At 36.0% G+C, this 57,671-nt stretch carries 58 protein-coding genes and 1 pseudogene (1 of these 59 running past the window's edge); 41 read left to right on the forward strand and 18 right to left on the reverse strand.

Features of this window, described 5'->3' with window-relative positions; all coding sequences use genetic code 11:
* Nucleotides 1-312: 312 nt before the first annotated feature.
* The 10 genes from C7381_RS06955 to C7381_RS06995 all read left to right on the forward strand — a co-directional run bounded on the left by C7381_RS06955 (nucleotide 313) and on the right by C7381_RS06995 (nucleotide 6,281).
* A complete protein-coding gene (locus C7381_RS06955) occupies nucleotides 313-522 on the forward strand; it encodes a helix-turn-helix transcriptional regulator (protein WP_116480407.1) in 210 nt (69 codons plus the stop codon).
* Nucleotides 512-949 (forward strand): hypothetical protein, encoded by a 438-nt coding sequence (locus tag C7381_RS06960; protein ID WP_116480461.1) that lies wholly within the window; start codon nucleotides 512-514, stop codon nucleotides 947-949. Before C7381_RS06955 ends, C7381_RS06960 begins: the two co-directional genes overlap by 11 nt.
* Before the next feature lie 15 nt (nucleotides 950-964).
* A complete protein-coding gene (locus C7381_RS06965) occupies nucleotides 965-1,606 on the forward strand; it encodes an MgtC/SapB family protein (RefSeq protein ID WP_116480408.1) in 642 nt (213 codons plus the stop codon).
* Nucleotides 1,607-1,651: 45 nt separating this feature from the next.
* The gene (locus C7381_RS08600) at nucleotides 1,652-1,825 is read left to right on the forward strand and encodes a hypothetical protein (protein WP_165803628.1); all 174 of its coding nucleotides are present in this window, start codon (nucleotides 1,652-1,654) and stop codon (nucleotides 1,823-1,825) included.
* Between the two features lie 18 nt (nucleotides 1,826-1,843).
* Nucleotides 1,844-2,488: a cupin domain-containing protein gene (locus C7381_RS06970; protein ID WP_116480409.1), complete on the forward strand. Its 645-nt coding sequence runs from the start codon at nucleotides 1,844-1,846 to the stop codon at nucleotides 2,486-2,488.
* A 14-nt stretch (nucleotides 2,489-2,502) separates the two neighbouring features.
* On the forward strand, nucleotides 2,503-2,958 hold the full coding sequence (locus C7381_RS06975; protein WP_034546726.1) for a GNAT family N-acetyltransferase: 456 nt from the start codon (nucleotides 2,503-2,505) through the stop codon (nucleotides 2,956-2,958).
* Between the two features lie 225 nt (nucleotides 2,959-3,183).
* Nucleotides 3,184-3,948 carry a class I SAM-dependent methyltransferase gene (locus C7381_RS06980; protein ID WP_116480411.1) on the forward strand — a complete coding sequence of 255 codons (765 nt, stop codon included), beginning with the start codon at nucleotides 3,184-3,186 and terminating at the stop codon, nucleotides 3,946-3,948.
* A 162-nt stretch (nucleotides 3,949-4,110) separates the two neighbouring features.
* Complete coding sequence (locus C7381_RS06985) at nucleotides 4,111-4,851, forward strand: YfjL-like protein (RefSeq protein ID WP_116480412.1); 741 nt, start codon at nucleotides 4,111-4,113, stop codon at nucleotides 4,849-4,851.
* Nucleotides 4,852-5,031: 180 nt separating this feature from the next.
* Nucleotides 5,032-5,250, forward strand: coding sequence for a hypothetical protein (locus C7381_RS06990; protein ID WP_116480413.1), 219 nt, complete (start codon nucleotides 5,032-5,034; stop codon nucleotides 5,248-5,250).
* 320 nt (nucleotides 5,251-5,570) lie between these two features.
* Nucleotides 5,571-6,281 (forward strand): stalk domain-containing protein, encoded by a 711-nt coding sequence (locus tag C7381_RS06995; RefSeq protein WP_116480414.1) that lies wholly within the window; start codon nucleotides 5,571-5,573, stop codon nucleotides 6,279-6,281.
* A 776-nt stretch (nucleotides 6,282-7,057) separates the two neighbouring features.
* On the opposite strand, the gene C7381_RS07000 is transcribed toward C7381_RS06995, so the two are convergent.
* Nucleotides 7,058-7,726, reverse strand: a complete 669-nt coding sequence (locus C7381_RS07000) for a 5'-methylthioadenosine/S-adenosylhomocysteine nucleosidase family protein (RefSeq protein ID WP_116480415.1) — start codon at nucleotides 7,724-7,726, stop codon at nucleotides 7,058-7,060.
* A 183-nt stretch (nucleotides 7,727-7,909) separates the two neighbouring features.
* On the opposite strand from C7381_RS07000, the gene C7381_RS07005 reads away from it, so the two are divergent.
* From C7381_RS07005 to C7381_RS07050, 12 genes and pseudogenes are all read left to right on the forward strand, one after another.
* Nucleotides 7,910-8,809 carry a stalk domain-containing protein gene (locus C7381_RS07005; protein WP_116480416.1) on the forward strand — a complete coding sequence of 300 codons (900 nt, stop codon included), beginning with the start codon at nucleotides 7,910-7,912 and terminating at the stop codon, nucleotides 8,807-8,809.
* Between the two features lie 286 nt (nucleotides 8,810-9,095).
* Entirely contained in the window at nucleotides 9,096-9,314 is a 219-nt protein-coding gene (locus C7381_RS07010) for a hypothetical protein (protein ID WP_165803629.1), read from the forward strand.
* A 73-nt stretch (nucleotides 9,315-9,387) separates the two neighbouring features.
* Nucleotides 9,388-9,624, forward strand: a complete 237-nt coding sequence (locus C7381_RS08520) for a hypothetical protein (RefSeq protein ID WP_133240935.1) — start codon at nucleotides 9,388-9,390, stop codon at nucleotides 9,622-9,624.
* 182 nt (nucleotides 9,625-9,806) lie between these two features.
* Nucleotides 9,807-10,133, forward strand: a pseudogene (locus C7381_RS07015) (KilA-N domain-containing protein); the annotation flags it as partial.
* Nucleotides 10,102-10,242, forward strand: a complete 141-nt coding sequence (locus tag C7381_RS08605; RefSeq protein WP_165803630.1) for a hypothetical protein — start codon at nucleotides 10,102-10,104, stop codon at nucleotides 10,240-10,242. The pseudogene C7381_RS07015 and the gene C7381_RS08605, both read left to right, overlap by 32 nt.
* Before the next feature lie 112 nt (nucleotides 10,243-10,354).
* Complete coding sequence (locus tag C7381_RS07020; RefSeq protein WP_116480418.1) at nucleotides 10,355-10,834, forward strand: ABC transporter permease; 480 nt, start codon at nucleotides 10,355-10,357, stop codon at nucleotides 10,832-10,834.
* 134 nt (nucleotides 10,835-10,968) lie between these two features.
* Nucleotides 10,969-11,808 carry a metallophosphoesterase gene (locus C7381_RS07025; protein WP_116480419.1) on the forward strand — a complete coding sequence of 280 codons (840 nt, stop codon included), beginning with the start codon at nucleotides 10,969-10,971 and terminating at the stop codon, nucleotides 11,806-11,808.
* 144 nt (nucleotides 11,809-11,952) lie between these two features.
* Nucleotides 11,953-13,911 (forward strand): DUF2075 domain-containing protein, encoded by a 1,959-nt coding sequence (locus C7381_RS07030; RefSeq protein ID WP_116480420.1) that lies wholly within the window; start codon nucleotides 11,953-11,955, stop codon nucleotides 13,909-13,911.
* 280 nt (nucleotides 13,912-14,191) lie between these two features.
* Entirely contained in the window at nucleotides 14,192-14,533 is a 342-nt protein-coding gene (locus C7381_RS07035; RefSeq protein ID WP_116480421.1) for a hypothetical protein, read from the forward strand.
* A gap of 23 nt (nucleotides 14,534-14,556) precedes the next feature.
* Nucleotides 14,557-14,760: a helix-turn-helix transcriptional regulator gene (locus tag C7381_RS07040; RefSeq protein ID WP_034546693.1), complete on the forward strand. Its 204-nt coding sequence runs from the start codon at nucleotides 14,557-14,559 to the stop codon at nucleotides 14,758-14,760.
* Nucleotides 14,761-14,771: 11 nt separating this feature from the next.
* Entirely contained in the window at nucleotides 14,772-15,191 is a 420-nt protein-coding gene (locus C7381_RS07045) for a hypothetical protein (RefSeq protein WP_034546691.1), read from the forward strand.
* Nucleotides 15,192-15,200: 9 nt separating this feature from the next.
* On the forward strand, nucleotides 15,201-15,932 hold the full coding sequence (locus C7381_RS07050; protein WP_116480422.1) for a hypothetical protein: 732 nt from the start codon (nucleotides 15,201-15,203) through the stop codon (nucleotides 15,930-15,932).
* Nucleotides 15,933-15,984: 52 nt separating this feature from the next.
* Here the strand turns inward: C7381_RS07050 and C7381_RS07055 are convergent, their stop codons facing one another.
* Both C7381_RS07055 and C7381_RS07060 read right to left on the reverse strand, forming a co-directional pair.
* Nucleotides 15,985-16,323 carry a P-II family nitrogen regulator gene (locus C7381_RS07055; RefSeq protein ID WP_034546688.1) on the reverse strand — a complete coding sequence of 113 codons (339 nt, stop codon included), beginning with the start codon at nucleotides 16,321-16,323 and terminating at the stop codon, nucleotides 15,985-15,987.
* Nucleotides 16,323-17,519, reverse strand: a complete 1,197-nt coding sequence (locus C7381_RS07060; RefSeq protein ID WP_116480423.1) for a cation:proton antiporter — start codon at nucleotides 17,517-17,519, stop codon at nucleotides 16,323-16,325. Before C7381_RS07060 ends, C7381_RS07055 begins: the two co-directional genes overlap by 1 nt.
* Nucleotides 17,520-17,687: 168 nt before the next feature.
* On the opposite strand from C7381_RS07060, the gene C7381_RS07065 reads away from it, so the two are divergent.
* The 10 genes from C7381_RS07065 to C7381_RS07110 all read left to right on the forward strand — a co-directional run bounded on the left by C7381_RS07065 (nucleotide 17,688) and on the right by C7381_RS07110 (nucleotide 26,018).
* The gene (locus tag C7381_RS07065; RefSeq protein WP_116480424.1) at nucleotides 17,688-18,446 is read left to right on the forward strand and encodes an EFR1 family ferrodoxin; all 759 of its coding nucleotides are present in this window, start codon (nucleotides 17,688-17,690) and stop codon (nucleotides 18,444-18,446) included.
* A 970-nt stretch (nucleotides 18,447-19,416) separates the two neighbouring features.
* Nucleotides 19,417-20,037 carry a class I SAM-dependent methyltransferase gene (locus tag C7381_RS07070; RefSeq protein WP_116480425.1) on the forward strand — a complete coding sequence of 207 codons (621 nt, stop codon included), beginning with the start codon at nucleotides 19,417-19,419 and terminating at the stop codon, nucleotides 20,035-20,037.
* A gap of 10 nt (nucleotides 20,038-20,047) precedes the next feature.
* Complete coding sequence (locus C7381_RS07075) at nucleotides 20,048-20,560, forward strand: GNAT family N-acetyltransferase (RefSeq protein WP_116480426.1); 513 nt, start codon at nucleotides 20,048-20,050, stop codon at nucleotides 20,558-20,560.
* Between the two features lie 320 nt (nucleotides 20,561-20,880).
* Nucleotides 20,881-21,153, forward strand: a complete 273-nt coding sequence (locus C7381_RS07080; protein ID WP_034546658.1) for a hypothetical protein — start codon at nucleotides 20,881-20,883, stop codon at nucleotides 21,151-21,153.
* Nucleotides 21,154-21,250: 97 nt separating this feature from the next.
* A complete protein-coding gene (locus C7381_RS07085) occupies nucleotides 21,251-22,036 on the forward strand; it encodes a 4-(cytidine 5'-diphospho)-2-C-methyl-D-erythritol kinase (protein ID WP_116480427.1) in 786 nt (261 codons plus the stop codon).
* On the forward strand, nucleotides 22,011-22,697 hold the full coding sequence (locus C7381_RS07090; RefSeq protein WP_116480428.1) for a hypothetical protein: 687 nt from the start codon (nucleotides 22,011-22,013) through the stop codon (nucleotides 22,695-22,697). The genes C7381_RS07085 and C7381_RS07090 overlap by 26 nt, the downstream gene beginning before the upstream one ends.
* A gap of 79 nt (nucleotides 22,698-22,776) precedes the next feature.
* Nucleotides 22,777-24,126, forward strand: coding sequence for an aminotransferase class I/II-fold pyridoxal phosphate-dependent enzyme (locus tag C7381_RS07095; protein ID WP_034546651.1), 1,350 nt, complete (start codon nucleotides 22,777-22,779; stop codon nucleotides 24,124-24,126).
* Between the two features lie 78 nt (nucleotides 24,127-24,204).
* Nucleotides 24,205-24,456, forward strand: a complete 252-nt coding sequence (locus C7381_RS07100) for a GlsB/YeaQ/YmgE family stress response membrane protein (protein WP_116480429.1) — start codon at nucleotides 24,205-24,207, stop codon at nucleotides 24,454-24,456.
* A gap of 3 nt (nucleotides 24,457-24,459) precedes the next feature.
* Nucleotides 24,460-25,395: a phosphate acetyltransferase gene (gene pta / locus C7381_RS07105; protein WP_116480430.1), complete on the forward strand. Its 936-nt coding sequence runs from the start codon at nucleotides 24,460-24,462 to the stop codon at nucleotides 25,393-25,395.
* Nucleotides 25,396-25,475: 80 nt separating this feature from the next.
* Nucleotides 25,476-26,018 (forward strand): hypothetical protein, encoded by a 543-nt coding sequence (locus tag C7381_RS07110; protein ID WP_034546645.1) that lies wholly within the window; start codon nucleotides 25,476-25,478, stop codon nucleotides 26,016-26,018.
* 31 nt (nucleotides 26,019-26,049) lie between these two features.
* Here C7381_RS07110 and C7381_RS07115 read toward each other — a convergent pair whose 3' ends face one another.
* Nucleotides 26,050-26,349 (reverse strand): DUF898 family protein, encoded by a 300-nt coding sequence (locus tag C7381_RS07115; RefSeq protein ID WP_116480431.1) that lies wholly within the window; start codon nucleotides 26,347-26,349, stop codon nucleotides 26,050-26,052.
* 59 nt (nucleotides 26,350-26,408) lie between these two features.
* On the opposite strand from C7381_RS07115, the gene C7381_RS07120 reads away from it, so the two are divergent.
* Complete coding sequence (locus tag C7381_RS07120; RefSeq protein WP_116480462.1) at nucleotides 26,409-27,146, forward strand: NAD-dependent protein deacylase; 738 nt, start codon at nucleotides 26,409-26,411, stop codon at nucleotides 27,144-27,146.
* A gap of 3 nt (nucleotides 27,147-27,149) precedes the next feature.
* On the opposite strand, the gene C7381_RS07125 is transcribed toward C7381_RS07120, so the two are convergent.
* Complete coding sequence (locus tag C7381_RS07125; RefSeq protein ID WP_116480432.1) at nucleotides 27,150-27,650, reverse strand: hypothetical protein; 501 nt, start codon at nucleotides 27,648-27,650, stop codon at nucleotides 27,150-27,152.
* 115 nt (nucleotides 27,651-27,765) lie between these two features.
* Here C7381_RS07125 and C7381_RS07130 point away from each other — a divergent pair, with 115 nt between their 5' ends.
* From C7381_RS07130 to C7381_RS07150, 5 genes are all read left to right on the forward strand, one after another.
* Nucleotides 27,766-28,464 carry a zinc ribbon domain-containing protein gene (locus C7381_RS07130; protein WP_116480433.1) on the forward strand — a complete coding sequence of 233 codons (699 nt, stop codon included), beginning with the start codon at nucleotides 27,766-27,768 and terminating at the stop codon, nucleotides 28,462-28,464.
* 90 nt (nucleotides 28,465-28,554) lie between these two features.
* Nucleotides 28,555-28,932: a hypothetical protein gene (locus C7381_RS07135; RefSeq protein ID WP_116480434.1), complete on the forward strand. Its 378-nt coding sequence runs from the start codon at nucleotides 28,555-28,557 to the stop codon at nucleotides 28,930-28,932.
* Nucleotides 28,933-28,944: 12 nt separating this feature from the next.
* Nucleotides 28,945-30,240, forward strand: a complete 1,296-nt coding sequence (locus C7381_RS07140) for an aldehyde dehydrogenase family protein (RefSeq protein WP_116480435.1) — start codon at nucleotides 28,945-28,947, stop codon at nucleotides 30,238-30,240.
* A gap of 68 nt (nucleotides 30,241-30,308) precedes the next feature.
* Nucleotides 30,309-31,793 carry a Y-family DNA polymerase gene (locus tag C7381_RS07145; protein ID WP_116480436.1) on the forward strand — a complete coding sequence of 495 codons (1,485 nt, stop codon included), beginning with the start codon at nucleotides 30,309-30,311 and terminating at the stop codon, nucleotides 31,791-31,793.
* A complete protein-coding gene (locus C7381_RS07150) occupies nucleotides 31,790-32,218 on the forward strand; it encodes a hypothetical protein (protein ID WP_116480437.1) in 429 nt (142 codons plus the stop codon). The genes C7381_RS07145 and C7381_RS07150 overlap by 4 nt, the downstream gene beginning before the upstream one ends.
* Before the next feature lie 173 nt (nucleotides 32,219-32,391).
* Here the strand turns inward: C7381_RS07150 and C7381_RS07155 are convergent, their stop codons facing one another.
* The 6 genes from C7381_RS07155 to C7381_RS07180 form a co-directional block, all read right to left on the reverse strand.
* Nucleotides 32,392-33,336, reverse strand: coding sequence for an IS3 family transposase (locus tag C7381_RS07155; protein ID WP_342748634.1), 945 nt, complete (start codon nucleotides 33,334-33,336; stop codon nucleotides 32,392-32,394).
* A complete protein-coding gene (locus C7381_RS07160) occupies nucleotides 33,231-33,779 on the reverse strand; it encodes a helix-turn-helix domain-containing protein (protein ID WP_245893793.1) in 549 nt (182 codons plus the stop codon). Before C7381_RS07160 ends, C7381_RS07155 begins: the two co-directional genes overlap by 106 nt.
* A 202-nt stretch (nucleotides 33,780-33,981) precedes the next feature.
* Nucleotides 33,982-35,259, reverse strand: coding sequence for an ArsB/NhaD family transporter (locus tag C7381_RS07165; protein ID WP_116480439.1), 1,278 nt, complete (start codon nucleotides 35,257-35,259; stop codon nucleotides 33,982-33,984).
* A 101-nt stretch (nucleotides 35,260-35,360) separates the two neighbouring features.
* Nucleotides 35,361-36,365 carry a CAMP factor family pore-forming toxin gene (locus C7381_RS07170; RefSeq protein ID WP_116480440.1) on the reverse strand — a complete coding sequence of 335 codons (1,005 nt, stop codon included), beginning with the start codon at nucleotides 36,363-36,365 and terminating at the stop codon, nucleotides 35,361-35,363.
* Between the two features lie 21 nt (nucleotides 36,366-36,386).
* On the reverse strand, nucleotides 36,387-38,072 hold the full coding sequence (locus C7381_RS07175) for a CAMP factor family pore-forming toxin (RefSeq protein WP_116480441.1): 1,686 nt from the start codon (nucleotides 38,070-38,072) through the stop codon (nucleotides 36,387-36,389).
* A gap of 51 nt (nucleotides 38,073-38,123) precedes the next feature.
* Nucleotides 38,124-40,934, reverse strand: a complete 2,811-nt coding sequence (locus C7381_RS07180; RefSeq protein WP_116480442.1) for a C1 family peptidase — start codon at nucleotides 40,932-40,934, stop codon at nucleotides 38,124-38,126.
* Nucleotides 40,935-41,469: 535 nt separating this feature from the next.
* Here C7381_RS07180 and C7381_RS08785 point away from each other — a divergent pair.
* Nucleotides 41,470-46,902 (forward strand): lectin like domain-containing protein, encoded by a 5,433-nt coding sequence (locus C7381_RS08785; protein WP_116480443.1) that lies wholly within the window; start codon nucleotides 41,470-41,472, stop codon nucleotides 46,900-46,902.
* 479 nt (nucleotides 46,903-47,381) lie between these two features.
* Here the strand turns inward: C7381_RS08785 and C7381_RS07190 are convergent, their stop codons facing one another.
* The 4 genes from C7381_RS07190 to C7381_RS07205 form a co-directional block, all read right to left on the reverse strand.
* On the reverse strand, nucleotides 47,382-47,891 hold the full coding sequence (locus C7381_RS07190) for a methylated-DNA--[protein]-cysteine S-methyltransferase (RefSeq protein WP_116480463.1): 510 nt from the start codon (nucleotides 47,889-47,891) through the stop codon (nucleotides 47,382-47,384).
* Nucleotides 47,892-47,922: 31 nt separating this feature from the next.
* On the reverse strand, nucleotides 47,923-48,564 hold the full coding sequence (locus C7381_RS07195; RefSeq protein ID WP_116480444.1) for a DNA-3-methyladenine glycosylase family protein: 642 nt from the start codon (nucleotides 48,562-48,564) through the stop codon (nucleotides 47,923-47,925).
* A gap of 261 nt (nucleotides 48,565-48,825) precedes the next feature.
* On the reverse strand, nucleotides 48,826-51,252 hold the full coding sequence (locus C7381_RS07200; protein ID WP_116480445.1) for an S-layer homology domain-containing protein: 2,427 nt from the start codon (nucleotides 51,250-51,252) through the stop codon (nucleotides 48,826-48,828).
* A 108-nt stretch (nucleotides 51,253-51,360) separates the two neighbouring features.
* Nucleotides 51,361-52,317, reverse strand: a complete 957-nt coding sequence (locus C7381_RS07205) for a leucine-rich repeat domain-containing protein (RefSeq protein ID WP_116480446.1) — start codon at nucleotides 52,315-52,317, stop codon at nucleotides 51,361-51,363.
* 233 nt (nucleotides 52,318-52,550) lie between these two features.
* Between C7381_RS07205 and C7381_RS07210 the strand changes: the two genes are divergently transcribed.
* Together C7381_RS07210 and C7381_RS07215 are read left to right on the forward strand one after the other, a co-directional pair.
* Entirely contained in the window at nucleotides 52,551-53,246 is a 696-nt protein-coding gene (locus tag C7381_RS07210; RefSeq protein ID WP_116480447.1) for an ABC transporter ATP-binding protein, read from the forward strand.
* Nucleotides 53,247-55,487 carry an ABC transporter permease gene (locus C7381_RS07215; protein WP_116480448.1) on the forward strand — a complete coding sequence of 747 codons (2,241 nt, stop codon included), beginning with the start codon at nucleotides 53,247-53,249 and terminating at the stop codon, nucleotides 55,485-55,487.
* Nucleotides 55,488-55,729: 242 nt separating this feature from the next.
* Here C7381_RS07215 and C7381_RS07220 read toward each other — a convergent pair whose 3' ends face one another.
* The 3 genes from C7381_RS07220 to C7381_RS07230 form a co-directional block, all read right to left on the reverse strand.
* Nucleotides 55,730-56,980: a DUF3798 domain-containing protein gene (locus C7381_RS07220; RefSeq protein ID WP_245893796.1), complete on the reverse strand. Its 1,251-nt coding sequence runs from the start codon at nucleotides 56,978-56,980 to the stop codon at nucleotides 55,730-55,732.
* 98 nt (nucleotides 56,981-57,078) lie between these two features.
* Nucleotides 57,079-57,594, reverse strand: coding sequence for an adenine phosphoribosyltransferase (locus C7381_RS07225; protein WP_116480465.1), 516 nt, complete (start codon nucleotides 57,592-57,594; stop codon nucleotides 57,079-57,081).
* Between the two features lie 16 nt (nucleotides 57,595-57,610).
* Nucleotides 57,611-57,671, reverse strand: partial view of a DUF4446 family protein gene (locus C7381_RS07230; protein ID WP_116480449.1) — the end only. It continues 437 nt past the right edge of the window; the window shows 61 of its 498 coding nt (coding positions 438-498); its start codon lies beyond the right edge, outside the window; it ends in the stop codon at nucleotides 57,611-57,613.

A 57,671-nucleotide genomic window follows, 5' to 3' on the forward strand; every position in this document is an offset into this window, starting at 1 on the left:
TATGCACCTCCTTACTTGTTGTTTCTATTTTTAGTATAGGATGTTTTGCGTATAAGTGCAATTTTTTTACATAAAAATATCTATGGAGGGTTTTACTCCCCCATAGATATTATAGAGCCTTTTTTATTGTCTAAATATATAATTTAAACTGTATTTGAAAGTTTTATATTCCCTTTAAAACACTTGTAAGGTTCCGGCATCAACACTAGTTTTTTATATTATTTCAAAAAACGGAAAGTACGCTTGACATTTATTTCAATTGGTGATATATTTAATGTAAAGCTAGCTTGCCGTTTATGGAGGAATAAAATTTTGAAAAACAGATTGGAAGAAATAAGAAAAGAAAATGGTATAACACAAGAAGATCTTGCACGTGCTGTTGAGGTGTCAAGGCAGACTATCGGATCACTTGAAAACGGAAGATATAATCCGTCAATTATTTTGGCATTTAAGATTGCAAGATTTTTTAACTTGACGATTGAAGAGATTTTTATTTATGAGAAAAATGAAAATGAACAATAAAAATATAATAAAAGATATTTCATTGACATTTTTGGGAATTGGTTTAATTGCACTTGGATTTATAATTAACAAAAATAATTTGAGTCCAAATAAAATAATTAATATAATTTCTTATATATCGATTGCCATCGGATGCGGTTTTTTCGGACATTTTATGAAAAATATCATCAGGCATTTTTCTCTAAAAAATAATGAGGAACTGGTAAGAAAGATTGAGATTGATGAAAATGACGAAAGAAATGTTTTAATTGCAGAAAAATCCAAAGCTAGAGCATATGATATGATGATTTATATATTTGCAGCTTTGATTTTAATTTTTAGTTTAATGGGCATAAATAAATTAACGATTATTTTTCTTGTTGTCGCTTTCATTTCAATGCAAGTGTATGCTTTATATTGGCGTTTTACATTCGAAAAGAAGATGTAATTTAAGGAGAGGATTATGAATATATTTTTAGCCGCTTCACTCGGAGCTATTATTGGTATAGAAAGAGAAATGAAGCACAGGGCTGCAGGTTTCAGAACTCACATCATTGTAAGCGTCGGAGCATGTTTAATTATGCTTATAGGTGTGGATGCAATCGGAGAGATTTCAAGTGACAAAGCTAGAGACGTTGCAAGGATTGCAGGTCAAGTTGTGAGTGGAATCGGATTTTTAGGAGCCGGGACTATTCTTCAAAAAAAGGATGGCGTTTCAGGTCTTACTACAGCTGCAACTTTATGGCTATCTGCAGCAATAGGTCTTGCCGTCGGAATCGGTTATTATGCGGGAGCAATATTTGCAACTATCATTTGTCTAATAACTTTGGTAGCCTTGAAGGGATTCAGCGATTTTATTAATAAGAGAACTACACAGTCATATATCTTGACTTTTGATACAAATAATTTTGAGCAGGACAGTTTTCTTGATATCGCTAAAAAAGAGGGTGTCGAGGTAAGAAAGCTGGATGTTGTCGATGAGGATATGGATGACATTTCAGTGGTTGATGCGACTTTATCTTTTCATAAAAATTATGATATTGACAGTTTTTTCGAGAAATTAAAAACAGATTTACATTTAAAATCGGTAAGATCGAATGAATAACAGAGATAAATTTTTCATTTAAAACAAACAATAAGGGGGACTATTATGGGAGAAATTGTGGAGTTTCCGGACATAAAAAATTTAAAAGAAAAGATTAAAGCACTAAGAGAAAAACTGACATGCACCCACAAACCCGGACAAAATAACCGCGTTTACTACACGGCTTGTAGCCTGTACTCAACAGGTGACAGGCCGTGTAATTTTAGCAAAAATGGGTAAGAAAATAAGGGAGGTAATATGAAAGACAGATATAAAAATGGAATTTTTTCTTATAATGAGCTCTTGCCCATCAAAGCTGGCCACACCTTATCTTTGAGCCTATCAAAGAGGGACGACATAAATATTTACCTCTTTGGCCTGGCCAAGGGGACCGATATTAGTGAGGAGCTTTATGATAATAGGAGCCTTTATATAAATTTGGATGGATACATCAGGATTGGCGACCACAAACTTTCGGCCGACCAGGCGATTTTTTCTGGCGACCTAAATTCATATGCGATTTATGCAGACGAGGATTCTTATTTGCTGGAAATTTCTTATAATAAAAAGGAGGACAAGATGTTAAAATTAGAAAATATGGGACAGGTTTTTTCACTCAAGGATGTAATAAATTATTTAGACGTGGGGATTTCAAATTACGATGTGTTCTCACGTGATGATTTAAAGATTGTACTCATGGCCTTTGATGCAGGCGAAGGCCTAACTCCACATACAGCACCTGGCGATGCACTTATCTTTGCCCTTGAAGGCGAGGCTGACATGATGGTTAAAGATGAAACTCATCGCATTAAGGCTGGCGAACAAATCGTCTTTCCGAAAGGCGTCCGCCACAATGTAACAGCGGTGACGAAATTTAAAATGGCACTGATACTAGTAAAATAATTGGAGGTAAGATTATGAAAATATACAGACCAAAGTTGGAAGACCTGTGGTTTAGGCAGGAGATGATGGAAGACCAGGAGACCATGGCCTACAACCACGCTTACGGTGGCACGATTCCCTTCCCAAAAGATAAGTGGGAAGAGTGGTACAATCGCTATATGTTTGACGATAGCAAATTTTATGCCTATATTAAGGACGAGGATAATAATTTTGTTGGGGACTTGTCCTATCGCTACGATGAGGAAGATAAAATTAATAAGGTCTCCATACTTATCCATGCCAAATATCGGGGCAAGGGATACGGAGACTTTGCTTTAAAAAGCCTTTGCGAGACTGCCAAGTCAAAGGGAGTCAAAGAGCTTTATGATGATATTGGAATTGACAATCCATCCATAAATTTATTTTTAAAAAATGGCTTTGTCGAAGAATACAGGACTGATGAATATATAATGGTCAAAAAAGTTTTGTAGGTCAAGATTACTTATAAAACTGTGAGATGCAAAAAAATAAACGATAAAGCAAAATATTTTGTAAACAAAAAACCAAGGGGTGGAGGTTTCCACTTGCCTTGGTTTTTTCTTTTTTAAAATTAAATTATCTCTCTGGCCTTGACAATATTTACAAAATTAATTTATAATTAAAGTAGTTAGCATAAGCTAACAAATAAAAAATGGAGTGATATTATAAGCAGAAATATGATTTTAAAAAATGTGAAACGCGAGCCAGGACATTTCTTACTCAAGAGATTGGGCAAAAAGAGATTGCGTCCAGGCGGAATTGATGCAACTGATTGGTTGGTAAGTAAAATTGATTTTTCAAGATCGCCAAAAATTTTGGAAGTTGCCTGCAATGAAGCTGACAATATAATGGACTTTGCAAAAAAATACAAAAATAAAAATGTGGGTGTTGATTTAAATGAAAAAGCCATAGCTTCTGCCAAGGCAAATATTGCAAGGAAAAAACTGTCACAATATGTTGATGTCATGGTTGCAGATGCAACAAAGCTTCCATTTAAAGATGAGAGTTTTGATGTAGTAATTAACGAGGCCATGCTCACCATGCTAAGCGACAGTCAAAAGCGAATGGCCCTTAAAGAATACTATAGGGTTTTGAAAAAAGGCGGCTTACTTTTGACCCACGATGTTATGCTGGAAAAAGAAGATGCAGACTTGGTTAAAGAATTGCAAAGGGTAATTTATAATCCTGCAGTCCCCCACACAAAAAATGACTGGCTAAACTTTTATAAGCAAACGGGCTTTGAAAAATCTGACTGCATTTTTGGTAAGATGACCTTGCTTTCAAGGTCCGGTATGATTAGGGACGAAGGATTTTTTGGTATGGTAAAAATTTTAACTAATGGGATCTTAGATGCCAACCGCGGGCAATTATTTGAAATGATAAAGTTTTTTAGAAAAAACAAGTCCAAAATGAATTTTATTGCCATAGCAAGTGTGAAATAATTTGTATGGATAAAAAAGTTTATAGTTTCGAATGCAAATTAAGCGAAAACTCAGTAATGTTAATTTAATAGCTTGAATATTTTATAAAGAGATACGCACACGCATATCTCTTTTTTCTTCACTATCCATTGTTCTATAATATAGTACAAGGAGAGTTTCAAAATGAAAAAAGTTTTAATTTACACTTCAATAGGCGCACTTGTAGCAATTATTTTGTTTTTTGTGGTTGCTTTTTTCGGCAATCCCATAAGTAGGGTTCTTGCAAACAAAGCGGCAAACGATTATTTAAAAACGCACTACACCGACCTCGAGCTTCAAAAAGACAGGGCTTTCTACAATTTTAAAGATGCGAAGTATGTCGTGAGACTTCAGGATAAAAACAGTCCCGACTCAAAGTTCGAGCTCAGTTTTGACAGTTTGGGACGCTTGAAATACGATTCTTACGGGGACAGAACAATAAATACTTTCAGAAGATATGTTGATTTTTTAAATAAACTTAGCGACGAAATCGCAAATGAAAACGGGTTTGATTTCAAGCTCAGGCTTAACCCGAGCGATGAAAAGTATTATAGATATAGTTTACATGTGGACCAGATTTTCTATGCAGATGATTTGCCGAGCCCTGTTAATACACATTTTGAGTCGTATGCGGAAAGTCCAAGTCTCGAAGGGATTATGGACAATTTGAAGAAGATGCAAACGGTGCTCTCGAAAAGAAAAATTCCCGTCGAGAGTTTTTCGGGTATGATTATTCCGCTCGCCGACAAGGCGGAAAAAGGCAAAGCGGAAACTTGGAGAAATGCACTTAGCGTTTTTGATGTGCCGGATAATGTGATTATAGATGGCGACATGAAAGCTTTAAAGAAGATTTACGACGACGAAAATAAAATAGCAAATAAATAGAGCGTGGCAGAGACCACGCTTTTTGTTTGCGATTTTTCTCTTTCCTTTTCATATATATCTCATCACCTGCGATCCGGTTGACAAAGTTCCACTCGGACAACTTTATAACTTGTTCTAAATATTATCCGTGAGTTTCCGCTCACGGATTTTTTTGGGTATAAATATCTGAAAGGAGAATTTATGGGACTATTTGAAAAGAAAACGGAAGATGAAAAAATTCTTGAATTTGTCGAGAAATACCAATTGGAAGAGATGGACGTAGAGGACATAAAGAAGCTGTATGAGGTTTCAAAAACTGCAAAATTCAACTATTGGCCAGGCTTAATTGAGCAAAATTTTATTATTATTAAGCTTTTGGACAGGCTCAATAAAAATATTGAAGAATTAAAAAATAAATAAAACTAAGCATCTATTTTTTAGATGCTTTTTTATTGGAGTTTTTTTAATATCTATCGATTCAAAAATATAGTCATATTAGCTGCTGTTTATAATTGTATTTAGCAAAAAACACGACAGTTATTTTTATTTATGCTAAAATATCGTGCAATTATAATATATAAATTAAAATAAATTAGCATAAAATAATTTTAATATAAAAATTAAATGATATTTATTTTATTTATTGACTTAAATCGCTGAATACTATTGAAAAATATTCCAACTTATTATATAATTAAAATATAAGATAAGTTCTTAATATTAATCAGGAGGAAATTTTTATGAACAAAAAATTCAAAATCGTTTCGGCATTAGCCATTATTTTTGCACTCTCAACCGTTGTGCTTGCTTCGGCAAAACTTGTTAACATCAAGGTTGCATACGACAACATCAAGGTTGTTGTTGACGGAAAAGAAGTTGAGTTCGGTTTGGACTCAACAGGCAAAAAAATTGAGCCGTTCATCTATAACGGCACAACATATCTTCCAATCCGTGCGGTTGGCGAAGCTCTTGGAAAGCAAGTTCAATGGGACCAAAACACTATGACAGCTTTCTTGGGTGACGGCATGGTTAATACAGGTGAAGTAAATAAGGCATTAACTGAGATTATGAAGCCATTTAGCCAAGAAAAGGCTCAAGTTATAGCTAAAGACGAATATAAGACTAAGTTCTCTTTAGGTGGAAAAGAATATAACAACGGTATTCTTTTTAACTCTTATACTTATAAAAAGGGACATACTAACTTCAATCTTGAAGGCAAGTACACTAACCTAACCGGTCTACTAGGTGCTGACCAAGAAGGACTTACAGTAAAGGTAGACTTTATTGGCGATGGTAATCTTCTTCAATCATTTGATGTAGTTGGCGGTCAATTACCGGTTAATGTTAACTTAAACGTTACAGGAGTTAGACTTCTTGAAATTAAGTTTGAATGGACAGATGGACGATACAGCACAACTTACACAGGCTTTGCTGATGTATTCGTAAAATAATAAATATAATCATAGCCGCTTATATGCGGCTATCTTTTTTATAAGGATTTTATTAAAACCTTGAGCATGGAAAAATACGACTATTTCGATAGAAAAGTTTCCGAAGAAGAAAGAGAAGAATTAGAAGCAGAGTACGAGAGACTTTTGAAACAGAGAGATAATAATTAAAGCTTATTGACCGGCAAGCCTCTAGACTTCTATCGTAATCAGATGCTACAGACATTGATTATGCTTATGATTTTTCACTCGGTAACGGAAATTTCTTGACAGAGACCTACTTTGTCAAGTGCTGGTAAAATAAAATATAGTATTATTTCACACACATGCCCACTTATGTGGGCTTTTTGTTTCTTTGTCTGTTTTAGTCAAGAAAAAAGACGCTTTTGTGTCTTTACAATAGTTGGTATACGAGTAATTTAATTTTATTCCTTATTGAACTTCGATATTTCTTCTTTGCTTAGTTGGCTAGGGGAAATTCTTTTTTTCCTGCAGTATGTCATTAGTTCAGGCATGTCTAAGTTGGGATAGCTATCTTCACCTGTTACAAATATACCATCTGCAATGTCGTCAAGTTCTAAATATTCTTTTGGTATACGGGATTCTTTTTCTTTAGATTTTTGGGAAAAATCATGAATAGGATAGCAAGACTAGTTTCAAATTATTTTTATAGATCAATTTTGAAAGATTATGATTTTTGAATTTGAATTTTATTTTTTTTGCAAGCAAAAAGCCCCGACCAAAGGATCAAGGCTTAAATTATAAGGCGCTTGTATTAATTAAATTTCTCTTATGAGGTCGTCGATGATTTTAACTGCGACCTTGGATGAGCGTTCGAAGTTGTCGTCATATTCTGCTTCGCCATCGGTTAGGGCATCTGAGACTGCCTTTATCATGACGAAGTTGGCCCCGTAGAGTTTTGATGAGATGGCTATGGCTGCCCCTTCCATGTCTACAATGTCGCAGCCCCATTCCTCGCGGAGAGCCGTCTTTGCTTCAAGGCCTGCAAATTTGTCGCCTGAAGCCAGCTTGACCCTTTTTAAATGTGGGTCGATTTTTTGGACCAGGTCCACAAGCCTTGGTGTGCACTTAAAAAATATTTCATAAAAGGCTTCGTATTTACCCTTGGGTCCGCCGCCTGCCTCCGTCGTGTCCCATTCGTAGTGGCAAACACTCTCGACCACTGCAAGCTCTTCGACCTCTTGGTTGCTAAGGGCGCCCACCACACCGTAGTTGATGATGATTTCGCACTTGTAAAAGTCCAGAAGGATGGTCATGGCCATGGCCGCACGAATTTGCCCAGCGTTTGATGGGCAGACGAAAATATCCTTGCCGTGGATATGATATTTTAAAACCTCAAAGCCCCCGTGCTTGTATCTTTCAACCGGTTCTCCATATATATTGTAAAAAGCATCAAATTCAATTGCAACTAAAATTCCTATGCTCATATTATCACTCCTTATGTTTATTTTGTTATTTAATTTTAACACATGCTAGAAATAAAAGCTAGAATTTGTGGTTAATTTCGCGATATTCTCGCGAGAATTGACAACAAAATCTCTTTGTGTTAAAATAATTATATTGAAATAAAGCAGTAGACTTATATTTATTATTAAAAAAGGAGATGTGAAATGAAAAGAATTATATCTATAGCTTTGGCTTGTGTCATACTTTTTACAAGCCTGTCATTTGCCAAGGAAAGCGAGGAAAAGCCAATGAGATATGAAATGAAATTTGCCACAGTTACAAATGTTCCAGATGGCGACTATGAAGAAATTTTAGTCGACAACGAGATGGACAAGGACGATATGGGCGAAAAGGAAATGTTTTTATATGTAAAGACAAAAGTGGTAGACCTAAAAACCGGCGAATTTGTCGAGGATTACAAGTTCAAAAAAGGCGAAAAAATCCAGTACTTTTATAGGGCCGACACGCCAATGATGCTTTCGCTACCAGCAAGGATAAAACCGGACGTCATCGGGGTAAATGTGGACGGGGCAGAATTTTCCATGGACGTGGATTATTTTGATAAGGCCGGTCACGGCATAGCAAATAGATTGGATTTAAATCTAGGCGAAGAAATAAAAGCAAAGAACTTTGCAGGAGAAGACGTGAAAGACTTTTTGCCAAATGAAATCCTAGCTCTCTACACAATTGCAACCAGGAGCATACCGCCAATCGCAGCCCCTGAAAAAATTGCAATTCTAAAGGAAGAAAAAATCCAAGACCAAATGACAGATGAAAATAAAGATGCAAAAGAAAACGATAAGCTAAAGGTCTATGAAAAAACCACTGACACCTATTATCTGAGAAAGGCCCTGGAAGGTCTAGGCGCAGAAGTTAATTGGATCAGGGATACAAAGACCACTGAGATTACAAAGGCTGACAAAAAAGTCGTCATCAATAACGATATGAAGGAAATGAGAATCGACGACATGGTTATTGATATGACAGATTTTAAGATTGAAAATAAAATCAGCTACATTAGTAAAGATGATCTTGTAAAGATTTTAGAATATTTAGAAATATAGAATTTGTGGTTAAAATAGAAAAAAATTTCTAGTATATTGTATGTATAAAAATATAAGAAAGCAACCAAATAATTATGGTTGCTTTTTGATTGGGCAAAAAATTTTGTTAGCTTGACCAAGATTTGCGTGAGCTATATTAAAAATGTCACAATCCCACAGGGGGACCTCGACATTTTTCGACCCACATTCTCCTTGAGACTTATCTTCTCTAGACTTTTACATCACTCCAAATTTGCGAGGGCCGTAAGATTCTCAACACCATTTTTTAATCTCATAATTGCGAGATGTGGAAAATAATTATATGGACGAAACTGCTTGTGCAGGACCAACCTTTATCTGCCAAAATACTAGCGAGATCGCTCCAAATGCAAAGATTACTATCAGGTACAGGGACGATGTCTTGGAATTTACGCCAAGCATTAGCCAAAAAAACGGCAGCCTGGTTTTGCCGGATGAAGTTATAGATGCGGAAGGTCTCTTGAATTGGGATAGCCTGATCTATTAGAATGGGTATTCGGTAAATATGTATAAAATAATTGACTCGCTCATACCCAAGGATTAGAGATTATTAAAAAAGGATGAGAGCTTATAGCCAAGGAAAAGACAAAAAGATTAGCAATATTATTAGCATTGACAATGATTTTCTCATTGGCAGCCTGCGGCAAAAAATCTGCAGTCGGAAAAGCCATACAAGCCAAGCGAAAAGAAAGAAAACAAGGCTGACACAGAAAAAAGAAGACAAGAAGGAAGTAGCAAAGGAAGTGCGCAATCGCTTTCTTTTAATTTACATAACAATAACCCCTTTTTTGTCATAAGCTTTACGTTAGAGGGATTTTGTGTCATAATAGTGATATAGGCAAATAGTTATGTAAATACAAGGAGTTCAAGACTTCTACCAAAGTTTAAAACTAAAAAATAAATAGTTGGTGTGCTGTTTAGGAGAGTTTTACAAAAATAAATATTGTAAACCGTGCATCAGCATAAAGGAGGAATATACATGTCTAAGGTAAAAAAAGATACGATTGAAGCAAAAGGTTTTGCTATTCAAATTTATACTGAAGACTTTAAAAATGATTATATAAGTCTAACGGATATTGCAAGATATAAAAATGTGCATAAACCTAAAGACGTTGTTAAAAATTAGTTAAGAGTACGAGATACAATTGAATTCCTTGGTCTCTGGGAAACTATTCACAATCCTAATTTTAAAGGGGTCGAATTCGACTCCTTTAGAAAGGAAGCGGGAACAAATGCATTTACCTCATCCCCTCAAAGATGGATTAAAAATACAAATGCGATTGGTATTGTTTCTAAATCGGGGCGATGAGCAAGGAAACATTTGGTACTTTGTTGAAACCGCGTGCGAAGGTGATTACAAAATTTGCGGATGGATTTTGGAAAAAGATTTGGAGCATGTTGATGTAGGGCCATAATGCACGGTCAGTTACAAACTGAGCATCTATATTTATAGGTGCTTTTTTTGTACAAAAATTTTAAAACAAAATCACAGCTTGTGTTATAATTATAAAAAAGGAGCGAACGGCGATGCTATATTTAGAAATAATAATTTTATGTTCATTGTTTTTTATACTGTGCTATCTCGGCACCGGCACTGACGAAAAGAATTTGAAGAGCTACGATTCATATCCGAACGAAGTGCAAAAGCGAATAAGAGAAATCGACGAATACAGCGGAAAATTCAAAGAGCGAAACGTATACGTCACGTTTTTTTCAAACCTCGTACTCTTTCTGGTGCTCTTCTTTATAATGGGCTTTTTCATTCGCAAGAAAATTTTCATGCAAAACTTTTTAAACCTTTTCATACTCGGGCAAGCGTTAAACATCTTCGACCTCGTTTTTATAGACCTTATTTGGTGGAGAAATGCAGAGCGAATCCGATTCTCAAAAATTCCTCAAAAGGAACTCTATCAAAACCCGCGAAAACACATCGACTCTTTCCTTAGAGCAACAATTATGTATACCGCCGTTGCCGCAATTGACGGATATTTATTAACGCTGTTTTAATCGCAAGCAATCCTATATAGAAATAGTTTCGTTGTCGAAATATTCCGAAATAGAATTGCTTGTATTTTTTTGATATAATCTATTTAGAAATAGTTCCACTATGGAAATATTCTTAAATAGAATCGGAGCAATATATGAAAATAAAGAAAAAATACAAATTAATCGCCGCCCTTCTCATCCTATTAGTCCTCATGCTATCTGCGTTTGACGTGCGACTGAAAATTGTGAAATATAAAATTGAATCTGATAAAATCGACTCCCCCGTTCGCATTGCGCTTGTTACGGATCTGCACTCCTGCAAATACGGCGAAAATCAAAAGACGCTCATCGATGCGGTGAACAAAGAAAAACCGGACATAATTCTTTTGGGTGGAGATATTTTTGATGACATTATTCCCGACACAAACACAAAAATATTTCTAAAAGCAGTTGCGCCGAAATATCCGTGCTACTATGTGACCGGAAACCACGAATATTGGAGCCGCCAATCCGACGAAATGATTGCGTGGCTAAGGGCAAACAATATCTATGTGCTTGACGGAGAAAGTGTGGATGTCGAAATCGGAAATCAAAAAATCAGCTTGAGCGGCATTAACGACCCTGACAAGGAGCGCTTCACCGGAAAAAGCGGAGATTTTTATTCGGAGCTTGACAAAATTCAAAGAGAAAAAGACGATAATTTATTTAGAATCCTTCTCGCCCACCGCCCTTCTTATATTGAGAACTATCTAAAATACGACTTCGACCTCGTGCTTTGCGGTCATGCGCACGGCGGTCAATGGAGAATCCCATTTATTCTAAACGGCGTGTTTGCTCCCGACGAAGGTTGGCTTCCGAAATACGCCGGCGGCAAATACGACTTCCCGAACGGACAAATGATCGTGAGCCGCGGCCTTGCACGAGAATCCACAAGGGTGCCGAGGATTTTTAATCGACCGGAACTTGTTATTGTGGATGTAGTTGGAGTGAAATAGGATTAAGCGTTATTACAACGCAATTTTTGTTGCAAAATATATAATATTCACCATTTCAACTAGAAATCAAATGAGTTTTATCATAATTTTAAATCGACCTATATTTAAAATTGATATATTTTTATTATTTATAGTGAGGTATAAATGAGCAGATATTATTATTCAAATGAAATTAATAAATTTTTAAAGTCAGGTATTAACGAAATTTTTGGCGAAATATCAGGTAATGATAAATATTCATCTGAAGAATTTCAAAAAAATGCATGGAAGGAAGAAATAATTATTTTAAAAAATCAACTGGCTGATTTTAAAGAAGGACATATTATATTTGAATACACTATTCCAAGAATTGGCAAAAGAATAGATGGTGTAATCATATATAAAGGTATTGTTTTTTTATTAGAATTTAAAGTCGGTGCTAACTCTTATTCTAAACATGCAATTGAACAAGTTATGGATTATGCACTTGATCTAAGCTATTTTCACGATGAAAGCAGAGAAAAACTTTTAGTACCTATTCTTATTTGTACAAACGCTCAAAATAATAATTTAAAAATTAATGAATTAAAAGAAAATATACTAGATGTGTTTTGTTGTAATAAAGATGGCCTTTCGACCTACATAAATGCAGTTTGTAATAAGTATAAAAGGCCTGAAATAAATGCTTGCAACTGGATAAATTCAATATATAGGCCAACCCCAACAATAATAGAAGCCGCACAAGCTTTATATACGGGACACAATGTAAAAGAAATTTCAAGAAGCGACGCTAGTGCTAAAAATTTAAGCGATACAACTAACGCCATAAATGAAATTATTGATTACAGCAAAGCTAACAATAAAAAATCTATTTGTTTTATAACAGGAGTGCCTGGTGCTGGAAAAACATTAGCCGGGTTAAATATTGCCATCGAGCGCCAAAAAGTCGATGCTGATGAGCATGCCGTTTTTCTTTCCGGAAATGGCCCTCTTGTTGATGTATTACAAGAAGCTTTAGCTCGAGATGATGTCGAAAGAAATGGCTCAAAGAAAACGGACGCACTTCGAAAGTCAAAAGAGTTTATTCAAATCATTCACCATTTTAGAGATGATGCAATTTCTGTTGAAACTGCCCCAATTGAAAGAGTTGCTGTATTTGATGAAGCGCAACGTGCATGGGACGAAACTAATCTGGCGGACTTTATGAAGAGAAAAAAGGGGAAACTTAATTTCAATATGTCGGAACCTGAATTTCTTATCAGTATAATGGATAGACATGATGGTTGGGCGACTATTGTTTGTTTAATTGGCGGAGGGCAAGAAATAAATAAGGGAGAATCCGCTGGAATTTCCGGATGGTTTGAAGCTCTAAAAAATAAATTTACTGATTGGGATATCTATGTATCCAAGCGAATTACAGATGACGAATACTCAAAAGGACAATCATTTGATAAATTAATAGATGGGTTAAATTATAATATAAAAGACGATTTACATCTATCTGTACCGCTGCGTTCATTTAGAAGCGAAAATGTTGCTTCATTTGTTAAAGCGTTGTTGGATGTAGATATTCAAAACGCCAAATATTTATATAAGGAGTTAGAAAACAAATATCCAATTTATATTACAAGAGATTTGGAAACGGCTAAAAAATGGATTCGTAAAAAAGCGCTAGGCTCTGAGCGCTATGGAATTACTGCAAGCTCCGGAGCAAAAAGACTTCGCAAGTACGGCATATGGGTAGATAATAAAATAAATGCTCCAAACTGGTTTTTAAATGGAAAAGAAGATGTAAGATCCTCATATTTCTTGGAAGAAACTGCCACAGAATTTGAGATTCAAGGATTAGAGCTTGATTGGAGTATCGTTTGTTGGGATGCAAACTTTAGATTTAACAAAAATAAATTTGAATACTACAATTTTAAAGGAACAAAATGGCAAAACGTAAATAAGGAAGAAAACATTTTATATCTAAAAAATGCATACCGCGTATTATTAACGCGCGCACGTCAAGGATTTATCATTTTCGTCCCAACTGGAGATGATAATGACGAAACAATGAAGCCAGAATTCTACAGTGGAGTTTATGAGTATTTAAAAGAAATTGGAATCAAAGAAATTTAGTTAGTAATTATTCCTAAATAAAAAATCGGGTGGCGCATAAATGCACCACCCGCAACACTTTCGTTTTCAGTTCGTGCTTTTATTATAAACCTGATTTCTTAAAATTTTAAAAATTGCATTTGTTTTTAATAATGAACAAAATCTAAAGTGACTTAAAATTTTAAGTCACTTTTTTTATAAAAACTATTGACACCGGATTTCACTTATGGTACTATAAATGTAACATAACATGTACTATAAATGTAACATTTGATGAATGAATTTTTAAAGAAGGTGGAAAATGTTTTACGCAGCTGCATTATTTTATTACATTTTACTTGTGCTTATGTTTTTTGTGGAAGTGCCGAGTTACCTTCCGATTGTTATGGGAATTTTCGTTTTTATTTTCATCTTAATCGAGCTTTTAAAAAACAAAAAGCTTAAACACGCCGTTTCTTCATTTGTCTTGGCTTCTTTGGTTTCCGGTTTCATTCTAATTGCACTCGGAATGCTTCAGTCCGGAGTTGTGGGCGTTGATACAACGGAGATTTTGAGTTATAAAATATTTAAATTGTATGCGCTTTTGAGTGTATTTGTGAATGAGATTTTTATAGAAAGATTAAGATTAAAAAATGCAAAATAAATTTATTTTAAGGGGTTGTTGATATGGATGTTGTGATTGAAAATAGAATTGCAGAATTTCGAAAAGAGCTCGGACTTTCTCAGCACAAACTCGCTCAAGCTGTGGATTTGAAGCGAAGGTCAATTATGGCTTATGAGGCGGGCACGATCAGTCCGACCCTTGAAACCGCATACAAGATTTGCAAAGTTTTAGGGAGAGATATAAAGGAAGTTTTTATTTTTAAATAAGGAGGATTATTATGGGTTTATTAATGAACACTGCAAACGAAGTCGCTGAAAAGGTTAAAGAAAATTTTAACGACACTGAAAACTATCTATTTGCACTAAAGTGTAATGACTTCAAAACCGGTTTATTCAAGTTATTATTGAGCAGATTATATTACACTATGGACGGTGCAAGATCTTTTATTTTATATTTTAGCGAAAAAGGCATCTATGAAAAGGAAATTTCTAATACCATGAACGGCAATTTTGTGCTTATGCCTTGGAATGAAATCGGCGAATTTAATGTTGATTTGAAATCAAGAAAGGCTATAATTACATTATTTCACATCGGCAAGAAGGTGCTTTACGAGATTCCGTACACCGGCACTATGGCAAAAAGCAACAAAAATATGCTCGAAAAATTGCTTGGCAAAAATTTTAACCGAATCGATTAGGAGGTTTATATGAAAAAATCTATTATATTGCTGATTGTTTTTTCTCTGCTTTTTGTGGCATGCAAAAGCCCGAGCGGCGAAAAAACTAACGAAAACAAAGTCGAAGACAAGGCGGCAACCGATGAATCAAAAAATGACGTAGCTGAAGATAAAGACACTAAAGATATCGACGAACAAAAAGATGAGGAAGAGCCGGAAGATGACAAAGAAAAAGTGAATCCTGAAGGTGATTACAAAATTACGATTGACGGCAATGAGTACGGAGCGGTGCACTCTCCCGACGGAAAACTTTTTAATATTGACGAGCTCAACAAAGCTTATGTAAAGTTTTGGAAAGAAGGCAAATACAAGGCCGACAAGGCTCTCGACTTCATCACCGACTATACAAAGAAAATCAGCGACGACGAAATTCTCTACGGTGCATTCCCTGAAACGCAAGATTTTTATATGACTTACAATCAAATTTACAATATTAGTTATTATGCCGTGTTGTCCGGCGAAGACTTTTCGGAAGTTCAATACAAAAAACATTATCCAGGCGAAGCCAAAATTATTGACGGCAATCTTTACTTTGATATAAATTACCTGAAAAATATTTTCGCATTCAAATATGAGCTCGACCCTATGAAAAAGGAAATTACAATCGACTCAAAAGGCGAATTTAATAATGAATTAAAGACAATCTACAACGACAACTACGACAGCATTGAAGACCTGTTCGAAGTGAATTTTGGAAAATAGTTTTTGGCACACAAAAAGCTCCCACACAACGTGAGAGCTTATTTTTTAATCTTTATTTTGTCCAGCCCACTACTCTGTCGACCGGCATGACAAACATCAGTCCGACGCCCGGTTTACTCATGTCGCCGAGTATGTCTTCGACCGCGGCGATTGCGTCGTTTAAAACTTCTTCGTCTTTAACAACCGAGAAAATGACTTTGTTGAACGGTCTGTTGTTGTCGAGTACCGTTCTTAAAAATCCGCCAAACATTGGCAAGTTCGATTCACTGAGCGCCGATCCCATGCCCTGCGAGTCGACAACTGTCGCCCCTTTGATGCCGACTTTTACATATGCTTCGAGCACGTCATTTAATTTTTCCGTTTTATTTAATATCAAAAACAATGCTTTCATTACTTATCCGACTCCTTTATCGCGTCAAGACCGTTCACTTCCCCGGCCTTTGTTATAGAAATTTTTGCAAGTATCGGTCCTGAGATTTCAAAAACCAATACCGAGAATAGTATAACTGTGATTATTTCTTTACTGTACATTGGAAGCTCCCGTGCAACTATCATAGAGAGTCCGATTGAGATTCCACCTTGTGGAAGGAGTGCAAGTCCAAGCCACTTCACAATTGTCTCCTCTGCTTTTACCATTTTCGCTCCGAGAGTTGCTCCTGCAATTTTCCCTGCCGCTCTTGAGAACGCATACACAATTCCGAGTCCGCCGATTGATGCTAAGACCGACAAGTCGAGGCTCGCCCCCGCAAATGTGAAGAACAAAAGGTTGATCGGCGGTGCAAAATCGTTTATAGTTTCAAACACTCTGCCTGCTCTGTTGTTTAAATTTACAAGCGTCGCACCGACCATCATGTTACTTAGAAGCGGCGAAAGTCCGAAATGGTTCGCAGCTCCGGTCGACACAAGAATCGTGAGTATTATAACACAGAGCATGTCCTCTTTGTTTTTCAGTTTTTTCACGATATATGTGAATACAACTCCAATTACCGCGCCTAGTGCTATCGAAAGTATTATTTCCTTCGCCGGGTCAAATATCATTGCAAAAATCGAAACGTCGCCCGCACCTATTGAAAGTTTCGCAAGGCTGAGTGCGATTCCAAACGCCATAATTCCCAATACATCGTCGAGTGCCGCAACCGGAAGTATCGTCTTTGTAAGCGGTCCGTATGCTCTGTATTGTCTTATTACCATGACTGTTCCGGCAGGTGCTGTCGCCGCCGACATCGATGCAATGATGATTGAAAACACAAAAGATTGATTTAGTAAAAAATACATCGCACTAAAAACGACGAGCAAAACTCCGACAACTTCCATTATTGTTATAACGAAAATATCTTTTCCGAGCTTTTTCAAGTCTTCAAGAAAAAATTCCCCACCGATTGCAAATGCAATTATGCCGAGTGCAAATTCATTTACAAATGAAATAATCGGTGCCGCTTCAGACGTGACAAGATTAAAAAATGATGGACCCAAAAGAAGACCCATCACGATGTAGCCTGTAACGTTCGGCAAATTCAAACGTCGAGCTATCTTTGCACCGATGACACCGAATAAAATTACAATACTGATTTTTAAAAATATGTTCAATATACCCCTCCTACCACCCAAAATTTATTACCTGAATATAGTATAGCAGATAAAAGCGAAAAAGTCAATGTGAGTGCGCGTTCATTGCCTACTTATGGCTCTTGCACACAATGCTCTTGTCCTAAAATTGGGTATATAATATGAAAGAATAAAAATAAGGAGCTAATTATGATTTTATATTTTTCAGGAACCGAAAACAGCGAATATATTGCGAATAATTTAAGAAAGATTTTGGTGGACGATGCAATCGACCTATTTCACTTCATAAAAAACGGCGAGAAGCAAACTTTTGAGTCTGAAAAACCTTTTGTGCTCGTTTGTCCGACTTACAGTTGGCGTGTGCCGAGATTTTTGTCGGAGTACTTACAAAAGTGCGAGTTTAAGGGAATGCGTGACATTTATGTCGTCATGAACTACGGCGACTCGTTTGGAAATGCGATAAAATATATTAAAGCAAACACAAAAAAACTCGGACTCAACTTCAAGGGTCTCTACGGGATAAAGATGCCAGAAAATTATTTGATGCTTTTTGAATTGGATTCCGATGAAACCAATCGAAAAATTGTCGAAGCGGCGAAAGCTGAAATCTTAAAGGCAGGCGAATATATTAAGAGCGGAAAAGAAATTCCTGAAAAAACAGTGAAATTGATTGGAAAAATTGAGTCCGGTCTTGTGAACAGCTTTTTCTTTAAATTCATCACAAAGGACAAAAAGTTTTACTACACCGACAAATGCATCAAGTGTGGCTTTTGTGCACAAGTGTGTGTATTAAATAACATCTCCTATAAAGACGGTCACCCCGTATGGAACGGAAACTGTACACACTGCTGTGCTTGCATTGCGAAATGTCCGGTAGGGGCGATTGAATATGGGAAGAAGACGGTTAATAAAGAGAGATATTTACTCTCTAAAATCATTAGTAAGTAGTTTTTATTTGCGTGATATTTTGCGACCTGCTTGCAAACTTCAATTATTTGATTGCTCGGAGTGCAAATGAGCACACCTGTGCAATCAAAAATTGAGTTTACGGCGCATCTCATCAAAATATCATCGCAAATTTAGGTGATGGTTGAGTTTGGATGAAATATCTTATGGCTATAGATGTATTGTACGTCTCGCTCCTAAAATATTTCATCTAAGTGTTTCTCATCGAAAATTCCTTGCAAATTTGATTATTTATTGATGAGAAATGTGTTTAATATTTGCAATAAACGGTTGATTCCGTGTTTTTGTCGCTGCGACATATTTTGCAATATGCCTCACTCCGAAAACACTCCATACAACCGTTTCTCATCAAATTATCATCGCAAATACGGCGGGGGTTGTGCAGAATTTTTAAATAAAAGATGCATGGGAAACACACAATGATGGTGAATTTATAAATCGTAAATGTTTTATACGACGTAAATATGACAATGTGAAAATATTTTAATGTATGTGTTTTATTGTTGTATGAGATGACATTGCTTGTAGCGTCGGGTCACATCCCGACGCATGAGATATAGATAAACACACATGTACAAGATATTTCATTGTATAAATTTTCAACACCGCCCGTAGCGGCGACCAGTTTTTTTATCCATCGAACAGAAATCTTTGATTTCGTCGTGAGATGAGATAAAAAGGTGTATCGCCGCCAAGAGGGAAAATGAATGGAGCAAATTTTTGAAAACACGCATTGCGAAAATTGGTTTGGGGTTTTTTGTTACTATATTTTATTAGCTCAGCGTTGTTGATGATGTTCCAAATTGTATAGGTCTGATATATGGCGGGAGGACATCGTTGTTCCTTACGTCACAACGTATGCCGTCCCGCTACAACGCGTACATTTACATTTACAATTTTATATATAGAATAATTTTATGAATGTGAATATAATTAATAAAAAGGAGAAAATATGCTTGATAAAAAAGGATTCGACATGTGGGCAGATGAATACGACATCGATGTCGAAATTTTAAACAATGAAAATTCATATCCGTTTGCCGGATACAAAAGTGTTCTTTCGAAAATTTTGGCGATCGTTTCAGAAAAAAATAAACCGACTGTTCTCGACATTGGATTCGGAACCGGAGTCCTCACAAAAAAGCTCTACGAAAATGGCTGCACAATCTACGGTCAAGACTTTTCCGGAAAAATGGTTGAAATTGCAAAAGAAAAAATGCCGAATGCAAAACTTTTTGAAGGCGATTTTTCACACGGCTTAAATAAAGAATTGGAAAAAGAACAATACGACTTTATCGTCGCAACCTATTCCCTGCACCATCTCGATGACGATGCAAAAATAAATTTTTTAAATGGGCTCGTCTTGCGATTAAATGACGGCGGCAAAATTATTATCGGCGACGTTATGTTTGAAAATGAAAATGAACTTGAAAAATGCAAAACTGATTTTCACGACTCATGGGATTACGACGAGATATATTTTGTAATTGACAAAATGAAAAAAGCTTTTCCGGATTTGGAATTTCAAAAAATCTCTTTTTGCTCCGGAGTTATAGTTATAAAAAAGAATTAAAGGTGACAAAATGTATCTAATAAAAAATGACACAATTGCCCTTGTGCCGTACACGCCGGACGATGCTCCGGATTTTTATAGATGTTGGAAAGACCTCGACACTCAAAAAGGCTACAACTACAAATTCGACGACAGCCTTTCGGATTTTGCGAAAATAGAAATTGAGAGATTTAAGTTTTGGGTGACTGTGCGCGACATAAAAACAAATGAAAAAGTCGGTGTTCTAAGACTTAGCCCCGACAAAATTGACCCTGACCTTGCAGTTTGGATTTTTCCTGAGTATAGAAATATGGGATACGGCAAAAATGGAATGTGCCTTGCCCTTGAGTACATTTTCGAAAATTTTTCATTTGAGGCAATCACAGCCGGATGTTTTGAACGCAATAAATACAGCAAACAAATATTGGAGCGAATCGGATATAAACGCTTCCCCACTGCGGACACAATCGAAGTCGACTGCTTCACGGGTGAAAAAATAAAAATGCTGATGTTTAAAATTGAGAAAAAGGAATTTATCAAATAAAAAAATAAAAACTTAACGAGAAATCTATACTTATCTTTTTCTTAATATATTTATAAAAATGATACGTTCCATCAAACTTGTACAAAAAATATTTTTTTACACTGCTTGTACATTTTGCTCAACCCGTGCCAAACCGTATATTTTTTTCTTGTTTGAATTTCCGAATTGTTGTACCTAAGCTTGTCGATTTTATATGATTTGATTATAAAATATGATTTTATTTTGCCCCTACATTTGTCAACAGTTTTATAAACTATCCCTACTCGCATTTTTGATTGAGAAAATTTAATTTTGGGTATTAGTTTGTTAGGAGGTATTTTATGAACAAAGATAATAAAGTTATGTCAACTGTTTCAATTTTCCTCGGTATTCTCTCCATTTTATGGTATTTCGCCGAGGACACGAGATTTGTTCCGTTTGTGCTTGCTGCAATTGCACTTGTAGTTGCAATCATTGCATTCTTTAGCAGCAAAAACGAACTCAACACTCCGGCACTCGTAATCTCAATTGTGGGTATAGCACTTACAAGTGCGAGATTTATCGGATGCGTCGCATGCGCAAGTTGCATAAATAACGGACTTGGCTCAATTTAGATCGTAATTAAATTTATGGAACCGAAATGAAAAAATTTCGGCTCTTTTTTTGCAAAAATACGAAAAATTTGATATAATATTAAAAAGGTATTTATATATGAAGATAAAGACAAGTTCAAAACTAAATCTGTTTTTAAAAGTGATTTCAAAAAGAGATGATGGATATCATGATATAAAGACAATTATGAGCGAATTTGATTTCGGCGATGAAATTTTTATTTCAAAAAGTTCCACCGACAGCTTTAATTCGAACATGGTTTCAACAGGTCCTAATCTTGTCGAGAAGGCACTTTTAAAGCTGCGTGAACATGTGAGTGTTCCAAGTGTTTCAATTGAGCTAAAAAAAATGACCCCTATCGGTTCCGGTATGGGCACCGGTTCGTCCGATGCTGCCGAAACGTTAAAGGGCCTAAATGATTTTTTTAATTTAAAGCTCGATAGGACTATGCTTTTAAAAATTGCCGCCGAAATCGGAATGGACGTTCCGTTTTTTATCGACGGAAAACTTGCACTCGCTACAAAGAGGGGTGACAAGCTTGAAGCTGTTGATGGTGTTTTTAAAAATGCACTTGTCGTGATGGATGAACCTGTTATTTCTAAAAATATTTATACTCTTTTGGAGCCATCTGATTTTGATTCAGACGAACCGAACACACTTATTCTGCCCGTTTTGAGAAATTATCCGAAGGTGCGTGATTTTTATTATCACCTTCAAAACATCGATAAAAACTTCAGAATGAGCGGTGCCGGGGGAGCATTTTTCCTAATTGGTGAGAATGATTATTTAAACCAAGTGAAAAACAAGGTGTCTGCAAAGTTGAAGATGATTGTGGATATCCGAGTACCTGAGGTGGGTTATGACGACTTTATTTTTAGTTCTTAAAATAATATTTGTCCTGTTTTATTTGGGTATTTTGTCGTATATGGCGAATTACTTTTTCAGGAAGTCCGGTTGGAGCAGGTTCTACTATCTTTTGGGCGTGCTATCCGTCATCGGCATAATAATCACGGGACAAGCATTTATTGTGAGAGCTTACAATTATTTTTCCCCAAATGAGGCTCTGCCTCTCATTCTTGGAATCAGCAGATCTTTGGTCGCACTTTTCTTTGTGATTGTGAATATCCTTAGTTATTATATGTATATTGCATATTTCAATAAAAAGAGATATCAAAATCAACAAAATGTGGTCTGGATTTTGAGTGTACTGTCAATAATTTTAGTTGCACTTCCTCAAAACGACTACGCAAAAGATGTACCGGGACTTCTACTGCCGAGACTCAGAGTTATTCCGTCAGTCATCGCGGGACTTTATGTGTCACTCGTTCTTATGATTGACTCATACTACAAAACAAACGCGCATTTTCAGCACTACGCACTTTGCTTGTTTTTGCTGCAGCTCGTTCAAATCGTTAACAGCTACTTTTTAAAAGCAAAAGCGAAAACTGAATTTATTTATTACGCACTGATTTGTATAATATTCATTGCTATGCTTACTATTTTTTATCGAGAATTATATAAGAAAAATGAGCTTGAACGATTCTAAAGCAGGATACTTTTCCACCCGAAGAGAAATTGGCCGGATTGTCCTGCTATTTTTGTCTTAATTTTTATTGGAGGTTTATATGAAAAAAGAACTACTAAATTGCTTACTTGCAAAATCACAAAGAAAGAGAAATTGGTTCGTTATGCCTGGGCACAAGGGACGCGATTTCGGATATTTAAAAGGCCTTAACCTTTCTGCCGACACCACAGAAACATACGATACAGATAATTTAAACAATCCTGTCGACATTATTATGCGTTCACAAGAAAGAGCTGCCGAAATTTTCGGTGCTAAAAAAACTTACTACACCATTAACGGTACAAGCGGTGCTATGATTGCCGCAGTTACAGCTCTAACTCTTCCTGGTGACAAGATTTTGGTTTCAAGAAACTGTCACGTTTGCGTTTACAGAGCCGCCGCAATAAGAAGGCTCGAACTCGACTACATTTTGCCTGAGGTAAAAGACACGGTCGACAGAAATGTAACGCCGGAAGAAGTTGAAAAAAGAATTATCGAAACTGACCCGAAGCTTGTTATTGTAACAAATCCTACATTCTTCGGTTACACTACGGATATTCAAAAAATTGTAGATATCTGTAATAAACACGGTGTTTTACTTATTGTTGACGAAGCACACGGTGCACACTTCCCTTTCAGCGACAATCTACCGCTTTCAGCAGTTCATGCAGGAGCTGACATCGTTGTTCACTCAACACACAAAACTCTTTTGGGCTTAACAAGTGCAAATATGATTCACGTTTGCTCAAACAGAGTTGACACGGAAGAACTAATGAGATGTATCACCACTTACCAAACTACATCTCCAAACTATTTAATAACACTTTCAAATGAACTCTCCGCAGCTTTTATGACAGAAGGCGGAAAAGAAGTTTTGGAAGACAATATAAGATGGGCAAACGAAGCAGCCGACGAGATAAATAAAATCCCTGGACTCAGCTGTCTTAAAGACCCATGCAAAGATCCGTTAAAGATTATTGTAGACACATCTAAACTCATTAACGGACGCGAGTTTGCAAAGTATCTCTTTGACAAAAAGGATATGGACTCTGAAATGTGCGATGAAATGCACATCGACTTTTATGCAGGAATCGGAAATATCGAGTCGGATTACAAGGAACTTGTACAAGCTCTAAAGGAAGCTGCCGCTGAAGTTGAGCCGCATCCGGTTGTTCAAAATCCGCCGAAGATTCAAATTCCTGAAGTTCAACTTGACATTTGCGATGCACTTGATGCGGACTTCTATTTGGAAGACGTTTCAGAAGCTGTCGGCAAGGTTTCAGTCGATTACATCATGCCGTATCCACCGGGAATTCCTCTTATCCTTCCTGGAGAAGTTATTACAGAAGATGCAATCCAATTTTTCGACAAACCGAAAATTAAAATTTTTAAAAAGTCTCCATTCTTTTAAAGAACTTTAACTCTTGCATTTTTCCAAATTGTTTAAAGAGATGTGAGAGGGGTATAAAAAAGTTAGGAGGTCTAAACTATGATTTATTCAATTATTATGGGTGCACTTGCAGGATGGCTTGCATCAATCTTTATGAAAAAGAATGCCGAAATGGGATGGCTCAAAAATATCCTTGCAGGTATTTTTGGAGGCGGCATCGGAAGATGGGTTCTCGGCATAATTATTTCAAAGTCTGAGGGTGGCGTTCTTTATGACTTGCTCGCAGGCGTTATCGGTGCATGCATTCTCATCGCAATTATAAATATGATAACCGGAAAAAAAGGAAGGTAAAAAATGTTAATTGAAGAACTAAAGAAAAAGCTCGAAGGTAAAAATGCTTCAATCATTTTGCCTGAAGGCGAAGATGAAAGAGTTAGGGAAGCTGCAAAAATCCTTAAAAAGGAAGGCATCATTGAACCGATTGTTTTGACTGACGGAGAAGAAATCGAAGGTGTTAAAACAATCAATGTTCACGACTATGACATCACCGAAATGGTCGATGCTTTTGTAGAAAGAAGAAATGGAAAAATCGACGCAGAAGGTGCAAAGAAATTGGTTTTGGAAGACAAAAACTATTTCGGCACAATGCTCGTTTATATGAAAAAGGCAAGCGGACTTGTTTCCGGAGCATGCCACAGCACAGCAAACACTGTCAGACCTGCACTTCAAATTATCAAAATGAAAAAACCGTTCAAAAAGACAAGCGGTGTTTTCGTTATGATGAAGGGCACAGAAAGATATATTTTCACGGACTGTGCTATAAATATCGCTCCGACATCTGAAGATATTGCTGAAAATGCAATTATTTCATACGACACTGCAAAGGCTTTCGGAATCGACGAACCGAAGATTGCTCTTCTTTCATTCTCGACAAAGGGCAGCGCTTCATCACCGGAAGTTGACAAGGTTGCAGATGCTTTGAAACTTATAAAAGAACAAGCACCTAATCTTGTAATTGACGGCGAACTTCAATTTGACGCAGCATTTGTTCCAAAGGTCGGCGAAACAAAGGCAAAGGGTTCACCTGTTGCAGGACACGCAAATGTATTTGTTTTCCCAAGCCTCGAAGCTGGAAATATCGGATATAAAATTGCTCAAAGAATGGGCGGATTCGAAGCAATCGGACCTATTCTTCAAGGTTTGAACTCACCTGTGAACGACCTTTCAAGAGGTTGTTCAACAGAAGATGTTGTTGCACTTTCATATTTAACAGCTGCACAATCACTATAGAATAAAACGGAGAGAAATCTCCGTTTTTTTTGTTGCAATAATCGCACTATAAATTGGGTATATTAAAGGTGGAGGGTATTATGAGAGGAAATTTGAAAGTTATTTATAGTGGAATGGAATACTACGGAGGGCATCAAGATTGGCTCAAAAGTTTCGGCATCAAGAAATTTTTCCGAAATCGTGCATGCGGTCTTGCTGCTATTTCTAATGTGATTTATTATTACAGCGATGAGGAATATTGCGAAATTTTAAAGCTTGCATACGATATTGTAAAGCCGTCTCTTGCCGGCATATACAGTGCAAAAAGGCTCGAAAATGCACTGAATGAAATTGCACTTTTGTATGAAATCCCTCTCTCGACCGAAATTTTTAACCCCTATACATACGAGGGATTCAGATGGTATGTAAATGATGTAATCAATAGCGGCGGTTTTCTTATCATGCTTAATTACAACAACAGAAACAAAGATTTATCATATCACTGGGTCACAATCACCGGTGCAAACGGCGACGTTATAACGACTTCAAATTGGGGCTCGAAGCTAAAATACAGTTTACGTGAAATTTGGAGCATGAGAGGACTCATGCTTAAACTTATAAAAGTAAATTTAGACCAAAATTAATTTAAGATTTCAAATAAAAAAGGTAAGCCCTTTAGCTTACCATTGTTGTGTGTCTTATTTTCCATTGACGGAGTTTTATAAATACCCAGAATCCATAAATTCCAAGTGTAATGATTGTTAAAATCCACCATTTAATCCAATTTCCGAAAAGTCCCATTGCCGTTCCGTTGAACTCAAGTCTATGACCGTCGATGTATGTGTTATTGATTTGCCACTTGTATATAAGGCAAACAGTCCACGGATACATTATTCCAAAAGTTATAACTGTCAAAATTGTTCCGACTATGATTCTTAGAGCATAGTCCAAAAGCCCACCTTTAAAATCTGACATAATAAATCCCCCTTTGTAATTATATTATAACACATCTTTAATAAATATTGAAAGGAAATATCATGAGTAAAATTGATGAATTAAAACAAATTATAGACGAGTCAAAAAATATTGTTTTTTTCGGAGGTGCCGGCGTTTCGACCGAGTCAGGTATCCCGGACTTTAGAAGCAGCAACGGTGTTTTTTCAAAAGCTTTGAATTCAAACATACAGCCGGAGCAAGTCGTGAGCCACACATACTACAAAAAAATTCCGAAAGAGTTTTTCGAATTCTACTTCAACAATATGGTCTTTCCGGAAGCAAAACCAAACGCTGCACACCTAGCACTCGCAAAGCTCGAAGCTGAAGGAAAAGTTAAAGCCGTCGTCACGCAAAACATCGATGGACTGCACCAAATTGCAGGAAGTAAAACTGTGTATGAACTCCACGGCTCCGTTCACAGAAACTACTGTGAAAAGTGCCACAAATTTTACAGTCTCGAAGACGCACTCAAAAAATATTACGAAAGTGGCATTCCAATTTGCGACTGCGGCGGAGTTATAAAACCTGACGTGGTGCTTTATGAGGAAGCACTTCCAAACGACATGATGTTCGGTGCAATCGACTCCATAAGTAAAGCGGACACTCTTATAATCGGCGGCACAAGCCTTGTCGTCTACCCTGCTGCAAGTTTTATAAACTACTTCAGAGGTAAACACCTTGTGGTTATAAATATGACGCCGACAATTGCCGACCGCGACGCCGATCTCGTCATCGACGAAAAAATCGGAGAAGTGTTTAAAAAAGTTATGGAATAAAAATCATTCGAAGATTTTTATTATGCTTTCAATTATTTCGCATGATTTTTTATCCTCGATTTTTAAATAGTCTTTAAACTTTTCAGGAACTTCTTGTTCCTGAATTTTTTTCATAAAAATTTTGTCTTTAACCTCGTACAATTCGTATATATGATTTGAAAATCCAATGTCTAAAATATAATACTTGGAATCGTTAAAATAAAACTTTCCTTGCGGCTCTTTTAAGCTTAAAAGCCCGACGATGCCCAAATACGGCACCGAAAAAACGATTAGAATGACGACAATTGCAAAAATTATTTTCAAATACATTCGCTTGAACTTACCAATCATATAGCATATTATGATTACATCAAAAATCGGAAGTAGTGCAAAAATAAAAACGACAATACAGTTGTTTATTATTGGAATAAAATCTATTTTTAAAATCGTAAAATATAATAGGGCTTTTACAAAAAAGCTTGCCATTAATATAGATAGTAATTTTTTTAGAGAAAATTTTTTCATATCTCACCTCATTTATATTATATCATATCTAATTGTGCATTAATATATCGTGCTAAAATATATTGAATAGTTTTGCGTTTTATGTTATAATTAATTTATATGAAAGGAGAATACTATGATTTGTAAAAAATGTGGCCAAGAAATCCCTGCCGGTGCAAAATTTTGCACGAGTTGCGGAGAAAAAATTGAAGAGACAAGTGAATTTAAGTTTTGTCCGAAATGCGGTGAGGAGTGCAAAAAAGATGCAAAGTTTTGTACAAAGTGCGGAGCAAGCTTTGATAACAATACAAGCTTTGATAACATTGAAAATAAAATTTCAGCACCTGCCAATAAACCGTCAAACAATAAAATCCTTCAATTCGTAGCACTTGGTGTTGCAGGACTTCTTCTAATATTTATACTATTTAAATTGGGCTCCTGTATATTTGGCGGTGGAAAATTCACCGAATCAAAAGCGGAAGACATAGTTGAAGAATTTGTTGATGCAGTTTTTGATCTTGATTTTAAGAAAATGGCAAAGTATACAGTTTACGACTCAGAATCTCTCGAGCAAATTCTTGATAAGGGAGATATGAGAGAGATCAACGCATTGAAAAATTTGAAAGACAATATGGGTGATTTGGATTATGACATCGAAATAGTTCCGGGAACACTACAATTCTCCGACGACAAAAAAGAAGCTTGGGCCGATTTTGAAATGAAAATAAAATACAAAATGATGGGCGAAGAATATAAAAATTCCGATGTATCGACAATAAGATTCATTAAAAAGAACAACAAATGGCTCATCTCGCTGTTTGAAAATATGTTTTAAAACTTACCGCAATATGTACATGCATGTTGCGGTTTTTATTTTTAAATTTGCCCGAACTGTTTTGGGTATATATACCTATGGAGGGATTTTATGCATTATTTTTGGATTATTTTTCCGGTGACTTTGCCGATTTCTATGATTATAAGAGGGGTACTAGCTTTCAGATGCAGATTAAATAAAGATCTTTATGGAACAACAAATAAAAAAGGTTTTGAAAAAGTGAGCGAATTTACGCTACCGACGGAGCTTCACAACAAGAAAAATATCGAGATTTCGAAGTTGCTTCGCGGATATTGGACTCTCGTCATCGGACTCATACTTTTTGTGTGTTGGCTGATTTTCGCATATGTGTATACTTTCAATGTGCAAGCGACTTCAAAGCTTTCAATTGTAAGTTTGGTTTTGTATGTTGTAGAAATGATTATTAACGCAATTATTGTTAAACGCACAGCTCCGCATTTGGAGTAGTTTGGAGAGTTTATGAAGACAGAATATATAAAAAAATTACTTATAGCGCTTGAAGAAGAAATTGTTTTAAACGAAAGCGAAATTTCCCAGGCACTTTTTTTAGACCTCGGAAAGTCACGAGAAGAAGCAATTATGACGGAGACGGGCATGGTTTTAAAAGAACTGCGCTCAATGATTAAAAATTTAAAGAGTTACAGAAAACCGAAGCGAGTCAGAAATACAATTTTAAATTTCAGAAGTAAGAGTTTTATTTATCCTGAGCCGTGGGGTCACGTTTTAATCGTTTCACCTTGGAACTATCCTTTTAACCTTTCGATGATTCCTTTAATAGGTGCAATTGCCGCAGGAAACACGGTCACTTTAAAAACATCGTCTAAGTCCATAAACACGTCACGTGTGATTAAAAAGATTGTGGAAAATGTTTTTCCAAATTATATTTGTCATGTGATTTTCGGTGGAAACTCGAACGATGAAGTTTTAAAGACAAAGTTTGATTATATTTTTTTCACGGGCGGACTTGAAACCGGACGACTTTTTTATGAGAAGGCGGCGCGCGATATGGTTCCCGTGACGCTTGAGCTCGGCGGAAAAAGTCCCGCATTTGTGCTCGATTCGGCGGATCTCGATTTGACCGCAAGACGCATCGCATTCGGCAAGTTTTTAAACGCCGGACAGACTTGTGTCGCTGTCGATTACTGCATGTGTCCTCGAGGAATGGAGCGGGAACTTAGACTTAATATTTTAAAATATATACGTGATTTTTACGGAGATAATCCGATAATTTCACGAAATCTCGGAAAGATTGTTTCAAAAACAGATTACACGAGACTTGTTGAAACTCTCGAAAGAGAAGATGTGAAGTTTAAAAGAGACGACAGAAAACTAAAAATCGAGCCGACGGTTGTTATAACCGATCTCAATTCTTCGCTTATGAGTCGTGAAATTTTCGGTCCGATTCTTCCGATCATTCCATACGACTACAAAGAAAAAGCACTTGAATATATAGATAATCAAAAAACACCGCTCGCGTTTTATATTTTCGGCTCCGAAAAAGAGGCGACGGAAATTGCAAAGCGAATGAAGTTTGGCGGTGCATCGATAAACGACACTATGAGCCACATGGTCGGTTCGCTTCCTTTCGGAGGAATGGGCGAGTCCGGCATCGGAGCATATCACGGGGAATATACTTTTAATACATTTGTGCACGAAAAAAGTGTACTCGTGAAGAAGAAATGGCCTGATTTTAAAATGAGATATCCCGGAAAATCAAGTGCCGAGCTCCTTAAGAAACTTTTTAGAATAAAATAATGATTTTAAGTTGCACTCCTATGTTATTTTTATGAAATTTGTGTTATAATAACATAGGAGGGATTTTTATGGAAAGAAAATATCTTGCAATTGATTTAAAATCATTCTACGCATCGGTCGAGTGTGTCGAAAGGGGACTAGACCCTCTAAATACAAATCTTGTAGTTGCGGATGAATCGAGAACTTCAAAAACAATCTGTCTTGCGGTTTCGCCGTCTCTTAAAAGTCTCGGCGTGCCGGGAAGACCACGTCTTTTTGAAGTTATTCACGATGTAAATGAAATAAATAAAAATCGAAGATACAAGCTTCAAAGGGAATTCACCGGCTCTTCGATTTTTATTGACGAACTCAATAAAAATCCGGAACTGAAACTCGACTATATAGTCGCTCCTCCAAGAATGTCGAAATACATTCACGCTTCCACCGAGATTTATAAAGTGTACTTAAAATGGGTTAAACCCGAAGACATCCACGTCTATTCAATCGACGAGGTGTTCATAGACATAACCGACTATTTAAAGCTCTATAGCGCAGATGCAGAGACGATTATATCGAAAATTATTTTGGATATTTATAACACGACGGGCATTACAGCGACCGGCGGTGTCGGCACGAATCTTTATCTTGCGAAAATTGCTATGGATATTTTGGCAAAACACAGAAAGGCAAATGAACATGGAGTGCGCATTGCGATTTTAGACGAAATGAGTTATCGCCGAGAACTTTGGGGGCACATGCCGCTCACTGATTTTTGGCGTTTGGGAAAAGGATATAGCCGTCGCCTTCAAAAATTTGGCCTCTTCACCATGGGCGATATCGCACGCTTCTCTATCGACAATGCAGACAAGCTCTACAAGGAATTCGGTGTAAATGCAGAGCTTTTAATCGACCATGCTTGGGGCTATGAGCCGTGCAGAATTTCAGATATAAAAGCATACAAGCCTGAAAAAAGAAGCGTTTCGAGCGGTCAAGTACTTCCGGAGCCGACAGTTTTTATCGATGCTCTAACCATTATAAAAGAAATGGCGGAAGCGATGTCATACGATCTTGTTTCCGAAAATCTTGTCACGAAAAAACTGTCCCTCACCGTGCAATATGACACAATAAATCTCGAAAAACACGGACAGATTTATACGGGCGAGAGAAAAATGGATTCCTACGGAAGAATGGCGCCGAAGGATTCGCACGGCACCATAAACCTCGACTTTAATACTTCTTCAACAAGGATTTTGCGTGAAAAAACTGAGGAACTTTTTAGAAAAATCGTCTATTCCACTCTATATGTGCGAAAAATGTATCTCGTTGCGATTGACGTTATAAAAAAAGGGAGTAACGATGATTCCGGCATTATAAATCAGCTAAATCTTTTCAGTGCATTTGAAAAAAAGGACACCTTGCTCGACGAAAGACTGGAAAAGGAAGAAAAAGTTCAAAAGGCGATGCTTGAGATAAAGAGAAAATATGGAAAAAACTCTGTGCTTAAAGGTATGAATCTGCTCGAAGGTGCGAGACAGATGGAGAGAAACTGCGAAATTGGAGGACACAGGTCATGATGGAAAATTATAGCGATATAATTAATCTAAGTCGCCCCGAATCAAAAAATAGGAATCACATGTCCATATTAAATCGTGCTGCACAATTTGCACCATTCGCCGCACTCACGGGCTACGCCGCCGCGGTTTCGGAAACCGGTCGACTCACCGAAAAGAAACATGAACTCTCAAGCGACGAAATCGCAATAATTGAGCGCAGAATAAATTTTTTAATTAAAAATGAGATAAATGAAAATATAAAAATAAAATATTTTAAAAAAGACGAAAGAAAATCCGGTGGGAAATATTTGGAAATAGAAGATCAATTAAAAAAATTTGACGATTTAAATTTGGTTTTAACTCTCGAATCGGGACTTCAAATAAATTTCGAAGACTTATACTATATAGGTCCTGAAGAAATTTTTGAAGGAGACTGTTGTGATTGAGTTATGTAAATTTTCACAGTATAAGATATAAATCTTTGCGACAATAAAATTTAAATTTTATAAAAATTTTTTCGACCATAGATATTTTTAAATTTTGTTTATAAATATGTTTTTATAATTAAAAGAGGCTTTGAAAAACTGATGTGTACCCAAAAAACTGGACACATTAATATTTAGTTTACATTCATGGATGCTAACCTATACAAAGTAGGTGGCATCCATTTTGTTTTCTTCTGAATCCTTTCGTTGTTATAGTAGTATATATACTCATCAATTGCTTTAGAAAACTCCTCATATGTTTTAAAGTCTTTCTCACATCCATAATACATCTCGGTTTTTAGTCTGCCAAAGAATGTTTCCATGATGCAGTTATCGTAACAGTTTCCTTTTCTTGACATTGACTGCCTTATTTGATGTTTTTCCAGTTCTTTTGTGTAGTAGTTATTTTGATATTGCCAGCCTTGATCTGAGTGCATGATTAAACCTTCTACGCAAGGGAACTTTTTAAATGCTCTTTTAAGCATTCTTGACACTTGCTCTAGGTTTGGGTGCAATGATAAGTCGTATGAGATGATCTCGTTTGTGTACATATCTAATATTGGTGATAGATAGCATTTACCCCATGTGAAGTTAAATTGGGATACATCTGTCGTCCACTTAGCACATGGCTTTGTCGCTGTGAAGTCTCTATTTATGATGTTACTTGCAACTTTACCAACATTTCCCATATATGAATGATACTTTTCTTTTGGTCTCTTGCCTAGAAGCTTCATATTGTGCATAAGTCTTTGAACTCTTTTGCGGTTGACTATATATCCTTTACTTAAAAGTGCTTGATGCACTCTTCTTACTCCGTATCTACCTTTGTTTGAAATAAATATTTCTTTTATTTGTTCTTTGATTTCTTTGTTTCTTAAATCAACTTGGTCAACTTTACTTAATTCGTAGTAGTATGTTGATTTAGGCATGTTCATAGCCTCTAAAAGATCTTTTAGTTTGTATCCTTCATTTCTTAGTTCTCTGATGACTGCTGCTTTTTCGCCTTGAGATACGCAGCATATTTTTCCCTTCTCAAGGCTTCCAATTTTTTTTCGACTGCATGAGCTGTTTTTAAATATCTGACTTCTTCTCTTAAACGAATAAGTTCTTCTCTTTCGGATTCATTAAGTGGATTTGGCTCTATATTAGTGTTTTCATTATTATCTTTCATTTTGGATGGGCGTCCTCTCTTCTTAAATTCAAGAGAATTATACCCAAATTTTTTATATTTATATATCCAACTGTAAAGTTGCCCATTTGAAATACCAGCCTCTATAGCTACAGAATTACATGAATTTCCTGCTAATACTTTTGATATAAACTTAAATTTTTCCTCTGCACTCCAGTCTTTATTCTGCTCTTTGTGTTTAAGAATCTCTTCTCCATGAAAATCAACCAGCTTGCTCCAATTTTGAATTTTGCCTCTAAACGTATGTGGTTTAACTCCTTCTGGCGTTTCCATCCACTTTCCTTGTCTGTATAGTTCGACACATTCTTTTTTGTATTCATAACTATATCGCATAATAATACCCTCCTTACTGGTTGTCCAGTAAAGAGGGTACATATCAAAACAAGCCTCTTTTTTTGTATCAATATAAAATTTTATTTTAAATTTGCTGAGTTAAATGTGATTCATAACTTTTAAATAAATTCTTCGCGCCGCCATTTAAAAATCCAACAAATACCCTGAACGCAAATTTTTAAAGACATAATCGCTTACATAATTATTTATAAATGAACCAAACGAGTACATATCCCACAAAAACTGCCGAAAGCGTAAACGGCACACTCATTTTCATAAACTCTTTATTTGAAACGGTGTATCCGTTTTCTCGAAGTATTCCCAAAGAAGCTATGTTTGCAGAAGCTCCTATTGGTGTTATGTTTCCACCGAGCGTTGCACCGCTTAAAAGTCCAAAGTAAAAAACCGTCATATCAAATGGCACGTGTGTCGAGATTACAGAAAGCACTGGAAGCATAGTTGCAATATACGGAATATTGTCGACAAATGCACTTATTAAAACGCTTCCCCAAACAAGTGCCGTGTATAATAGAAACGGCTTGTCGGAAAGCTTTATAAAGAGTTTTGCTACTTCATCAATAACTCCAGCGTTTTCAATCCCTGAAATTATTATAAATAATCCCGCAAGAAGTGCGAGTGTGTTGTAATCGATCTCCGCAATCACCGTCTTTAAAATCGCTGTGCTTTTGTATCTTATGAGATAGTAAAGCACGCCTACAATCGCAAGAGAAACACAGATAAGTCCATTTAAAATCGAAATCTTTTTCTCTGCAGGAATAAATGAAGCCACAATCAACAGAGCGAGCATTGCAAGTAAAAGATATGTAGGAACCATATCTTTTACTTTTGTCACTTCAATTTTATCAACTTTTCCTTTAAGTTTTCGTACAGCAAGATAAATAAATAATGTCGATACAATAGCTGAAATTTGAACTATAAAAAACATTCCAATTTTCCCGTTGTAAACAAAGAAGTCAAAAAAAGTCATGTTGAGGGCACTCCCAAGAAGTATTGAAGAAGTGTCACCGACCAATGTTGCAGCACCTTGAAGATTAGATGCAATTGAAATGGCAATGATCATTTTTACCGGTGAAATATTAAGTTTTTTAGAGAGACTTATCGCAACAGGTGCAATCATAAGAACCGTTGCCACATTGTCGATAAATGCGCTCACAACGCCCGCAAAGAGTGATAAAACTATGATTATGAGTCTTATGTCTTTGAAACTGTTTATGATTAAATCAGCGAGCTTTGTCGGCATTAAGCTGTCTGAAAATAGTGATACAAGCCCCATTGTTCCCGCAATCATAAGTAGAACGTTAAAATCTATAACGCTAAAAACTGTTTTTATAGGCACGATGTTTAAAATTATAAAAATAAGAGCACTGATTCCCACAACTATAGGTCTGTGATTTACAAATTTTATCATAAAGATATATGTTAAAATAAAAAGTACACTTGCTATAACTAAATTATCCATAACTTCCTCCGTATATATGTATTATATATCAAAATTCTTAATTTTAAAACAAAAATAAGACCCACATATGTGAGTCTTATTTTATATATTCAGTAATTAAATTACATTCTTGGTCCCATGTTTAAGATCATTCTGATAGAATCGATCATTTCTTGAACCTTGTTGCTTGATGGTCTGATTGACATGATGAGTTTGTATGATGCGTCGATAACGTCACCAACTTCTTTTCTCTTGTCGCCTTGTCTTCTAGCTTTAATAGCTGCATGTCTCATTTCTTTGAGGTCTTGGATTTCTGTCTTTGTTGCTCTGTGATCTGATTGAATTTGTGAATAAGCTTTACCTACAGCTGCATCTAGCATATCTTGTGCTTGGTAAATTTCAGCAACTGTTCTTTGTGGTTGAAGTCTGATTCTTGTAACTTCTCTGATAACCTTGTTGAGTTCATCCAATACATAATCCGGAGCTTCTTTGAGGTCGTTCATGTAGAGGAATCTTGCTTTGTGGAGTTTAGCATCAAGATCGCTTCTAACATAGAGGTTAGCTGTGTCGTTTTGTGTTAAATCAGGATATCCGATTAACTTTGCTTTCAAAGCTTCGAATTCTGCCATGTAAGCTTTCATATCGTCAACTGTGTGGAATGGGCTTACTGCGATTACGAGTCCTTGGAATACGTATTCAGCAATTTCTACGTGTGCTTGGTCAACTTTATATCTTAAAGCTGTTGTAGCAAATCTCATAGCTACGCAAAGTCTTCCAATGAGCATCAATCTTTGTGGGATTGAAGATAGGTCATAGATTTGTGCAAATCCAAGTCCTGCCATACCTTGTGCTTCGAATGATTTTTCGATTCCAACTTCTAGTTCATCTGTCTTTTCATCAAAGTTGTTAAGCATCTTAACGTTTTCTTTGTTGTGTGGTGTCAATTGTTTAGCTTCTGATTTAACTGCTTGAACCTTTCTTTTGTAGATTTCAAGATCGTTGATTGTTAATTCATCTTCAACTGTCGGAGCGTCATCTTCGATGATAGCTGCGTTTGTTACTGTAGGTAGTAAACTACCAACTGCCATAAATCCTGCCAATGTTAGTGATAAAAATCTCTTTTTCATAAAAATTCTCCTTTATATTATTTATTTAAAGCTGAAATTATATTCTTCAACTACGTCACCAATGCGAACTTTTGCATTGAAGTCTTTGTGCCATACGCCGAAATTGAATCCGTTGAATTTAACAGATGCTTTTCCGTTTGTCATATAAACTGTTCTTGTTATAGTTTTGTTGTCAGTTGTAACATCAAATCTTACATATCCTCTGTATGGATTTCCGTTATTTGTTGCTTCAACTTCAACTGTAAAGATACCTGCAACTCTTTCTGAGTTTGTGATGTTAACAATTCTAACATCTCTTTCAGGAGCTTTTTCTGTAACTTCTACAAGAATTGATCCCATCTTACCGTTGTTGCTGTGTGCAAAGATATTAACTTTTCCTGGTCTCTTTGCTGATACAAGTCCTGTATATTTGTCAACAACTGCAATTGTTTCATTTTCTGATGTATATGTTAAGTCTTTATTAACTGCTTCTACAGGGAATACAAGAGCTTTTGAAGAAACATCGATTGTATTTCCTTCTTCAACTTTAACCTTTGAAACGCTAAAGTCAACGCTTGTAACGTCTGTCTTGTCGTTTGAAATAGGTGGTAGGTCGTCATGACCAGGTGTTGGGTTTACATCGAAAGCATAGTTGCTGCCTGTTGGTTGAAGTGGTGGCATACCTTCCATATATCCACCCGGTTCTACAATGTAGAGTGTGAATGTTGCTTTAACATTGTTGTCTTTTGCGATAACAGTGATTTCAACTGAACCGGTCTTTTCAGGAATGATTTCCCCGCCACTTACTCTAGCGATGTAAGGGTTTGATGAATACATGATAACGTCTTTATTCTTAACTTCGTGTGGGAATATAACAGGTCTAATTCTTGTCTTTTTGTCAAGAGCGATATATCCTGCTTCGCCTTCCATGAATTCAATTCTTTCAACTCTGATCTTTGGTCCTGTGATAGCTTCCATTAATTTGTGAACTTTTTCGATTTGTGCATCGAGTTCGCCACAAGTAACGTCAAGTCTCCACCACATACGTTGTCCTTCTTTGATAGCTTCATTAAGTGCTCTAGCTTTGAATTGTCTTGTTAGCTTGTTTGTGCTGTTGATAACACGTCTAGCTTCACTTAATTCTCTGCTGAATGCTGCTTTCTTATAGATTGTAGCAATATCTTCAGGTCTTAAATCCGGGTATGCAAGTAATTCTTGTTGAAGTGGTTCAAATCTTTCGATATATTCCATGATTTGTCCTTCACTTGCAAACGGATTGAGTACATATAGAATACCTGTTAAAATGTATTCTGTAATCTTTGTGTGAGCTGCAACAACTTTGTTTGATAATTCTGTTGTTGCAAATCTGATTGCACGTCCAATTCTAATTAATAATTGGATTCTTACCGGGATAGTTGTGAGATCATATATTGAATCTCCAATTCCAACTGCTCCACTAACTCTTTCTTCGCTAATTTCGAGTTCTCTGTTCACGCTTCTTGCAGCTTCGTGATATTTGTCCAAGATGTCTTTTTCGTCATCGTTTGACGGTGTAATATCTTGAACACTAGCGACAGCTGTTTTGATGTCTGATTTCAAATCTGAGACTTCTAATAGAAATCTGTCTTTTTCAGAATCTGCTTTAGCGATATTTCCTAGCGGACTCATTGTTGTTAATACCATCATGATAGCTAATGCAAATGATAGTACGGACTTATAATTTTTCATAAGTTCTCCTCCTCTTAGTAAATTTATATAAATGGCAGAGCCAATTATAACCTATTTATATCCGAATCTAATTTCTTCAGAAACATCTCCAATTGTAAGTGTTGCTTGGAACTCTTTTCTCCAATTGCCAAATGCTCCTGCTGTATATGGCTTATAAAATTTACCGTTTTTGATTCTAACTTTATGTTCTTTAACATTGTCTCCGCTTACAACTCTTATTATAGCATCTCCATTGTAAGGCATTCCGTTTTCTGTTACTTCTGCATAGAGTCTGAAAATACCGGCTTTTCTTTCCGGAGAATTGTAGAAACGAGTGATTTCTATAACTTTTGGTCCTGCATCATTATGTGGTTTTTTTGATTCAAAGAACTTTATCGTTTTTTCTTTGTCTCTAACTCTTAATGTTGCTGTGAAATCTTTTCTCCATACTCCGATTTGTCCACCGTGGTATTTTGATACAATTTTACCTGAGTCGAAATATACTCTTCTTTCTATTGTTTTGTCTTCAGCTGTTACTGTAAGATCTGCCGGTCCGTTATATGGCATTCCATTTACAGTTGCTTCGGCAAAAATTCTAAATACTCCGCCTTTGCGTTCCGAGTGTGTTAAGCTTGTGATTTCTATTACTTGTTTGCTGTAATCAGGAACGACCTTTGCCTTAAATACTGTCTTTAAATTGTTGTCAGTCATAACAGTTATATTTGCACTTCCAACTTTGTGTGCTACCAAGATTCCGTCAGGTCTAGCTTCAACTACATCCGGCTTGTCTGAATAATAAATGAAGTCTCTCTTAGCGGTTTCAGGATAAACACCTACATATGGCTCAAAATTGAATTCTGTTCCTTCTGTGATAAGTTCTGATTGCTTTTTCATAAATAGTGTCATTGCAACACTTGGATCTCTTTCCGGCTTGATTGGATCCGGTTTCTTGTCGTCAGGAACGACATTTGGATCTGGTTCCGGTTTTGGTTCCGGTTCCGGTTCGTAATCATTTGTTCCAAGTTCTTCAATTTGTTGTCTTCCAGGTACTCTGATTCCAGGATTTACAACTTGAACATTAAACCTTGTAACGATTTCTCCGCCCTTTGTTTTAATGTATACATTAGTGTTTCCTGTTTTTACCGGATATAGGAGTCCGCCTTCTTTGAATACTGCTACTTTCTTGTCATCTGTTCCGAATTCAAGTTCTGCTTCAGCGTCAGCCGGATCAACTTTATATCTTAGGATACCCTTCTTATCTATATGGATAAATCCTTGGCTTCCGATATCGAAAGTAATATTTCTAATCTTGACTTTTCCGTCAATTGTAATATCTGTGTTGTGGTCATCAACATTGTCCAAATCCTTTTCAGGAACTTCATCACCTGTTGTAGTTATAGCCTTGATACAGAAGTTTGCATTAGGCAAATTTCTTGTAAGGTCTGACCAACCGTCTCCAATTTTTGAGAAATATGATTGACCAGGAGCTGCAACAGCTCTTGAAGAATAACCTTTAATTTGTGTTTCAACAGGTAGTGGCGTGTTGTTCTTTGATTTTGTAGAATTCATATATACTACAATTGCAAATTGTTCGCCTTCTTTTAAATGTACAGGATCAATATCAACTGTGTAGTAACCAGGATATAAGAAGCTTCCTGATGCTACTTTTACTCTATCTGATGTAAGTTGACTTGTTTTTTCAACATTTTTTACAACATAGATTTCGTAATCTGTTTGGTTAGCAACGTTGAATAAACCAACTTCATGTAAGAGTTCCTTGTATTGTGCTGTAAATATATTTGCCATATAACCTTCGCCCTTAAATCCAACAGATCTTGTTGCTCCAAGTGGGTCATATTGGTGAATAATTCCTCTTAAATCTTTTTTCTTAGGAATAAATACCGTCGGGCTCTTTCCAACAAATGCATCGTAGTATGATACATAGTAGAAACCTGAGTCCATATAGCTTGTTCCCCATGAGTTTTTACAGATCCATGCCCCATTATCAGGTGCTTTTTGTGTAAAAGCTGTTGATGGGTAAGTGTCATCCCAACCGACGATTGTTACTGCGTGGTTTGGAGTACCGTTTCCCGGATTGTACATTGAGAAAGTCTTTTTGTTTTCATAATATGAAGAAGATGAATTTATTGTTGTATAAACTCCACCATATTCACTTATTGCCCATTTAAGATTATCAATTTCGTTGATGTTTGTTACATCCGGAAGATAAATAATCTTTTCCATGTCTAGTTGTCTTCTAAGACCCTTAGGTGAAACTGATATAACAGGATCATATGGGTCATCGTCTTCAGCAATCGGTCCCTTTCCACTTGCAAGATATGCGGCAGCCATATCACGGTTGCCTCCCTTTTCAGCACTCCAGTCGAATCCGTGCATGTTTCTTAAGTGTTTTTCACTGAAATCAAATTTACCTTTCTTTTGTCTTAAAAGAATTGATTCCATTGAACCGTAAGTAGCGAAAGCCCAACATGAACCGTTTGGTCCTTGGTCCTTTACCGGTGAAACCATTCCAAATTTTCTAAGGTCGAACTTTGATGGATAACCTGTTGCAGCAACAGCATCCATTGATCTTGTTCTTATTTGAAGTGGTGCACCTTGACTTTCAATTTTAAGTGGAGCAACCGTAAGTCCATCGTCCAAATCATATTCGTTTGGATTGAAGTCTTCGTTAATCTCACTTAATTCCAATTCGGCCTCTTCTTCAGGCCCTTCCTCCTCAATTGTTGTTCTAGCAATATCTTCCTTTAATATATCATCATAGATTACATTTTCTTCCGCTTTGGTAAATAGCGGTGATAAAAGTGGAGCTACCATGAATACGGCTAGAAGAATTACTAAAACTTTTAGATTTTTCTTTACCATTTTTCCTCCTCTCGCGTCGTTTAACCGACATCTCTTCCTTAATAAATTTATATAGTCACATTTTGACAATGATTTCTTCTCGAGTTTTAAAGTTGTGAATGTTTTATCACATTTTCGTTGTTTGAGCAAACTTTTAATAATTTTTTATTTATTCTAATTAAAACAAGAAATTTTTACCATGTAATTGAAAACATTTGAATTTCTAATATTTTAATGAATCCATCCGTTCTTTTTTTTAATTATACCATTAATTTATGGAAAAATCAACTGATTACAAAAAAATTAATTTAAAAATTTGTTAATTTCACTATAAAAAACCTTACAAATATTGGTATATCTACATTATAGGCGAAATATTAATTTTTCTTAATATTTGTTTATGTATTGTAACTAAAAGAAAAATCTGCTATAATTACTTTAGAGTTGTTTTATTTAGAAATTTTGTTTTTAAAATAAAAAAATCTTATTAATTTTATCTAAAAGCAAAAAACTTGATGATTTTCTAAAAACGGCTTTAATACGAAAGGAGAGTATTATGAACAAAAAATTTGCTAACGCCATTATAAGTGTAGTTCTTACATTAGTAATGGTATTGGCACCAGTATCTGTTTTTGCAGAAGACGGACTTGAAATCGGCGACGTAATTCAAGAAACAGGTATTGTTGCCCAAGAAGAATTGGTCGATGATTTATTTGTCGACGAAGCTCCGGTAAACCCGGAATTTAATCGTGTACAAGCTGGAGGAAATGAAAAATTCTACGGTTTGCGCGTTGACCCATTAAAAGTTAATACAAACTATAATGTAAAGCGTGCTCCTGAATTTTCTCGCCAAGGCGCTCCAAGAAAGTACGACTTAAGAGAACACAATCGTGTAACTCCTGTTAAAAACCAAGGCCCTAACGGTTCATGTTGGGCATTTGCAACTTATGGTTCAGCTGAATCAGCTTTGATGCCACAATTAAACGACTTCAGTGAAAAGAACTTGAGAAACACTCACGGCTATGACTGGGGTCCGGACCAAGGTGGTACATGGCAAGTTGCATCAGGTTATCTTGCTCGTTGGTCAGGTCCTATCTCGGAAGCTGACGAACCATATTCACCATATGGATTCACTTCCCCAAGAGGACTTGTAAGAGTTAAAGATATCGATAAGATTATGAATATCCCTGACATCAGAAATGGTTGGGATACAGCAGATCTTAAAGATGCTATCATGGCTCACGGTGCAGCTTATACTACTATTAATGGTAGTGAATGGTATTTAAATGACAGAACAATGGCAAGTTACAACCCTGGCCGTGCAGGTTATGCAAACCACGCTGTAACAATTGTAGGTTGGGATGACGACTACAGCCGTTATAACTTCGGTATCACTCCTCCGGGAGACGGTGCATGGATTATTAAAAACTCATGGGGCCAAAACTGGAAGTATATGGGCGGATATTATTATGTTTCTTATTTCGACGGATTTGCCGGAAGAAGTAACGCTATCTTCAAGATGAAGAACAAGAGACCGAACGAATCAATCTGGTATTATGATGATTTGGGTATGACTTCAAACATCGGAAATGGACAGACAGGTTATTTCGCAAATGTATTCGGTCCTGTAAGAAACAACACAGATGTTTTCGAAGTTGGTTTCTTTGTTCCGTCAAACGGCGCAAGCTATGAAGTTTATATGACTTCAGGAAACGGTCAAGTAAGTTTCAACAACCGTACACCGGTTGCAAGCGGAAATATCGAATATGCAGGATATGTAACTGTTCCTATTAGAACATACAATGTACAAGCTGGACAATATTTTGCTCCTATTGTTAAACTTACAACTCCTGGTTATTCATATCCTATTCCTATTGAAAACCCTATTCGTTATTATTCATCACGTGCAAGATCAAACAGCAATGAATCTTACATTTCTTATAACGGAAGCAATTGGATGGACGTTGCTACACAAAGATACAATGCAAACGTATGTTTGAAAGCTATGACACGTCCGGCAGGACAAAATCCGGGACCAAATCCTAATCCGGATCCTGAACAAAAGAAGGTTGAATCTATTAGATTTAGTCAAGATTCTATCGACGTTCAACTCGGACAAAGCTATCAATTGAATCCGGAAGTTCTTCCAAGAGATGCAGCAAATAAGAGACTATCTTACACTGTAAATCCTAATTATGTTGCAACTGTTTCAGGCGGAGTTCTAAGAGGATTAAGAGCAGGTTCAGCTACTGTTACAGCAACTGCAACTGACGGTTCAAATGTAAGCGCATCATTCAGAATTAACGTTAAAGAAAAAGCTGGAAAACAAGTAAGCTATATTTCTCTTACACCTAACAACAAGACAATCGCAGTTGGTGAATCATTCAGAATTTCTGCAACAGTTTCACCTAGAGATGCTGAAAATCAAAGATTATCATTTGTAAGTGAAAATCCAAGTGTTGCAACTGTTGACAACAACGGAAATGTTCGCGGAGTAAGTGCAGGTAAGGTTAAGATCACAGCTACAGCTACTGACGGTTCAAATGTTTCACAAGTTGCATATGTAACTGTTTTCGGTAATAACGATAACTCAAACCCTATAAACATCACAACAACTGTTGGAAGAAACGTTGTAAACAACGGAAATGGTCAAACAATTACTGTTAATACAAAAGATAAATACAATAGAAATCTTAGATACACAACAGTTGAAATTGACATTGTAGGTCCTCAAGGAAACCACATTGCTAAATCAGCATATACAGATTATTATGGAAATGCAAGATTCGATATCTCAGCTAACGAACTCGGCGTTTCAGGTAAATATATCGTAAATGTTAAAGCAAGCGGCGGAAACTACAGCACTTCAAACGACTCAACTTCATTTGAAGTAAATGATGCCCGTCCGTCATTCACAACAACTGTTACACCGGCTAAAAAATCAATTTATAGTAACGATTCTATTGCTCTTAACATTCAAACAAGCTATGGACAATATGCTATAAGCAATGCTGATATCGCTATTGAAATTACAACACCTGACGGAACAGTTCACAGAAATTCAGGACGTACAGACTACTATGGTAGAGCAACCTACACATACAAACCTGAAAACGGTCCTGCTGGAACTTACAAAGTAAAGATTACAGCTTCAAAAACAAGCTATCAAAACTCAATCGGCGAAACAACATTTGAAGTTGTAAAATATGTAAATCCAAGACACTTAACAATTGACTTCAGTCAAGATAAGCAAGAATACAAGCTCGGCGACAAAGCAACTATTGGATTCCAATTGAACTATCAAAATGGAAACCCTGTAAGAACAAACCCATTAAGAATTGTTGTTACAACTCCTACAGGACAAGAATACAAACTTACAAAATATACCAACTGGTATGGTAAGGCTGAAATCTATGTAACATCAGATAGCAGAATGGGTGAAGGTGAATACAAGGTTAACGTTGTTGCAGACAGATGGGGTTATGACGGAGTTAACGAAACTTACAAATTCTATGTAGGTGAAAAACCTGTTGACCCTGTAGATCCTGTAGATCCAGTTGACCCTGTTGATCCAGTCGATCCTGTTGACCCACCAAAGCCGGAAGAAACCATCTACAAGATGATCGAAACCGATGAAGCTCAAAAAATGATCGAAGCTAACAAGGACAACAAGGACTTTGTTCTTCTCGACGTAAGAACAAAAGCTGAATACAACGAATCACACATCGACGGATGTATTCACCACGACTACTATGGAAAAGACCACGAAGATTTCTTAAAAACATTAGACAAAAACAAAACATATCTTCTATACTGCAGAACACAAGTTCGTTCAGGCGGTACAGCTGAAATGATGAAAGCCCTCGGCTTCAAGAAAATTTACTGGATGAACGGCGGAATGACCAAATGGTTAAGAGAAAATCGTCCATCAGTATTCCCTGAATATGAAAAAGCTCTCGATATTAATATCGGTGCCGACAAAACAGCATATGTTAAGGGATCAACAGTAACTGTAAATGCTAAAGTTACAGACCTTGAAGGAAACTATATTAGAAAATCATCCATCGCTCTAAGTCTTAAAAACCAAGACGGAAGAGTTATTGAAACAAAGGCAGTAACAACAGGAAATACAGGAGAAGTAAGTTATGTATTTACAGCTCCACAACAAAACGGAAAATACAGCGTATTTGCAGAAGCAAGTTACAATAACTTCGCAAAGATTACAGGTATTGCAAGCTTTGAAGTTGCTGACAGAGAAGTAGCATTTAAATCATACGAAGCACGTAAAGCTGAAGGTCAATACAAACACTTGAAAGCTACTGATTTCGAATATGAATCACTTCAAAAATACTACGGCAAAAACCTTCTTCAATACACAGTTAAGGACGCTACTTTAGGCGATCACAAAATTGCTGATCTCATCGATCCATCAAAGAAGACAGTTCTCGTATTCGGTTATCCTGGATGCGGAGCATGTGTTGAAATGTGGAAAAAGATGGCTCCACTTCCTCACGATAAATACAATTTCTTAGAAATCGTAACATCAGTTGAAGAAGACGTAAAATCAACAGTTGACTTTGTAGACAGAGTTCTTAAAGACTTGAATATCCAAAACTTCAGAGATCACATCTACTATGATGCTGACCAAAAGATTTGGGCATCACGTTTAGGATTCCTCACAACACCTAACACTGTTATTCTCGACGAAAACGGAAGACTTTTAAATATTGCAGGACCACTTGATAAAAACGGTTTATACAATATTCTAAAATCAACAGTTGAATTAGATGTCGAAGGTGAAGATGTAACTCCTGGTGAAGTTTACAACTCAACACTTTCACTCTCAGTTGACAAAACTCAAGTCAAAGCAAATGAAACAGTAAGAATGACTGCAATGTTAAGAGATGCATCAAACAATCTTGTAAGAAATACAAATTTAAGATACACTCTAAAATATCCTAACAACCAAGTTCAAACAGGAACTTACGACAGAAATACAGGATACCAAGGTCAAACAAATCTTTACTTCACACCGGACAAAGATTCACCTGCAGGAACTTATGAAGTTTCTATCGAAGCTCTCGACAGAAACTACAACGCAAAGAAAGAAACTGTTACTTTCGAACTTGTAAAAGAAGAAGAAAATAACAATTCAAATCTTACACTCACATGCGGTGGCGACACCTTCAAACCGGGTGCAGTAATCAGAATGACATTGATTGTAAAAGACCAAAACGGACGTGTAATGACAAACGAACCAGTAAAGTTCACATTCGCATATCCTGATGGAAAAACTTACAATTACAACAGAACAACAGATTACTATGGAAGATCAGTTCTAACATTCACAACAAACCAATCAATTCCACAAGGAACATACACTGTTACAGGTGAACTCGCAAGCGATCCAAGCACAAGAGTTACAAGCAAATTCACTATCACAACAGGAAACAATCCTGACCCTTACAAACCTTCAAACGGCGAATTAAGCTATGAAGACAGAGCAAGAAATGGTGAATTCAACCACTTAAACAGCGGCGACTTGGGACCAAAGCTTAAAGCTATCTACGGAAGAAATGTTAAGAACTACACATTGACAAATATGAACGGTCAAAACGTTACAATCGCTTCACTTATCGACGGCAAACGTCCTACAATCATCGCAATGGGTTACCCAGAATGCGGAGGTTGCCAAGGAAGCTGGAGAAGCCTTGTAAACATTGACAAATCAGGATTCACAATGGTTGAAGCAATGACTTCAGGCAACGCTTACTCAATCAGAAACATCTTGAACAGACTTGGTCTAAGCCAAATGGAACCATACTTCCATTACAATGCAAGAGGATTATTCAACATCGTAAGTTCAAACTACGTACCATGTTTGATGTACCTCGACAAAGACGGCAACGTAACAAACCTCAGCTACTTTGAATCAAACAACCAAGTTTTAAGCATTGTCAATAGAATCGGAGATACAATCTCTAAATAACAATCAATAAAAAGACTGCTACATAATTGTAGCAGTCTTTTTATTTAATTAAATTTGCGGTCCTTTTCGCGATAAACGATTGATTCAATATTTTAGTCGTTGCGACGTACTTGCCAGTACGTCTCGCTCCTAAAATATTTCATCTAACCGTTTCTCATCGAAAAGTCCTCGCAAATTGGGGAGTCAATATGTATCGCCGCCAAAAATGTGCGCAATAAAAATTTATTTTATAATGCATCTAATAATAATTTCATCAAAAATTTGAATTGACAAAAATTAAAGCTTAACGCTTTGTATAAACGATTTTATATAAAATACGATTAATTATACTCGGTTTAAATATAAAAGTCGTTATTGGGCGATAACGGCTAAAATTTTAAGATAGTTTTTCGATTTTGATATTTATGTGCGAACTAAGTTTTTATCTAAAAACATTAGAAAAATTTCCAACAAAAAAAGAGCCTCATTCATCAGCTCTTTCAATCTTCAAAAAATTTTTCCATATCAACTCCTTCAAGCTCAAGGAGTGCTATTTTTTTATCGATGCCGTATGCATAACCTGTCATATTACCGTTTTTCCCGACAACTCTGTGGCACGGAATTATAATTGCAATCGGATTTTTTCCCACAGCTCCACCAACCGCCTGTGCGGACATTCGGGAAACATTTTTGATTTCAGCGATTTTTCTTGCAATTTCTCCGTAGGTCGTCGTTTTTCCATACGGAATCTCAAGAAGCATTTTCCAAACTAGCTTTTGAAACTCCGTTCCCGCCGGATTTATAGCCGGAATAAATTTTGGATTTTTTCCGGAAAAGTATATGTCGAGCCATTTTTCTGTCTCTTTTATAGTGCTCGTTTCTTTATATATCTTGTCGTGCGGCTCTTCATTTTCCGACTGTCTCTTAAACCGAACTCCAGTAATTCCCGTTTCGTTCGACGTAATCGTTATGTCTCCAATCGCTGACTTATACTCATAAAAATATTCCATTTTATTCATCCAATTTCCATGCCCTCTCAAATTATCTCTTATTTTTAGGTGCATAATCCCTCATTTCAGGAATCTCTCCATTCGAAACCGCCCAAAGATAAAGACTTGCTACGCTGCAATAAGGGCTAAACCGTCTTCTATATTTTTCAAAAAGTTTCCGATCAATTTTTCTATGGTGATAAACCATTCTAAGTCCTCTTTGTATAGCGAGGTCATCGAAGCTAAATACATTCGGTCTTTGAAGACAAAAGAGCAGTATCATCTCCGCCGTCCAAACGCCGACGCCTTTTAATGTCGTCAAATATTTTATCAGCTCGTCATCTTCCATTTTATACGCCGCTTCGATATCAAATTTTCCCGTGTGAACCTTTTCGGCAAAGTCCTTAATATACTCAACCTTTCGAAGTGAAATTCCAAACGAGCGTATTTCATCCACACTTGCATTTAAAACTCTCTCAGGGGTAACGGAGCCAAAGGAATTTTTCATTCTTTCCCAAATTGTCGCCTGAGCCTTTGTTGAAATTTGCTGCCCGACAATGTGGTGTACGAGTGCGGAAAAAAGTTCCGGATCCATTTCTCTTTCGATAAGCCCTATCTTTTCAATCACTCCCGCAAGTTTCTTGTCCTTATTTTTTAAATATGATATCTCTTTTTCTCCGTATTTGAAATACAACGCCCACACCTCAAATCAGTTTATATACTTTTATTATATCTTATTTATTTCTAAAATTTCAATTTTAAAAAATTTAAACCGCTAAACTTCATGAATATTCTTGTAAAAATCATCCTTCTGTTCCATACAACCTTTACATATAGGACCTAAACCAAACTTATACTTCAATCTAAAACACACCTAAATTTTTACAAATAAATCTTCCATAAGATTCAAAAAAATACTCCCGAAAAATCGGGAGCATTTCTTTATGAGTTCAATTTATTTTATAACGTAAAGAGCATCGATATCGTCATCAACAACGTGCATTCTTACAACAGAACCGACATTAGGTTCTTCACCGAAAATAGTGATGTCTTTTCTGAAAGTCTTGACAAATTCTTTGCCGTCTCTTTCAATTTTAACAGTTGTAACGCCGTCTTTAACGGAATATTCTTTAACTGTGTATTCACGATAGTCGTATGGAATGAGTTTTTCTACAGAGATAACTTCTCCATTCTTTGATAATGATACACGAACGATGTCTTCAGGGTCAAGTCTGTCAACTTTTGCATTTTTGTAGAGTTCAAGTTCTTTCTTTTCGCCCTTGTTATTTTCAGCTGTGATTTTAGCGTCTGTTCCTTGAACAAATCCATAAACCATTTTTAAAGTTTCGACATGATCAACAGGAACATTTTCTTTAAAGTTTGTAAATACAATTGTCTTTACAAGGTCTTTTCTTGCTGTCATAGGTGTTGCAGCACCCGGAACAGTGTTTTGGAAAGCTTCTGTTGAAACTACAACAGCTTGAAGTGCACCTTCTGAAGCAAATTTCTTTACATATTCAAGAGTTCTGAAATTGTATTTTCCATTTTCATTAACGATTATATCACTGTCTTTTGTGAGTTCATATTCGACTTTGTCGACAGTTACAAGACCGTATCTTCCGCGGCTTGGTGTTGTGTCAATTGCAAATTCTGCACCTTTTTTGTCCACATTTTTAGCATCTTTTGTGCTTGCATATTTTTGAATTTTTGCAACTTTGTTATCTTTTGTAGAAACATAAACGAGGTCGCCTTCGTTTAAATCTTGCATTCTTATAACTTTTTTACCTTCGAGAATTTCGAGATTTAAGTTGTCGATAACGTCAACCGGCTTGTTGTTTTTGTCAATCATTCTGATTTCGCCTGACGCAACTTTTTCAACAATCATTGTTTCTTCTTTTTCTGCAAAGTTTCCGCGAACGAGTTGTACGTTGTTGTTTAAGTCGAGAAGGATAACATTTTTCTTTGTTTCCATTGCTCTTAAAGTGCTGTCGTTTTCATCGTTTGGTATAACTTTGTAGTTTTCAAAATCAACACTGATAACACCTTTTTTGTCCTTTTCGGTATTAATCTTATAGTAGTCGCCGTTTACATAGAAGTTCAAAACGCCGTCTTTCTTAGAAAGTCTGAATGTAACGTCACTCAAACTTTTGTCTGTAACGATAGCTTCATTGTTTCCATAAATGTGAAGAACTCCGTCTGTCGGAACTTCGATAGGTTTGATTGCTTCCAACCCTTCTTTTGTTACTTTATAAACATTTGTCAAAGGTTGAATTGAAATTGCTTCAGGATTTGCATCCTTTATTACATAAACTTTTCCGTCTTTAACATCTGCAATCGGTGCGATGTCTTTGAAATTGAAGCTTCTGATGAACACAACTTTGTTGTTGTGTACAGTAACTTGTGCAAAGTCAACATTCTTATTTTCTTTTTCATATTTATCATAGCTGTATTTTACGCCGTTGTGTAAAATACCTGCCAAATTGTCTTCGAGCTTTGTTCTTTCGCTCAATGAAAGGTCATATCCGCTCTTGTCGCCGTTCATATAAAGTCTGTTTCTTAGGATTTCGAACTTTCCTGTCTTAACTTCATATTCTCCCGCAACTTTTAAAGCTGTGATTTTACTTTCAGGACCTACTGTGAGGTCGCACACTTTACCGATATAGTGTCTTGCATCGAGAAGTTCTGAAAATTTAAAGCTGATTTCGTCTTCGGCTTTAATGTCTTTTGAATCTGTGCTTATAACCAAAACTTTTGCACCCTTGTCGTCAGCTTCAACTACGAGTCCGCGAACTGCTGCTTCAGGAGTTTCCATTCTTCTGATCAGTACTTCATAAAGAATGTCAAAAGCTTTTTCACGAACAGCCGGTGATTGATAATCAACAACGCCCAAGTTCTTTAAAAGTCCAAGCTCGATAGCCTTGTCGATATATGGTTTTGACCATCTGCCTTCAACAGCTTTTTCTGCATCTGTCAAATCGCGACCTAGAGCTGTGTTTACCATCATTTTGATAGCTTCTTCATAGGTTACGTTTTGGCGTGGTCTAAATGTTCCGTCAGGGAAACCGTTTACGATTTTTGCAGTTGATGCAACGTTAACATATCCGTTTGCCCATCCGCCAACCTTCATATCGCTGAATTGTGATTTAAGTCCAATCAAATTGTCCGCTTTTTCTTGATCACCCAATGCGTAAACAACAATTTTTGCAAATTGGTCACGAGTGATGTTTTCTGTCAGGTTTAATTCACCGTTTTCGTCTCCGATGATAATCTTTTTATCTTGCAAATATTTGATGCGTGGATTGTCGGCTGCGTTTAACTTAAATAGAAAAACACCGCTTACAACAAGTGCTGCTGCAAGAATAAAACTTAATAGTTTCTTCATAGCTAATACCTCCTTAAGTAATCGCTCTAAATTAATTATAACCGATTTAACGCACGTTTAAACAATATTACGTTAAATGTAATGTTAATGAAATATGAAAATCGATTTTTAAAAGTCTTTGTTTCTTAAATTTAATCCAATCTCATGAAGCACATCGAAATTTGAAGTTTGATTTTGCGAAACAAAAAGCGTTTCGAGATTTTTTAAATTTGCAATAGGTGAAAAATCTTTTATATTATTCTTGTTTAAATAAAGCCTTTCAACCGCTTCAAGAGTCGATAGCGATTCAATACTAGAAATTCTGTTTTCGTCAAGCTCGAGACTTTTTATTAACTTTTTATCTTGAAGTGCATCGACATTTGCGATTCGATTGTTTCCAAGATAGACCGTTTCGAGCTTATAAGAATTCTTTAGTGGAGAAATGTCCTCGATGAAATTGTTTTCAAAATTTATATACTCCAACTCACTCTTGTTTTCAAGCGCATCAATCGATGAAATTTCATTGTTTGCTCCCCAAACTTCATCAAGATTCTCCAAATCTTTAATCGCACTTATGTCCGTAATGCGATTGTTTCTAAAGAGAATTTTTTTGAGTGCCTTATTGCTTCTTAAAAAATTTAAATTTTTAATATTGTTGTCCTCAATTAAAATTTCCTCGAGATTTATAAGCTTCTCCATCATAATCTCATCTAGCGTATAAATGCCCGTCTCGTCGAGCACGAGTTCTCTTAGCTCCGTCATTTCGTCGAGCGTTCCCGCCGGAATTTCCATAATAGAAGGATTGTCCGCCAAATCGAGACTCTTTAAATGTTTTAAACCCGACAAGTGTCTCAATGTCATCGCATTTAAATTGTTTGAATAGAGTGACAGCCTTTCCAAATTCACCAAATTTTCTATGCCCTCAAGATCCTTCGTCCCCCTTGAAATTACCTCTAGTTCGTATATGTTTAAAGTTTCCGAAAACATTATCGGTCCTTGCATTTTCTTTAATTTTTTTCTTACTTCGAACTCAATCGCCCTGTCCTTAAAGGTGACTTCACGATCATAAAGCATTTTATTTTTCAAAAAATCACATCCTTACATATATTATATCATAAAAGTCTCATGCAATATATCAAATTGTATATGTTTATGTTTAATAAAAATCTTTTATATGTTTATTTTATATTTACCTATATTCAAACCTCGAAAGATTTCTACACAAGATATATATAATTCAATATGTTTTAAAGAAGTTAGTTGACGCTAACTAAAAATTGTGCTAATATATGTTTAACAATATTTGAGGAGGTGTTCTTATGATAAAAATTTCAAATTTGCATAAGTTCTACGGAGCAAAAGAAAATAGAGCGGAAGTTCTAAAAGGTATAAACTTAGAAATCGAAGACGGCAAAATTATTTGCGTATTGGGACCTTCAGGGTCCGGTAAGTCAACTTTGCTAAATATTTTGGGTGGCATCGAGACTATTGATGAAGGAGACGTAAGCGTTTTTGGCGAAGACATAAAAAATATGTCGAAAAAAGCTTTGGAAAATTACAGACGCGAAAATCTCGGATTCGTTTTCCAATTTTATAATCTCATAAGCGATTTAAATGTACTTGAAAATGTTGAAGTCGGCAAATATCTCTCGAAAAAACCGCTGAACACTGACACTTTACTTGACGAACTCGGACTAAGCGAGCATAAATATAAATATCCGAACGAAATTTCAGGCGGACAAGCGCAAAGGGCATCAATTGCACGCGCAATGATAAAAAGTCCTAAGCTGTTAATTTGTGACGAGCCAACCGGGGCACTCGACTACGAAAGTGCAAAAGACGTTCTGTGCTTAATAGAAAATTTAAACCATAAGTACCACTCGACCGTCATCATCGCAAGCCATAACACTCAAATTGCAAAGATGAGCGATGTGGTTTTGTCACTCCATAACGGCAGTATTAAAAGTGTTGTCGAGAACAAGGACAAAATTTCTGCAAAGGAAGTGACTTGGTAGATGAGAAATCCGATCAACAAGAGAATTTTCAGGCAGTTTAAATATAAGCCTTTAAAAGTATTCCCTATACTTATAGCACTGAGCTTCATTGTGGTTTTTGCTTCATCTTTTTTCACCGCACAACAATCGATCAAAAAACTTTATTATAAGCAAATTGACGAGGGCAAAGTTGAAGACGGAGAATTTCAAACTATATATGAACTTACCGACGACTTACAATCAAAAATTGAGGCTCTCGGATTAAAACTTTACAAAAATTACTATTTCGAAGAGAAAATAGATTCCGATAAGGTTTTAAGAATTTTCAAAAATAGAAAAAATATTAATGAAGCCCTGCCTCATGAGGGAAGTTTGGCAAAAAATTCGGACGAAATTACTATGTCCGCATATTTTTCAAGAAATAACAATATTAAAGTCGGTGATAAAATTACTGTAGCTGACAAAACCTACACTGTTGCTTCTCTTGCATCATTTCCGGACTATTCTTCTGCACTAAAGAATAGAAACGATTTGGTAATGGACACCGGCCACTTCGGCATTGCCACGCTTCCTGAAAAAGCATTTGATAATATGTCCGACAAACAAATAACTTTTCTTTATTCATATCACACAAATGAGAACTTAGATAAAAAAGAAGCACGTGAAATACTCAAGTCTATTTCAAAAATCGTGAACAAAGATAATTTGATGGTTGATGGGGTTACAAGATTCGACAATAAGTGTATAACATATATTATGGATGACATGGGTGGCGATGTCCCTACGATGACAATAGCAACCGCTCTTCTTTTTATAGCGATAGCATTTATATCAAGCGTTCAAATCAAAAGCATTATCGAAGATGAGGCCCCTATAATCGGCACTCTTCTTGCCTCAGGCTACAGAAAACGAGAACTCCTTAAAAATTATATGTCAATGCCACTTTTTCTTGTTCTCATTTCATCTCTAATCGGAAATGCTGTGGCATATCTATATGTGTATAAAAAATATGCTGAAATTTATTATAGATCATTTGATTTGCCTTCATTCGAGCCATTCATAACCCCAAGATCATTTCTTATAACGTCGATTATGCCGATGATTCTCTATCTTATAATAAATTACGCAGTCATATCCCGAAGTCTCAACATGAGTCCGGTCAACTTTTTGAGACGGAATTTTAAAAAATCAAAAGCCAAGAGCAGATTTCATTTAAAAAATTTAAGCTTCATTAAAAAATTTAAATTAAGGGTTATTTTTGCAAATAAGCTTACTTATGTTTCCCTTCTTTTCGGCGTTTTTATTGCAAATCTTCTGTTAATGTTTGCACTATCTGCAAAACCGATTTTTAATATTTACGCCGAGAATATGAAAACACAAATGAAATATGCCCACACTTATATAGTTAAAAGCGACATGGATAAACTTGATGCACCAAAAGTAACAATTGTAAATGCAGATCTTGTAGATAAAAACGATGAAAGTGTTCAGATTTACGGAATAGATGACGACACTAAATATAACAGTTTAAATATTTCAAGTCTTCAAAACGACGAGGCCGTCATAAGTAATGGCCTTGCGAAGAGATTTGAATATAAAATTGGTGATACAATTAAAATTAGAGAACCGTATAATAGTGAAGAGAAAAATATCAAAGTTAAAGCTGTTGATAGTGAAAACAACTATTTTCAAGTATTCACAAAAAGAACTTCTCTAAACAAGATTATAAACCGTGACGATGCATATTTTAACGCATATATGAGCGACAATGCACTAAATGTGTCGAAGGAAAATCTAGTCACAGAAATTAATCGTGATGAAATGAGTAAATTTATGATTCACTTTTTGGACTCATTCTCGGTCGTTTTTACAATGATTCAAATAGTTGCAGTTGCCTTCTATTTTATATTACTTCTAATGGTAACGGAACTCATTATCGAGCGTGCAAAACTCAATATGACTTATCTTAAAATATTTGGTTTTAGAGATAATGAAATCACAAAAATTTATGTAAACACCAGCTTTTTGATCTTATTATTCTTCCAAATCATACTCATCCCAATACTTGACAAGATTATGAAATACCTTTACTTCATTTCTATGCAAAAATTTGACGCATATATTGAAGTGACCATTCCGCTTAACGTCTTCTTGATCGGCTACCTAATGACCATTGTGATTTTCGTTTTGTGTCAAGCTATTGAAAGACGTAAAATCGGAAAGATCGACATGGTTAAAGAACTTAAGACTATCGCCGGATAACATATATTTATACATCGTTTTATCTTATCCGGAAATATATGAATAAAAATCTTGTATAACAATACAATTTTACAAATCAAAATATACCCTCTTTACTGATTGTATCAGTAACGGAGGGTATTTTATATTACAGAATATTTGAAGCAAAATTTATATTTAATAGAAACAAAATAAATAACTAAAATACAAACTTAAACAATAAAAAAATGCATCCCCATCAGTGGCTCAGCATTCTTAAAATTTTAATCTCTTATAATATTGTCTTCTTCATGTTTTTTTAAAAGTTCAGCAATATTAGGAATTATACTGTCCGCAATATTTGAAAAACCTTTTCCAAAAATATATGTGTCCTGATATACTAAAATATGATTTGAAACTTCCTTTCCGCTCTTTCCATCAACATAGTAATCTGCCTTCCAACTAACGTCAGGATTTATTTCCTCAAATATCTGACGTACATTTTTTATATCCGGCTTATCAATTTCACCTTTGATACATCTCATAGCAAGTTCCACAAGAAGTTCTGTTGTACTGCTTCCATAAGAATAGACCCAAGTTCCCATTCTATCCGGATTCTTCTTGTATAAAAGCATTTCTTCCTTGCGTAAAATATCAATATTATCGGCATCATCCTTTATATCAAGTGCCTCTTTATATCCGAGAATAGGACTTGGCAAATCCTGCTCAACAAATATTGCGCCATATTCCAAAGTCTTTTTTATTATTGGAGCAATGTGTGCATCATTTGTCGAGAAGAACGCTGTGTCCTTACCATATTTTTTTATCCATAGCGGAAATTGATCCAGAATAAAGTTTTGTGCTTCAGCAATTCCTCCGTCACTTGCAGGATCCGGTGCATCGATTGCTACAAACTCCATACCAAGTTCGTTACACGTTGCCTTCATTATTCTTTCTCTCAAATTCACAAGTTCAATTTCTCTGTGCCTTTTAAAAGAAACGTGAACAAAAGTCCTTGCCCCCATTTGCTTTGCACATAGCGGTATCAAATACCCTCTTTTGATATTGTCCGGATCGATTATTAGATCCGCATATTTGTGTATCTCTTCCGGTTCTTCCTGCGTGTTTGAAACCAAACACAAAATGTCCGGTCTTTTTTTCTTTATTATTTTAAATGCTTCCGCCGTGCCTTTAATTCCCTGATTTACAATAATCGCTTTCATCTTGTCGTCATCAATAAAACTTGTAATCTGTGAAATTACATTTTCCGTTTCCTTCGGAAAATTGTCAGGGTAATTTAAATGACAAATATAACCCCCGAGATTTGAGTCTCCATATTTTTTAATAAGCTTTTCTGCAGCCGAAAATTCATCAATACTCTGAGAAGTAGTTCCCGTCACAAGTCCGATATGAAACTTAGCAGACTCATGCACTACATTTTCATCACGCTCTTCATCATTGCAACCTATAAATAAGCCAACCGAAAGCACAAGAATCATTATTAAGATTTTTCTATAAACTTTATTTGTATTCATAATAATATTATATACATTAAACTATCCGTAAAATTTAAATTTTAGTTACGAAGAATTTGTGAAAGAAAAGCTTTCACATAAAATATGAAAGCTTAGTTTTATAGATTATATTTGACAATTGAAAATACATCCGTGTCAAGCTTTTCACGACCATTCAAGTCTGTAAGTTCAATTAAGAATCCAATTTTAACAATTGTGGCCCCGGTCTTTTTTATAAGTTCTTCTGTCGCCTTAATTGTACCGCCGGTTGCAAGAAGATCATCTATAATCGCAACTCTATCTCCCGGCTTTAAATCGTCCTTGTGCATAAAAAGTTCATCTGTACCATATTCCTTGTCATAAGAAACGCTTATTGTTTCACGTGGTAATTTTCCTTTTTTTCTTATAGGCACAAAACCGATTCCAAGTTCATATGCAACCGGACATCCAAGCACGAAACCACGTGCTTCCGGAGCAACAATAAAATCAATTTTTTCATCCCTTAAAGGCTCTGCAAGTGCCATGACAGCTTCTTTAAAAGAATCTTTGTTCCTTAATAAAGTTGTTATGTCCTTAAATGAAATTCCTTCTTTTGGAAAATCCATAATGACATCTATTTCTTTTTTTAAATCCATAATATCCCTTTCTAATTTACTCTCCGCCATGAATTGCTCTTTCGATTGCAAGCTCTTCCTCTTCGGAAAGCATAAGA

The sequence above is a fragment of the Ezakiella coagulans genome (assembly GCF_003096635.1).
In the GTDB taxonomy this organism is placed as follows: Bacteria; Bacillota; Clostridia; order Tissierellales; family Peptoniphilaceae; genus Ezakiella; species Ezakiella coagulans.

Coding starts and splice junctions, on each gene's coding strand:
- C7381_RS06960 (WP_116480461.1), top strand. CDS start 512: ATGAACAATAAAAATATAATAAAAGATATTTCATTGACATTTTTGGGA.
- C7381_RS06965 (WP_116480408.1), top strand. CDS start 965: ATGAATATATTTTTAGCCGCTTCACTCGGAGCTATTATTGGTATAGAA.
- C7381_RS08600 (WP_165803628.1), top strand. CDS start 1,652: ATGGGAGAAATTGTGGAGTTTCCGGACATAAAAAATTTAAAAGAAAAG.
- C7381_RS06970 (WP_116480409.1), top strand. CDS start 1,844: ATGAAAGACAGATATAAAAATGGAATTTTTTCTTATAATGAGCTCTTG.
- C7381_RS06975 (WP_034546726.1), top strand. CDS start 2,503: ATGAAAATATACAGACCAAAGTTGGAAGACCTGTGGTTTAGGCAGGAG.
- C7381_RS06980 (WP_116480411.1), top strand. CDS start 3,184: ATGATTTTAAAAAATGTGAAACGCGAGCCAGGACATTTCTTACTCAAG.
- C7381_RS06985 (WP_116480412.1), top strand. CDS start 4,111: ATGAAAAAAGTTTTAATTTACACTTCAATAGGCGCACTTGTAGCAATT.
- C7381_RS06990 (WP_116480413.1), top strand. CDS start 5,032: ATGGGACTATTTGAAAAGAAAACGGAAGATGAAAAAATTCTTGAATTT.
- C7381_RS06995 (WP_116480414.1), top strand. CDS start 5,571: ATGAACAAAAAATTCAAAATCGTTTCGGCATTAGCCATTATTTTTGCA.
- C7381_RS07000 (WP_116480415.1), bottom strand. CDS start 7,726: ATGAGCATAGGAATTTTAGTTGCAATTGAATTTGATGCTTTTTACAAT.
- C7381_RS07005 (WP_116480416.1), top strand. CDS start 7,910: ATGAAAAGAATTATATCTATAGCTTTGGCTTGTGTCATACTTTTTACA.
- C7381_RS08520 (WP_133240935.1), top strand. CDS start 9,388: ATGAGAGCTTATAGCCAAGGAAAAGACAAAAAGATTAGCAATATTATT.
- C7381_RS08605 (WP_165803630.1), top strand. CDS start 10,102: ATGCGATTGGTATTGTTTCTAAATCGGGGCGATGAGCAAGGAAACATT.
- C7381_RS07020 (WP_116480418.1), top strand. CDS start 10,355: ATGCTATATTTAGAAATAATAATTTTATGTTCATTGTTTTTTATACTG.
- C7381_RS07025 (WP_116480419.1), top strand. CDS start 10,969: ATGAAAATAAAGAAAAAATACAAATTAATCGCCGCCCTTCTCATCCTA.
- C7381_RS07030 (WP_116480420.1), top strand. CDS start 11,953: ATGAGCAGATATTATTATTCAAATGAAATTAATAAATTTTTAAAGTCA.
- C7381_RS07035 (WP_116480421.1), top strand. CDS start 14,192: ATGTTTTACGCAGCTGCATTATTTTATTACATTTTACTTGTGCTTATG.
- C7381_RS07040 (WP_034546693.1), top strand. CDS start 14,557: ATGGATGTTGTGATTGAAAATAGAATTGCAGAATTTCGAAAAGAGCTC.
- C7381_RS07045 (WP_034546691.1), top strand. CDS start 14,772: ATGGGTTTATTAATGAACACTGCAAACGAAGTCGCTGAAAAGGTTAAA.
- C7381_RS07050 (WP_116480422.1), top strand. CDS start 15,201: ATGAAAAAATCTATTATATTGCTGATTGTTTTTTCTCTGCTTTTTGTG.
- C7381_RS07055 (WP_034546688.1), bottom strand. CDS start 16,323: ATGAAAGCATTGTTTTTGATATTAAATAAAACGGAAAAATTAAATGAC.
- C7381_RS07065 (WP_116480424.1), top strand. CDS start 17,688: ATGATTTTATATTTTTCAGGAACCGAAAACAGCGAATATATTGCGAAT.
- C7381_RS07070 (WP_116480425.1), top strand. CDS start 19,417: ATGCTTGATAAAAAAGGATTCGACATGTGGGCAGATGAATACGACATC.
- C7381_RS07075 (WP_116480426.1), top strand. CDS start 20,048: ATGTATCTAATAAAAAATGACACAATTGCCCTTGTGCCGTACACGCCG.
- C7381_RS07080 (WP_034546658.1), top strand. CDS start 20,881: ATGAACAAAGATAATAAAGTTATGTCAACTGTTTCAATTTTCCTCGGT.
- C7381_RS07085 (WP_116480427.1), top strand. CDS start 21,251: ATGAAGATAAAGACAAGTTCAAAACTAAATCTGTTTTTAAAAGTGATT.
- C7381_RS07090 (WP_116480428.1), top strand. CDS start 22,011: ATGACGACTTTATTTTTAGTTCTTAAAATAATATTTGTCCTGTTTTAT.
- C7381_RS07095 (WP_034546651.1), top strand. CDS start 22,777: ATGAAAAAAGAACTACTAAATTGCTTACTTGCAAAATCACAAAGAAAG.
- C7381_RS07100 (WP_116480429.1), top strand. CDS start 24,205: ATGATTTATTCAATTATTATGGGTGCACTTGCAGGATGGCTTGCATCA.
- pta (WP_116480430.1), top strand. CDS start 24,460: ATGTTAATTGAAGAACTAAAGAAAAAGCTCGAAGGTAAAAATGCTTCA.
- C7381_RS07110 (WP_034546645.1), top strand. CDS start 25,476: ATGAGAGGAAATTTGAAAGTTATTTATAGTGGAATGGAATACTACGGA.
- C7381_RS07115 (WP_116480431.1), bottom strand. CDS start 26,349: ATGTCAGATTTTAAAGGTGGGCTTTTGGACTATGCTCTAAGAATCATA.
- C7381_RS07125 (WP_116480432.1), bottom strand. CDS start 27,650: ATGAAAAAATTTTCTCTAAAAAAATTACTATCTATATTAATGGCAAGC.
- C7381_RS07130 (WP_116480433.1), top strand. CDS start 27,766: ATGATTTGTAAAAAATGTGGCCAAGAAATCCCTGCCGGTGCAAAATTT.
- C7381_RS07135 (WP_116480434.1), top strand. CDS start 28,555: ATGCATTATTTTTGGATTATTTTTCCGGTGACTTTGCCGATTTCTATG.
- C7381_RS07140 (WP_116480435.1), top strand. CDS start 28,945: ATGAAGACAGAATATATAAAAAAATTACTTATAGCGCTTGAAGAAGAA.
- C7381_RS07145 (WP_116480436.1), top strand. CDS start 30,309: ATGGAAAGAAAATATCTTGCAATTGATTTAAAATCATTCTACGCATCG.
- C7381_RS07150 (WP_116480437.1), top strand. CDS start 31,790: ATGATGGAAAATTATAGCGATATAATTAATCTAAGTCGCCCCGAATCA.
- C7381_RS07160 (WP_245893793.1), bottom strand. CDS start 33,779: ATGCGATATAGTTATGAATACAAAAAAGAATGTGTCGAACTATACAGA.
- C7381_RS07165 (WP_116480439.1), bottom strand. CDS start 35,259: ATGGATAATTTAGTTATAGCAAGTGTACTTTTTATTTTAACATATATC.
- C7381_RS07170 (WP_116480440.1), bottom strand. CDS start 36,365: ATGAAAAAGAGATTTTTATCACTAACATTGGCAGGATTTATGGCAGTT.
- C7381_RS07175 (WP_116480441.1), bottom strand. CDS start 38,072: ATGAAAAATTATAAGTCCGTACTATCATTTGCATTAGCTATCATGATG.
- C7381_RS07180 (WP_116480442.1), bottom strand. CDS start 40,934: ATGGTAAAGAAAAATCTAAAAGTTTTAGTAATTCTTCTAGCCGTATTC.
- C7381_RS08785 (WP_116480443.1), top strand. CDS start 41,470: ATGAACAAAAAATTTGCTAACGCCATTATAAGTGTAGTTCTTACATTA.
- C7381_RS07190 (WP_116480463.1), bottom strand. CDS start 47,891: ATGGAATATTTTTATGAGTATAAGTCAGCGATTGGAGACATAACGATT.
- C7381_RS07200 (WP_116480445.1), bottom strand. CDS start 51,252: ATGAAGAAACTATTAAGTTTTATTCTTGCAGCAGCACTTGTTGTAAGC.
- C7381_RS07210 (WP_116480447.1), top strand. CDS start 52,551: ATGATAAAAATTTCAAATTTGCATAAGTTCTACGGAGCAAAAGAAAAT.
- C7381_RS07215 (WP_116480448.1), top strand. CDS start 53,247: ATGAGAAATCCGATCAACAAGAGAATTTTCAGGCAGTTTAAATATAAG.
- C7381_RS07220 (WP_245893796.1), bottom strand. CDS start 56,980: ATGAATACAAATAAAGTTTATAGAAAAATCTTAATAATGATTCTTGTG.
- C7381_RS07225 (WP_116480465.1), bottom strand. CDS start 57,594: ATGGATTTAAAAAAAGAAATAGATGTCATTATGGATTTTCCAAAAGAA.